Annotated in this window: 48 protein-coding genes and 1 pseudogene (2 of these 49 cut by a window edge); 26 read left to right on the top strand and 23 right to left on the bottom strand. The window is 62.1% G+C overall.

Features of this window, described 5'->3' with window-relative positions; all coding sequences use genetic code 11:
• Positions 1-416 carry the 5' portion of a type 1 glutamine amidotransferase domain-containing protein gene (locus KUA23_RS17245; RefSeq protein WP_078048839.1) on the bottom strand. Its footprint begins 145 nt before the window's first position, so the window shows 416 of its 561 coding nt (coding positions 1-416); the start codon lies at positions 414-416; its stop codon lies off the left edge, out of view.
• Positions 417-640: 224 nt separating this feature from the next.
• Between KUA23_RS17245 and KUA23_RS17240 the strand changes: the two genes are divergently transcribed.
• From KUA23_RS17240 to KUA23_RS17230, 3 genes are read left to right on the top strand one after another with little or no spacing between them, the layout of a single operon-like run.
• Positions 641-853 (top strand): hypothetical protein, encoded by a 213-nt coding sequence (locus KUA23_RS17240; RefSeq protein WP_078048838.1) that lies wholly within the window; start codon positions 641-643, stop codon positions 851-853.
• A gap of 2 nt (positions 854-855) precedes the next feature.
• Positions 856-1,287, top strand: a complete 432-nt coding sequence (locus KUA23_RS17235; protein ID WP_100490464.1) for a DNA methylase — start codon at positions 856-858, stop codon at positions 1,285-1,287.
• Between the two features lie 11 nt (positions 1,288-1,298).
• Positions 1,299-2,021, top strand: a complete 723-nt coding sequence (locus tag KUA23_RS17230) for a DUF72 domain-containing protein (RefSeq protein ID WP_252994292.1) — start codon at positions 1,299-1,301, stop codon at positions 2,019-2,021.
• On the opposite strand, the gene KUA23_RS17225 is transcribed toward KUA23_RS17230, so the two are convergent.
• Positions 1,986-2,771, bottom strand: coding sequence for a DeoR/GlpR family DNA-binding transcription regulator (locus KUA23_RS17225; RefSeq protein WP_078048835.1), 786 nt, complete (start codon positions 2,769-2,771; stop codon positions 1,986-1,988). The genes KUA23_RS17230 and KUA23_RS17225 overlap by 36 nt on opposite strands.
• Positions 2,772-2,892: 121 nt before the next feature.
• Here KUA23_RS17225 and KUA23_RS17220 point away from each other — a divergent pair, with 121 nt between their 5' ends.
• Complete coding sequence (locus tag KUA23_RS17220; RefSeq protein ID WP_078048834.1) at positions 2,893-4,053, top strand: alpha-hydroxy acid oxidase; 1,161 nt, start codon at positions 2,893-2,895, stop codon at positions 4,051-4,053.
• Between the two features lie 192 nt (positions 4,054-4,245).
• On the opposite strand, the gene KUA23_RS17215 is transcribed toward KUA23_RS17220, so the two are convergent.
• Positions 4,246-5,172 carry an alpha/beta hydrolase gene (locus tag KUA23_RS17215; RefSeq protein ID WP_252992490.1) on the bottom strand — a complete coding sequence of 309 codons (927 nt, stop codon included), beginning with the start codon at positions 5,170-5,172 and terminating at the stop codon, positions 4,246-4,248.
• 146 nt (positions 5,173-5,318) lie between these two features.
• Entirely contained in the window at positions 5,319-6,470 is a 1,152-nt protein-coding gene (locus tag KUA23_RS17210; protein WP_252992489.1) for a GGDEF domain-containing protein, read from the bottom strand.
• A gap of 115 nt (positions 6,471-6,585) precedes the next feature.
• Between KUA23_RS17210 and KUA23_RS17205 the strand changes: the two genes are divergently transcribed.
• The 7 genes from KUA23_RS17205 to uvrA all read left to right on the top strand — a co-directional run bounded on the left by KUA23_RS17205 (position 6,586) and on the right by uvrA (position 17,464).
• A complete protein-coding gene (locus KUA23_RS17205) occupies positions 6,586-7,173 on the top strand; it encodes an NUDIX domain-containing protein (RefSeq protein ID WP_078048831.1) in 588 nt (195 codons plus the stop codon).
• 86 nt (positions 7,174-7,259) lie between these two features.
• A complete protein-coding gene (lexA, locus tag KUA23_RS17200; RefSeq protein WP_065874700.1) occupies positions 7,260-7,877 on the top strand; it encodes a transcriptional repressor LexA in 618 nt (205 codons plus the stop codon).
• The gene (gene imuA, locus KUA23_RS17195; RefSeq protein WP_078048830.1) at positions 7,877-8,491 is read left to right on the top strand and encodes a translesion DNA synthesis-associated protein ImuA; all 615 of its coding nucleotides are present in this window, start codon (positions 7,877-7,879) and stop codon (positions 8,489-8,491) included. The genes lexA and imuA overlap by 1 nt, the downstream gene beginning before the upstream one ends.
• Positions 8,492-8,498: 7 nt before the next feature.
• A complete protein-coding gene (locus KUA23_RS17190) occupies positions 8,499-9,911 on the top strand; it encodes a Y-family DNA polymerase (protein ID WP_252992488.1) in 1,413 nt (470 codons plus the stop codon).
• Positions 9,912-10,038: 127 nt separating this feature from the next.
• Positions 10,039-13,110, top strand: coding sequence for an error-prone DNA polymerase (locus tag KUA23_RS17185; RefSeq protein WP_252992487.1), 3,072 nt, complete (start codon positions 10,039-10,041; stop codon positions 13,108-13,110).
• 125 nt (positions 13,111-13,235) lie between these two features.
• Positions 13,236-14,936 (top strand): ATP-binding protein, encoded by a 1,701-nt coding sequence (locus KUA23_RS17180; RefSeq protein WP_078048827.1) that lies wholly within the window; start codon positions 13,236-13,238, stop codon positions 14,934-14,936.
• 8 nt (positions 14,937-14,944) lie between these two features.
• On the top strand, positions 14,945-17,464 hold the full coding sequence (uvrA, locus tag KUA23_RS17175) for an excinuclease ABC subunit UvrA (RefSeq protein WP_078048826.1): 2,520 nt from the start codon (positions 14,945-14,947) through the stop codon (positions 17,462-17,464).
• Between the two features lie 115 nt (positions 17,465-17,579).
• Here uvrA and tkt read toward each other — a convergent pair whose 3' ends face one another.
• The gene (gene tkt, locus KUA23_RS17170) at positions 17,580-19,643 is read right to left on the bottom strand and encodes a transketolase (RefSeq protein WP_252992486.1); all 2,064 of its coding nucleotides are present in this window, start codon (positions 19,641-19,643) and stop codon (positions 17,580-17,582) included.
• Positions 19,644-19,818: 175 nt separating this feature from the next.
• On the opposite strand from tkt, the gene KUA23_RS17165 reads away from it, so the two are divergent.
• On the top strand, positions 19,819-20,043 hold the full coding sequence (locus KUA23_RS17165) for a DUF465 domain-containing protein (protein WP_099491695.1): 225 nt from the start codon (positions 19,819-19,821) through the stop codon (positions 20,041-20,043).
• Between the two features lie 157 nt (positions 20,044-20,200).
• On the opposite strand, the gene hglS is transcribed toward KUA23_RS17165, so the two are convergent.
• Entirely contained in the window at positions 20,201-21,577 is a 1,377-nt protein-coding gene (gene hglS / locus KUA23_RS17160; protein WP_078048823.1) for a 2-oxoadipate dioxygenase/decarboxylase HglS, read from the bottom strand.
• A 289-nt stretch (positions 21,578-21,866) separates the two neighbouring features.
• Here hglS and KUA23_RS17155 point away from each other — a divergent pair, with 289 nt between their 5' ends.
• From KUA23_RS17155 to KUA23_RS17145, 3 genes are all read left to right on the top strand, one after another.
• Positions 21,867-23,276: an OprD family outer membrane porin gene (locus KUA23_RS17155; RefSeq protein ID WP_078048822.1), complete on the top strand. Its 1,410-nt coding sequence runs from the start codon at positions 21,867-21,869 to the stop codon at positions 23,274-23,276.
• A gap of 69 nt (positions 23,277-23,345) precedes the next feature.
• Complete coding sequence (locus tag KUA23_RS17150) at positions 23,346-25,982, top strand: MGH1-like glycoside hydrolase domain-containing protein (protein ID WP_252992485.1); 2,637 nt, start codon at positions 23,346-23,348, stop codon at positions 25,980-25,982.
• Between the two features lie 213 nt (positions 25,983-26,195).
• Positions 26,196-26,789 carry a hypothetical protein gene (locus KUA23_RS17145; RefSeq protein ID WP_099491683.1) on the top strand — a complete coding sequence of 198 codons (594 nt, stop codon included), beginning with the start codon at positions 26,196-26,198 and terminating at the stop codon, positions 26,787-26,789.
• A 62-nt stretch (positions 26,790-26,851) separates the two neighbouring features.
• Here KUA23_RS17145 and KUA23_RS17140 read toward each other — a convergent pair whose 3' ends face one another.
• Positions 26,852-27,166, bottom strand: a complete 315-nt coding sequence (locus KUA23_RS17140) for an SCP2 sterol-binding domain-containing protein (RefSeq protein ID WP_078048819.1) — start codon at positions 27,164-27,166, stop codon at positions 26,852-26,854.
• A gap of 56 nt (positions 27,167-27,222) precedes the next feature.
• On the bottom strand, positions 27,223-27,933 hold the full coding sequence (locus tag KUA23_RS17135; RefSeq protein ID WP_099491681.1) for a histidine phosphatase family protein: 711 nt from the start codon (positions 27,931-27,933) through the stop codon (positions 27,223-27,225).
• Between the two features lie 195 nt (positions 27,934-28,128).
• On the opposite strand from KUA23_RS17135, the gene sohB reads away from it, so the two are divergent.
• Positions 28,129-29,154, top strand: a complete 1,026-nt coding sequence (gene sohB, locus KUA23_RS17130) for a protease SohB (RefSeq protein WP_049712929.1) — start codon at positions 28,129-28,131, stop codon at positions 29,152-29,154.
• A 38-nt stretch (positions 29,155-29,192) separates the two neighbouring features.
• On the opposite strand, the gene KUA23_RS17125 is transcribed toward sohB, so the two are convergent.
• Positions 29,193-30,722: an MFS transporter gene (locus tag KUA23_RS17125; RefSeq protein ID WP_252992484.1), complete on the bottom strand. Its 1,530-nt coding sequence runs from the start codon at positions 30,720-30,722 to the stop codon at positions 29,193-29,195.
• 150 nt (positions 30,723-30,872) lie between these two features.
• Here KUA23_RS17125 and KUA23_RS17120 point away from each other — a divergent pair, with 150 nt between their 5' ends.
• Complete coding sequence (locus KUA23_RS17120; protein WP_099491677.1) at positions 30,873-31,760, top strand: LysR family transcriptional regulator; 888 nt, start codon at positions 30,873-30,875, stop codon at positions 31,758-31,760.
• Here KUA23_RS17120 and KUA23_RS17115 read toward each other — a convergent pair.
• Both KUA23_RS17115 and KUA23_RS17110 read right to left on the bottom strand, forming a co-directional pair.
• On the bottom strand, positions 31,738-32,853 hold the full coding sequence (locus tag KUA23_RS17115; protein ID WP_099491675.1) for an MDR/zinc-dependent alcohol dehydrogenase-like family protein: 1,116 nt from the start codon (positions 32,851-32,853) through the stop codon (positions 31,738-31,740). The genes KUA23_RS17120 and KUA23_RS17115 overlap by 23 nt on opposite strands.
• Before the next feature lie 64 nt (positions 32,854-32,917).
• Positions 32,918-33,925 carry a substrate-binding domain-containing protein gene (locus KUA23_RS17110; protein WP_346356343.1) on the bottom strand — a complete coding sequence of 336 codons (1,008 nt, stop codon included), beginning with the start codon at positions 33,923-33,925 and terminating at the stop codon, positions 32,918-32,920.
• Between the two features lie 478 nt (positions 33,926-34,403).
• Between KUA23_RS17110 and KUA23_RS17105 the strand changes: the two genes are divergently transcribed.
• Positions 34,404-35,966 carry a TerC family protein gene (locus KUA23_RS17105; protein WP_078048814.1) on the top strand — a complete coding sequence of 521 codons (1,563 nt, stop codon included), beginning with the start codon at positions 34,404-34,406 and terminating at the stop codon, positions 35,964-35,966.
• Between the two features lie 103 nt (positions 35,967-36,069).
• Here KUA23_RS17105 and KUA23_RS17100 read toward each other — a convergent pair.
• Together KUA23_RS17100 and KUA23_RS17095 are read right to left on the bottom strand one after the other, a co-directional pair.
• A pseudogene (locus tag KUA23_RS17100) lies at positions 36,070-36,291 on the bottom strand (thioredoxin domain-containing protein); the annotation flags it as partial.
• Positions 36,292-36,355: 64 nt separating this feature from the next.
• Complete coding sequence (locus KUA23_RS17095; protein WP_078048813.1) at positions 36,356-36,604, bottom strand: hypothetical protein; 249 nt, start codon at positions 36,602-36,604, stop codon at positions 36,356-36,358.
• A gap of 333 nt (positions 36,605-36,937) precedes the next feature.
• Here KUA23_RS17095 and KUA23_RS17090 point away from each other — a divergent pair, with 333 nt between their 5' ends.
• From KUA23_RS17090 to KUA23_RS17055, 8 genes are all read left to right on the top strand, one after another.
• Positions 36,938-37,786 carry a transporter substrate-binding protein gene (locus KUA23_RS17090; protein WP_065929539.1) on the top strand — a complete coding sequence of 283 codons (849 nt, stop codon included), beginning with the start codon at positions 36,938-36,940 and terminating at the stop codon, positions 37,784-37,786.
• A 51-nt stretch (positions 37,787-37,837) separates the two neighbouring features.
• The gene (locus KUA23_RS17085; RefSeq protein ID WP_025857547.1) at positions 37,838-38,500 is read left to right on the top strand and encodes an amino acid ABC transporter permease; all 663 of its coding nucleotides are present in this window, start codon (positions 37,838-37,840) and stop codon (positions 38,498-38,500) included.
• Positions 38,501-38,511: 11 nt separating this feature from the next.
• On the top strand, positions 38,512-39,174 hold the full coding sequence (locus KUA23_RS17080) for an amino acid ABC transporter permease (RefSeq protein ID WP_025857548.1): 663 nt from the start codon (positions 38,512-38,514) through the stop codon (positions 39,172-39,174).
• Complete coding sequence (locus KUA23_RS17075) at positions 39,171-39,953, top strand: amino acid ABC transporter ATP-binding protein (protein WP_252992483.1); 783 nt, start codon at positions 39,171-39,173, stop codon at positions 39,951-39,953. The genes KUA23_RS17080 and KUA23_RS17075 overlap by 4 nt, the downstream gene beginning before the upstream one ends.
• A 16-nt stretch (positions 39,954-39,969) precedes the next feature.
• Positions 39,970-40,359: a RidA family protein gene (locus tag KUA23_RS17070; protein ID WP_010210958.1), complete on the top strand. Its 390-nt coding sequence runs from the start codon at positions 39,970-39,972 to the stop codon at positions 40,357-40,359.
• Positions 40,360-40,526: 167 nt separating this feature from the next.
• Positions 40,527-41,291 (top strand): IclR family transcriptional regulator, encoded by a 765-nt coding sequence (locus tag KUA23_RS17065; protein WP_078048809.1) that lies wholly within the window; start codon positions 40,527-40,529, stop codon positions 41,289-41,291.
• Positions 41,292-41,299: 8 nt separating this feature from the next.
• Positions 41,300-42,508, top strand: coding sequence for an amino acid deaminase (locus KUA23_RS17060; RefSeq protein ID WP_078048808.1), 1,209 nt, complete (start codon positions 41,300-41,302; stop codon positions 42,506-42,508).
• A 117-nt stretch (positions 42,509-42,625) separates the two neighbouring features.
• Positions 42,626-43,534, top strand: a complete 909-nt coding sequence (locus KUA23_RS17055) for a sugar kinase (protein WP_099491671.1) — start codon at positions 42,626-42,628, stop codon at positions 43,532-43,534.
• A 48-nt stretch (positions 43,535-43,582) separates the two neighbouring features.
• Here the strand turns inward: KUA23_RS17055 and KUA23_RS17050 are convergent, their stop codons facing one another.
• The 10 genes from KUA23_RS17050 to KUA23_RS17005 all read right to left on the bottom strand — a co-directional run.
• Entirely contained in the window at positions 43,583-43,858 is a 276-nt protein-coding gene (locus tag KUA23_RS17050; protein WP_003174397.1) for a peptidylprolyl isomerase, read from the bottom strand.
• Positions 43,859-43,901: 43 nt separating this feature from the next.
• Entirely contained in the window at positions 43,902-46,397 is a 2,496-nt protein-coding gene (locus KUA23_RS17045; RefSeq protein WP_078048806.1) for a PAS domain-containing hybrid sensor histidine kinase/response regulator, read from the bottom strand.
• A 135-nt stretch (positions 46,398-46,532) separates the two neighbouring features.
• Positions 46,533-48,491, bottom strand: coding sequence for an acetoacetate--CoA ligase (locus KUA23_RS17040; protein ID WP_252992482.1), 1,959 nt, complete (start codon positions 48,489-48,491; stop codon positions 46,533-46,535).
• Between the two features lie 162 nt (positions 48,492-48,653).
• Positions 48,654-49,427 (bottom strand): 3-hydroxybutyrate dehydrogenase, encoded by a 774-nt coding sequence (locus KUA23_RS17035; protein WP_046034061.1) that lies wholly within the window; start codon positions 49,425-49,427, stop codon positions 48,654-48,656.
• 7 nt (positions 49,428-49,434) lie between these two features.
• A complete protein-coding gene (locus KUA23_RS17030; RefSeq protein WP_034104512.1) occupies positions 49,435-50,826 on the bottom strand; it encodes a GntP family permease in 1,392 nt (463 codons plus the stop codon).
• 286 nt (positions 50,827-51,112) lie between these two features.
• Positions 51,113-52,522, bottom strand: a complete 1,410-nt coding sequence (locus KUA23_RS17025) for a sigma-54 interaction domain-containing protein (protein ID WP_214496833.1) — start codon at positions 52,520-52,522, stop codon at positions 51,113-51,115.
• Positions 52,523-52,663: 141 nt separating this feature from the next.
• The gene (locus KUA23_RS17020; RefSeq protein ID WP_078048801.1) at positions 52,664-54,235 is read right to left on the bottom strand and encodes an ABC transporter ATP-binding protein; all 1,572 of its coding nucleotides are present in this window, start codon (positions 54,233-54,235) and stop codon (positions 52,664-52,666) included.
• 10 nt (positions 54,236-54,245) lie between these two features.
• Complete coding sequence (locus KUA23_RS17015) at positions 54,246-55,268, bottom strand: ABC transporter permease (protein ID WP_034104518.1); 1,023 nt, start codon at positions 55,266-55,268, stop codon at positions 54,246-54,248.
• Positions 55,268-56,329 carry a microcin C ABC transporter permease YejB gene (locus KUA23_RS17010; protein ID WP_034104519.1) on the bottom strand — a complete coding sequence of 354 codons (1,062 nt, stop codon included), beginning with the start codon at positions 56,327-56,329 and terminating at the stop codon, positions 55,268-55,270. The genes KUA23_RS17015 and KUA23_RS17010 overlap by 1 nt, the downstream gene beginning before the upstream one ends.
• Positions 56,329-56,972 carry the 3' portion of an extracellular solute-binding protein gene (locus KUA23_RS17005; RefSeq protein ID WP_252992481.1) on the bottom strand. 1,216 nt of this gene lie beyond the right edge of the window, so the window shows 644 of its 1,860 coding nt (coding positions 1,217-1,860); the start codon falls outside the window, past its right edge; it ends in the stop codon at positions 56,329-56,331. The genes KUA23_RS17010 and KUA23_RS17005 overlap by 1 nt, the downstream gene beginning before the upstream one ends.

Raw genomic sequence — 56,972 nt, 5'->3', positions numbered from 1 at the left:
ATCCGCACGCTTTTGTAGGAGGTGAGGGTTTTGCCCTTGATCACGCCGGCATCGATCAGCGCCCATGGGCCGTGACAGATCGCTGCCACGGTTTTGCCCGCCTGCACGAATTCGTTGATCAGCTTCAGCGCGGCCGCATCCTGGCGCAACGTGTCGGCATTGACGGTGCCGCCGGGAATGACCAGCGCATCGAAATCGGCGCCGGAAAGCTCGGACAGCTTCGCGTCGGACTCCACCGTCAGGTCCTTCTCGGTGTCGCCGACGAAGGTCTGGGTGGTGCCGCCTTTGCTGGAACCGTGGGTCACGGTTGCGCCATAACCGCGCAGTGCTTCCAGGGGCTTGAGCAGTTCATCGCGCTCGATGCCGGTGTTGGAAGTGATGACCAGAATCTTCTTGCCGTTGAGGTGTGAACTCATGATCGAGTGTCTCCTGATGGGTGAGCGAAGGATGGGATATGGGAGAGTTGATCCGGCGGGGGCGGCAAAGGTTTAAATTAATTTGCGCTTATTTCCTGGGCGGTTGGCACGGGCAATTTCCTTGAACTATCCAAACCGGCAGGCCTCTGCTGCTTAAGTGCATGCCACTTTCTTTGAGAGTGCCCGCCACTCTTTGCGGGCCTTCATTTAACAGGAGACACACCATGACTGCCGACAAAACCCCAGCCCCCATCAGCTCTGAAGAAGCCCAGAAAGGTACGGAAAAACCAGCCAAGGGCCAGACCCTGGAACGCCCGAATCCGAAGACCGAAACCGTCGACAAAGTGCTGACGCCTACCTCGATCAAGGACACCGAACGCCAGACCGATGCCATCAACGAACAGGCCGCCAAGGCCGAGCGCAAGCTGGGCCACTGAGCATGGCCCGATCCATCACCGCGTCAGAGTTGGGCATCGAACTCAAGCCCGATGATGACAGTGGCCTGTTCAAGTGGTTTATCGCCAGCTTCCTCATGGGCAAGCGTATCCAGGCACCAATTGCCGCGCAGGCCTACAAGGTGATCGTGGAAGAGCAGGGTCGCGACACCGCGCGCAAGCTGCAGCACTGCACATCGCGTGAGTTGGTGGCCATGCTCGGACGCGCGCACTACGTGCGCTATGACGAAACCACCGCGCAACGTTTGCTCGACCTCAGCGCCAAGTTGAACGCCGAGTACGCCGGCAAGATCACCCACATGCGCAGTGCCAGCGAAAGCCGTGAAGCCTTCGAAAAACGCCTCGGCGAATTCGACGGTGTGGGCCCCAAGACCATCGAGATTTTCATGCGCGATGCCGCCAAGGTGCTGTTTTGACGGCCACCCTAATGGTGGGCTGTGCCGGTTGGAGTTTGCCGCGTGAATACTGGCCGGCGTTTGCCGGCGAGGGCACGCATTTGCAGCGTTATGCGTCGCGCTTCAATGCGGTGGAAATCAACAGCTCGTTCTATCGCCCGCACCAGGCGAAGACGTATGCGCGGTGGGCGCAATCGGTGCCGTCCGGCTTTCGTTTTTCGGTCAAGATGCCTAAGCGCATCACCCATGAATTACGCCTGCAAGGCTGCGAGGTCGCACTCGATGAGTTTCTCGGGCAATGCCAGCACTTGGGCGCGCAACTGGGCTGTCTGCTGGTGCAATTGCCGCCTTCGCTGAGCTTTGAACCGGGCGTGGTCAGCGCATTTTTCACAGCACTGCGCGAGCGTTTCGCGGGTGCTGTGGTGCTGGAGCCACGGCACGCGAGTTGGCTTGCTGCCGAGGAATTATTGCAGGGCCTGCAGATAGGGCGAGTAGCGGCCGACCCGCCAGTGATCGAATCGGGCGATGCCCCGGCCGGTTGGCAGGGCGTGCGTTACTGGCGTCTGCATGGATCGCCGCGTATCTATCACAGTGCCTACGGGCCTGAACGGGTCCAGGCGTATGCGCGTGTGTTGAGCGCCTCTGTGGAAGAGGGCATTCCCACCTGGTGCATCTTCGATAACACCGCCAGCGGCCTGGCTACCCCCGACGCGCTGTCGCTACTCGACCTCTACCCGCAGCACTTCCAACCCTAGCTGCTCATACGCCTCCACACTCGGCACATGCCACTCGGTGATCAACGTGTGAATGCGACTGCACGGCGCCACCACAAAGGGCTCCACCGCGCCGAGCTTGTCCGCCATGGTCACCGCCACCACGTGGGACGCGCTGTCGAGCAAGGCCTGCTTGACCGCCACCTCATCAAAATGCAGCGAGCTGATACCTACTTGCGGGTGCAACGCACACACCCCCGTAAACAGCAGGTCGGCCTTGATGCCCTGGATCAGCCGCACGGTCTCATGGCCGCTGGTGGACAGCGTCGCCGGGTTGAGTTGGCCGCCGGCGAGAATCACTTTGACATCGGGATGGTCGGCCAGGGCGATGGCGATCATGGGGGACGGCGTGACCACGGTCAGGCGGATCGAGCGCGGCAATGACTGGGCGATCTGCAGGGTGGTGGAGCCGGAATCGAACAACACGATCTGGCCATCTTCCACGCGGTCGGCGGCCAGTCGTGCGAGGTGGCGCTTGGCCTCGTTGGTCTCGCCGACGCGGGTAAAGAAGTCTTTGCCAGTGTCCTTGGGCCGGGGCAGGGCGCCGCCGTGCACGCGTTGCAACAGGCCGGCGGCGGCGAGTTCGCCGAGGTCACGGCGAATGGTGTCCTGGGACACGGCAAAGTGTTCTACCAACTCCGAGGCGGTGACTTTGCCGTCGCGCTCCAGCAGCAACAGGATCTTCTGTTTGCGCAAGGAAGGCAGGTCGATATCGTGATGAGTGCTGTGCATGATTTTGCATCTTTGTGCGGGTTTATGCAAGATTAGTCGCCGCGCGTTCTGAACGCAATGGCTGGTTGTGCAGCCGATGGGCGGTTACTCTCAGTGCTCAGTTCAGGGAGAGGTGACCTAGATGTCGTTGATCACAACCATCGAAGATTTACGCAAGCTTGCGCAAAAACGTGTCCCACGGATGTTCTACGACTATGCCGATTCCGGCTCCTGGACTGAGAGCACCTACCGGGCGAATGAAAGTGATTTTGCCAGCATCAAGTTCCGCCAGCGTGTCGCGCGCAATATCGATGAGCGTTCGATACGCACCCGCATGATCGGCCAGGACATGGCCATGCCGGTGGCGCTGGCGCCTACCGGATTGGCCGGCATGCAGCACGCCGATGGCGAGATTCTGACCGCCCGCGCCGCTGCCGCATTTGGCCTGCGCTACACCTTGTCGACCATGAGCATTTGCTCCCTGGAAGACATCGCCGAACACGTCGGCCAGCCGTTCTGGTTCCAGCTGTATGTGATGCGTGACCGGGCCTTCATCGAACAATTGATTGAGCGCGCCAAGGCGGCCGGCGTGGATGCATTGGTGCTGACCCTCGATTTGCAGATCCTCGGGCAACGCCACAAGGACTTGATCAACGGCCTGTCGGCGCCGCCCAAGCTGACCCTGCCCAATATCCTCAACATGGCCACCAAGCCGCGCTGGGTGATGGGGATGCTCGGCACCAAACGTCGTGGCTTTGGCAACATCGTCGGGCATGTAAAAGGCGTGGCGGACATGAGTTCGCTGTCGTCCTGGACGGCCCAGCAGTTTGACCCGCGCCTGAGCTGGGACGATGTGGAATGGATCAAGAAGTGCTGGGGCGGCAAATTGATCATCAAGGGCATCCTCGATGTGGAAGACGCGCGTCTGGCCGTGAATGCCGGTGCCGACGCATTGGTGGTGAGCAACCACGGTGGTCGTCAACTCGATGGCGCACCGTCGAGCATCAGCCAACTGCCGGCAATTGTGGCGGCGGTGGGTGAGCGCATCGAGGTATGGCTGGATGGCGGTATTCGGTCCGGCCAGGACGTGCTCAAGGCGATGGCATTGGGGGCCAAAGGCACCATGATCGGCCGGCCGCATTTGTATGGCTTGGGGGCGATGGGCGAGGCGGGTGTGACCAAGGCGCTTGACATCATCGCCCGTGAGTTGGACGTGACGATGGCGCTGTGTGGCTATAACGATATACGCGAGGTGAATCGCGAGATTTTGTTGCCGGGTACATTTCCTGAAAGCGTTTATTGAGCAAAAAAAACGTAAAAAAATAAAAAGAGTTGTCCACGAAAACCGTGGGTATCTCTGTGGATAACTTTGCGAAGCCCCGGCTGGGTTGGCGATTTAAGCAGAGGTCAATATTTGATCAACTTAAGTTTTGGCCCAGCATGGGCTGGGTTTGCGCTTGACAGCCAAGCGCGAACCCAGTGCCGAAAAGCGATTTTATGAGTCGCCGTTGCGGCCTGTGGAGTGCGTGACAATCTGCGCCGGCATCTGCGCTTGCATCAGTTTGTCCAGTGCCTGGCCGTAACTGCGACCGGCCAGGCTCATGCGGTTGTTATGGCTGGCACCAGGCACCAGTAACAGGCGCTTGGGTTCCTGGGCGGCTTCAAACAGCTGCTGGCTGAAACGCGGTGGCACATAACGGTCGTCGAGGCCATGCACCACCAGCAGCGGCATATGGATATCGGCAATCTTGTCGATGGAATCGAATTTCTGCGACAGCAACCAGCGCACCGGCAACGAGGTATTGGCCACGGCGGTGGCCACATCCGCCAACGAAGTAAAGGTGGACTCGATCACCAGCCCGCGCACCGGTAACGGTGTCTGCTTGCCCAGTTCGGCTGCCAGGTCGATAGCCACCGCGCCCCCCAGGGAGTGCCCGTAGATCAAGCGTTTTTGCGGGTCGGGTTGCAGCACCTGGAAACGTTCCCACGCGATACGCGCGTCTTCATACACCGTGGTTTCTGACGGTAGCTCGCCGTGGCTCTGCCCAAAGCCGCGGTAGTCGATCGCCAGCACCGAATAGCCCAGGGCGTGCAGTTGCTCGATGCGAAACAGTTGGCCGGTCAGGTTCCAGCGCACGCCGTGCAGATACAGGATGGCCGGCGCGTCCTTGTTGTCGGCCGGGTACCACCAGCCATGAATGTTTTGCCCTGACTTGAAACTGGCGGGCTTGAGTTCGAATTCCTGCACCGCCTTGGGCAAGCCGCTGTACCAGCTGGCGGTGCCCGGCTCGATGCGAAATACCAGTTCGCGCTCCTTGTGTTGCAGCACGGCGCAGCCCACCGGCAGGCCGATGATCAACACCACCATGCACAGCATGGGAAACCAGCGCAGGCTCAGGCGCGAGAGAAAACGAGAGGACATGTAGGTTCCAGGAAAAAGGTGAAGCAGGGGTTTTACCAGATGGTTTCCCCAGGCAGGAATTAATTCGACAGTCGTTATTGGGGATTGCTTGCAAAGTGTTGCAGCGCTCAACGCCAGAGGCCGCAGTGGTCAGGGCCGAGCAAGGCCTAGGCAGTCGCCAGCCTCTGTACGCGGTTGCGCCCCTGGGCCTTGGCCAGGTACAACGCCTGGTCGGCCTGGGACAGCAGATGGGAAAGGTCATGGCCGGCCTCGTCGGTGGTGACGATACCGATGCTCACACTGAGGAAACCCGGCGCCAGCAGGTCCAGGCGGGCAAACGCCTGGCGAATCCGCTCGGCCACTTCGAAGGCGCCGGTTTCATCGCTGTCGGCCAGCAGGCAGGCGAACTCTTCTCCGCCGATGCGGGCGAACACGTCACCGTTGCGTAAAGCGGCCTGGGTCACCTGGCTGAAGGCGATCAGCACCTGGTCGCCCATGGGATGGCCGAAGCTGTCGTTCAGGCGCTTGAAGTGATCCAGGTCGCACAGCAACAGGGCCGCGCTTTGCTGGCGGCGGGCGCTGTCGGCCAACAGTTTTTCACCCTTGAGCATAAAGGCGCGGCGGTTGCCGATACCGGTCAGCGCATCACTGAACGCTGCCGCCTTGAAGCGCAACTCGGCACGCTCCTTGACCATCGCCAAGGTGACGTAGGCAATGCCGATGGCATACAGCATCGACTCGAACAGCATGAACGAGAAAAACGGCACGCCTTCACCGCCCGGAGCCTGGGCGCTCTTGATCGGCATGCCAGGGTCGAGAAAGGCGCGGACACCGTAAAAAAGGGTGTGCAGGAGTGTCAGCACAAGGGCCGGAAGGTAGGCCACTTCCAGCGTGTCACGCTGGCGCCACAGTTCCATGGCCGATAAAACCCCATAGCTGGCCGCCAGCACCGAATACAGCGTGACCCGTGCCGGCAGCGAGCCATAGAACTGCGGCACCAGGCACATCAGCAGCCATATTCCACACCCGGCAAAGATCCCCGGCACGCTGGGCTTGCGTTGCACAAAGGCGCGCATGGCGGTCCAGTTCATCGCCGCACTGAGCAGCAGCACCACATTGCCGATGATCAGCGCGACAAAGTCCATGCCCACGCCGCGCACCACGATCAGCCCGGTGCCCAGCGACGCGAGCAACAACATGATGCCGAGGTAGCCCAGGGTCGGTTCACGGCCACGGCTCCACGCATGCACCGTGAGCAGGCCCATCAGGCAAAACACGAACACGGCCACTATCAAGAGCGTCGGGATGTGCAGCATCATTTCCTTGAACCTGGAGGGAGTCCTTGATGGGGCGCGATTGTAGCCGTATGTGACGCGCTTGACGCTGACCTTGCCACCGCGACATGCTCCAGCTCCTTTGAGCTAAGGCCTGACCATGGACAACAGCCCCGTTCGCATCACTGCAGAAGAGACCCTCTCGAAAAACTGGTACCTGCTGAAAAAATACAGCTTCGACCTGCGCCGCCGCGACGGCAGCTGGCAAGCCCAGACCCGCGAGGTCTACGACCGGGGCAACGGCGCAACCATCCTGCTCTACAACCGCGCGCAACGCACGGTGTTGCTGATTCGCCAGTTCCGCATGCCCACCTTCGTCAATGACTACCACGGCTACCTGATCGAAGCGGCAGCCGGGCTGCTGGATAACGCCAGCCCCGAAGAACGCATTCGCCTGGAAGCGGAAGAAGAAACCGGCTACCGCGTGGGGCATGTGGAGAAGATCTACGCCGCGTTCATGAGCCCTGGGTCGGTGACGGAGCGCATTCACTTTTTCATGGGTGAGTATCAGCCGGGTGACCGTGTAGGCACTGGCGGCGGCCTGGAGGAAGAGGGCGAGGATATCGAAGTGCTGGAGCTGGGCTTTGATCAGGCATTGGCGATGGTACAGAGCGGCGAGATTGCCGATGGCAAGACCATCATGCTGTTGCAGCATCTGGAGTTGCGGATGCTCAAAGAAGGTTGGTGAGGCAGGCTTTGCCGTAGGCGCTGGCTTGCCTGCGCTGGCGCCCACCGACTGGCGGCTATTGTCAGAAATTTCCCACAGGAGTACAAATGTACTCCATGACGACTCTAACCCCACGCCGTACCGCCATCCTGACCTTTATCCGCGACCGCATCGCGCAGCAAGGCCAGCCCCCCAGCCTCGCCGAGATCGCCGAGGCGTTCGGCTTTGCCTCGCGCAGCGTGGCGCGCAAGCATGTGCTGGCATTGACCGAAGCCGGTTTTATCGAGGTCAACCCCAACCAGGCCCGGGGCATTCGGCTGCTTAATCAGCCGCCGCGTCCGGAATGGCTGGATGTGCCGGTGCTCGGTCGAGTGGCCGCCGGTTTGCCCATTGGCGCCGACGCTGAAGTGCACAGCCGTCTGCAGTTGGACCCTTCGACCTTCGCGAAAACCCCGGACTATCTGTTGCGGGTGCAGGGCGATTCCATGATCGAGGATGGCATCCTCGACGGTGACCTGGTGGGCGTACGCCGCAGTGCCGAAGCCTTGAATGGGCAGATTGTGGTGGCGCGCCTGGATGGCGAAGTGACCATCAAGCGTTTCGAACGCAGTGGCGACAGCGTGCGCCTGCTGCCGCGCAACCCCGCGTACCAACCCATCGTGGTGGGCCCCGACCAGGACCTGGCCATCGAAGGGGTGTTCTGCGGTTTGGTGAGGCAAGGTTGATGGGCGCCGTCGTTGCACTGGACACGCTGTTCAATGGCGGGCGTGTCTGGAAGGGCCGGCCCGCTGCGCCGCCGGCCAGTGTGCACCCCACCGGGCTGGCGGCGCTGGATGCAGTGCTGCCCACGGGCGGCTGGCCGGAGGCGGCCTTGAGCGAAATCCTCATGGCCAAGGAAGGGGTAGGTGAGTTGCAACTGGTGCTGCCGACCCTGGCGCGCTTATCAAAGGCCGGCGAGCGCATTGTGCTGGTGGCGCCACCTTATACACCGTACCCCCATGCCTGGCAGAACGCCGGGGTGGACCTGCGCCTGCTCTCGGTGATCCAGGCCGAGGAACGCGATGCCCTGTGGGCGGTGGAGCAATGCCTGCGTTCCGGCAGTTGCGGCGCGGTGTTGTGCTGGCCGCGCAAGGCCGATGACCGAGCGCTGCGGCGCCTGCAAGTCGCGGCGGAAACCGGACAGACCCTGGCGTTTGCCTGGCGCGCCTTGAGCGAGGCGATCAATTCATCGCCCGCGGCGTTGCGCCTGGCGGTCGAGGCCAGGCCCGCGCAGGTGCGGGTGCTCAAGTGCCGGGGCGGGCTGGCGCATCCGACGCCGATTGCCCTGGCGGGGCATTGAGGTTGCCATGCGCTGGGTGTGTATTGTCTTCCCGCAATTGGCGCTGGACGGGGTGCAGCGTGTGCACCCCGAACCGGACCAACCCCTGGCCCTGCTGGCCGGCACGCCACAGCGGCGTGTGCTGCAAACCGTCAATGACGCCGCCCGCGCCCTGGGCCTGCGCCCCGGCCAATCCCTGACCGCCGCGCATGCCCTGGCCAAGACCTTTGCCAGCGCCGAATACGACCCCGCCGAGATCGAGCGCTACCAACAATTCCTCGCCGCCTGGGCCTACCAGTTCAGCTCCCAGGTCAGCCTGTATTACCCGCGTGCCTTGTTGTTCGAGATCGAGTCGAGCCTGGGCCTGTTCGGGCCGTGGCCGCAGTTTGAAGCGCGCTTGCGCAGGGAACTGACCGAGCTGGGTTTTCGTCATCGCATCGTCGCCGCGCCCAACCCGGCAGCAGCGCGGGTGCTGGCCAATATCTACGATGGGCTGGCGGTGCAGGATGACGGCCTGATGCAGGCCCTGGCGCCGCTGCCCATCGACCGTGCCGGCCTCGACCCGCAAGCTGCCACGGCTTTGTCGCGCATGGGCCTGCGCACCCTGGCCCAGGTGCAGGCGCTGCCTCGGCATACCTTGGCGCGACGCTTTGAGGCCAGCCTGCTCAAGCACCTGGATGCACTGGCCGGGCAACGGCCATTGGCCTTGGCGTTTTATCAGCCGCCGGACCGGTTCGATGTGCGCATCGAGCTGAATTTCGATGTGCAATCCCACCAAGCGCTGCTGTTTCCCCTGCGCCGGTTGACCGGTGATCTGTCCGCCTTTCTCTGCGGCCGCGACAGTGGCGTGCAACGCTTCGACCTGCACCTGGAACATGCCCAGGCGCCGGACAGCGTGATCAAGGTCGGGCTGCTCAGCGCCGAGCGTGAAGCGGCGATGCTGTTTGAATTGGCCCGGGGGCGCCTGGAGCAGGTCCAGGTCACCTCACCGGTGCGCGGCTTTCGCCTGGTGGCCCAGGACCTGCCGGTGTTTGTGCCGCAGCGCCAGGACCTGTTCGACGACCGCCCGCAACAGACCTTGCCCTGGGAGCAATTGCGCGAGCGCCTGCGTGCCCGCCTGGGGGATGAGGCGGTGCAGGGCCTGCGCTTTCACGCTGATCACCGCCCCGAATGCGCCTGGCAAGTGGCGGCGGATAAAAACCCGTGCCCGACCCTGAATAAAGTGCAACGCCCCGGCTGGCTGCTGAACGAGCCCACATTATTAGCCGATCACGGCGTGCAGATCCTCATGGGCCCGGAACGCATCGAATCCGGCTGGTGGGACGGCGCCGATGTACGCCGCGACTACTACCTGATCCAGACCCGCGCCGGCCAGCAAGGCTGGGCCTACCGCACCCTAGGGCAGACCGATGGGCTATGGCTGCAAGGCTGGTTCTCATGAACACCACCCCCCCTTGTGGGAGCCGGCTTGCCGGCGAAAATCGCACAGGCACTGCGTTCCCTCTGGCAGCCCACGTCACCGTTAACGACCATCGCCGGCAAGCCAGCGCCTACGGGCAGTGGCGATCATGAGTTACGCCGAGCTGCACTGCCTGTCCAACTTCAGCTTCCAGCGCGGGGCGTCCAGTGCGCTGGAGCTGTTCGAGCGGGCCAAGCGCCAAGGCTATAGCGCCCTGGCGATCACCGACGAGTGCACCTTGGCCGGTATCGTGCGTGCCTGGCAGGCGGCGAAAGCGGTGGAGTTGCCGCTGATTATCGGCAGCGAGGTGCGCATCGAGAACGGCCCGAAACTGGTGTTGCTGGTAGAGGACCTCAGTGGCTACCAGCACCTGTGCCGCTTGATCACCCTGGCTCGGCGGCGTGCCGAAAAAGGCCGCTATCGCCTGCTGCGCGAGGACTTCGCGCAACCACTGCCCGGCCTGCTGGCGCTGTGGATTGCCGAGGACAGCGACACCCAGGCCGATATCCAATGGCTGCGTCGCACCTTCACCGAGCGCCTGTGGCTGGCGGTGCACTTGCACTGCGGCCAGGACGATGCGCGCCACCTGGAACAACGCCTTAACCTGGCCACCAGCCTGCACATTCCGGCGGTGGCCTGCGGTGATGTGCATATGCATGCGCGCGGCCGCCGGGCCCTGCAAGACACCATGACCGCCATCCGTCACCACGTGCCCGTGGCCGAGGCCGGCACGCGCCTGCACCCCAATGGCGAGCGCCATCTGCGCAGCCTCGACGCCCTGGCCGCGTTGTACCCGCAACGCTTGCTCGACGAGACCCAGGCCATTGCCCGTCGTTGCACCTTCGACCTCAGCCAATTGCGCTATCACTACCCACGCGAACTGGTGCCCAGCGGCCACGACGCGAAATCCTGGCTGCGCGCAGTGACCGAAGAGGGCATCGCCCAGCGCTGGCCCCAGGGTGTCGACGCCAAGACCTTGCAGCAGATCAACAAAGAATTGGTGCTGATCAGCGAGCTGGGTTACGAAAGTTATTTCCTGACGGTGCACGACATCGTGCGCTTTGCCCGCAGCCGTTCGATCCTGTGCCAGGGCCGTGGCTCGGCGGCCAACTCGGCAGTGTGCTTTGCCTTGGGCATTACCGAGATCGACCCGAGCCTGACAAACATGCTGTTCGAACGCTTCCTGTCCAAGGAGCGCAACGAACCGCCGGACATCGACGTGGACTTCGAACACGAACGCCGCGAAGAAGTGCTGCAGTACGTGTTCCAGCGCTATGGCCGCACCCGTGCGGCGTTGACGGCCGTGGTCAGTAGCTACCACGCGTCCGGCGCGGTGCGCGATGTGGCCAAGGCCCTTGGGTTGCCGCCGGACCAGATCAACGCCCTGGCCGAGTGCTGCGGGCGCTGGAGTGAAGATGCGCCGCCCTTGGAGCGGCTGCGCGAAGGCGGTTTCGACCCGCAAAGCCCGATCCTGCGTCGCGTGCTCACGCTCACCCAGCAATTGATCGGCTTTCCCCGGCACCTGTCCCAGCACCCCGGCGGCTTCGTGATTTCCGAATACCCGTTGGACACCCTGGTGCCGGTGGAAAACGCCGCCATGGCGGACCGCACCATCATCCAGTGGGACAAGGATGACCTCGACGCCGTCGGCCTGCTCAAGGTGGATATCCTCGCCCTGGGTATGCTCAGCGCGATCCGCCGCTGCTTCGATCTGCTGCGCCGCCATCGCAACCGGGACCTGGCCTTGGCGACCATCCCCAAGGAAGACCCGGCCACCTACGCGATGATCAGCAAGGCCGACACCATCGGTGTGTTCCAGATCGAGTCACGGGCGCAGATGTCGATGCTGCCCAGGCTCAAGCCGCAGACGTTCTATGACCTGGTGATCGAGGTCGCCATCGTGCGGCCCGGGCCGATCCAGGGCGGCATGGTGCACCCGTATCTGCGCCGACGTAACAAGGAAGAGGAAACCACTTATCCGTCACCCCAACTGAAGGTGGTGCTGGAGCGCACCCTGGGCATCCCGCTGTTCCAGGAGCAAGTGATGCAGATCGCCATGGTCGCCGCCGACTATGGCCCCGGCGAGGCAGACCAGTTGCGCCGCTCCATGGCTGCCTGGAAACGCCACGGCGGCCTGGAACCGCACCAGCACCGCCTGCGTGTCGGCATGCTGAAAAATGGCTACAGCGAAGCCTTTGCCGCGCAGATCTTCGAGCAGATCAAGGGCTTCGGCAGCTATGGTTTCCCCGAATCCCACGCGGCCAGTTTCGCCTTGCTGACCTACGCCAGTTGCTGGCTCAAGTGCCATGAACCGGCAGCCTTCGCCTGCGCGCTGATCAACAGTTGGCCCATGGGTTTCTACAGCCCCGACCAGATCCTGCAGGATGCGCGGCGCCATCGTTTGCAGATCCGGCCGGTGGATGTGCTGGCCAGCGACTGGGATTGCAGCCTTGAGCCCATCGACGGTGCGCAGCCGGCGATTCGCCTGGGCCTGCGCATGATCTCGGGGTTTCGCGAAGAGGATGGACGGCGCATCGAGGCCGCGCGCCAGCACCGTGCGTTCAGCGACATTGCCGACCTCGACGATCGCGCCGGGCTGGAGGCGCGCGCCCAGGCCTTGCTCGCGGATGCCGGTGCCTTGCGCTCCCTGGCCGGCAACCGGCACACCGCCCGTTGGGAAGTGGCCGGCGTGCACAAGCAACTCGGACTGTTTGCCGGCCTGCCCAGCCCGGACGAAGCCGTGGTGGCGTTGCCGGCACCCACGGTGGGCGAAGACCTGCACGCCGACTACGCCACGCTCGGCACGACGCTGGGTCCGCATCCCCTGGCGCTGTTACGCGCCGAACTGCGCAAGCGACGCTGCCGCAGTTCCCGGGAGCTGATGCAGGTCGAGCATGGGCGCAATGTCAGCGTCGCCGGGTTGGTGACGGGCCGGCAGCGTCCAGGCACGGCGAGCGGGGTGACCTTCGTGACCCTGGAAGATGAGTTCGGCAACCTCAATGTGGTGGTCTGGCGCGACCTCGCCGAGCGTCAGCGCCAAGCGCTGGTAGGGTCGCGGCTGTTGAAGGTGGATGGGCGCTGGGAGGCGGTGGGCGAGGTGCGGCATCTGATTGCCGGGCGTTTGACCGACCTGACCGCGCTGCTGGAAGGCATCCATGTGCGCAGTCGGGATTTCCACTGACGGGGTCTTGCGGCCGCTGTGCCGGATAAGCTATATGCAAATGAAACGATTCATTGCGGCCAGGCTCCAACGCTTTACAGTGGAACAGCGCTCCCCACCAACGCTATCGTCGCCAAGAGCCCAACATGCAATTTTTATCCAATACCCACGGCTGCGAAGGCTGGGGCGGTGAAATGGCCCAGCGGATTCGCGCCTTCGACTGGTCGACTACCGAGTTGGGTCCGATCGACAAGTGGCCCTGCAGCCTGAGCAGCGCGGTGCAAATGCTGCTGGCTTCCCCCATGCCCATGGTGATGCTGTGGGGGTCAGTGGGGTACATGATCTACAACGACAGTTACTCCGTGTTTGCCGGCGGTCGCCACCCGTACCTGCTGGGCAAGCCTGTGGAACTGGGCTGGCCGGAAGTCGCCGATTTCAACCGCAATGTGCTGGATACTTGCCTGGCTGGGGGAACGTTGTCGTACCGCAATTTTCCATTGGAATTGTTGCGCAACGGCCAGCCGGAAGAAGTCTGGATGGACCTTTCCTACAGCCCAGTGGCCGACGATCACCATCAACCCGCCGGGGTCCTGGTGATCGTCACCGAGACTACCGAGCACGTGAAGTCCGAACGGGTGCGCCAGGAGCTGACGCACAACCTCGAACAACGGGTGGCCGAGGAAGTGCATGCACGTTCCACCGCCGAAGCCCAGCTGCGCCAGTCGCAGAAGCTCGAGGCCATCGGTGGCCTTACGGGTGGCGTGGCCCACGACTTCAATAACCTGCTGCAAGTGATCGCTGGCAACCTGCACCTGCTGTCGCGCCATGAACCGGATAACCCCCAGGTGCAGCGCCGGGTCGCCGCCGCCATCGCGGCAGTGGAGCGCGGCGCCAAGCTGTCGTCACAGCTGCTCGCGTTCGCGCGTCGCCAACCCTTGTCGCCAGCGGTGTACAACCCGCAACGTATCTACGCAGGCCTCGGCGAATTGCTGCAGCGAGCGCTGGGCGAAACCATTCGCCTCGATGTGCAATTGCCCCAGGACTCTTGGTGCATCAACGTCGACCGCAACCAATTGGAAAACGCGCTGCTCAACCTGGCGATCAATGCCCGGGATGCCATGTTCGGTGAAGGCGTGATTCGCATCACTGGCGATAACATCATCCTCAACCCTGACGATTGCGTGGGTAAAAGCATCAAGCCTGGTGAGTATGTGCGGCTGGCGGTCACCGATATCGGTGTGGGGATGTCGCCGGCGGTCCTGGCGCGGGTGTTCGAGCCGTTTTTCACCACCAAGCGCAATGGTCACGGCACTGGCCTTGGCCTGAGCATGGTGTTTGGCTTCGTGCGCCAAAGCGGTGGGCATGTCGAGCTGTGGAGCGAGGAAGGCAAGGGCACAGTGGTGCAGATGTACTTCCCGCGCAGCCTCGGCGAAGAGGTCGAGGAAACCCACGGTGAGTCAGCGCTGCATGCCGCGGGCCACGAGACCATCCTGGTGGTTGAAGACAACGAAGACGTGCGCTGCACCGTCGTCGAACTGCTGGAGCAGTCGGGCTATACCGTGCTCACGGCCGAAGACGGTGACCGCGCGATGCATATGCTGAAGGCGGGCGTGAAACCGGAGCTGATCTTCACCGACGTGGTAATGCCCGGCCGCATCAAGAGCACGGACCTGGCCGCCTGGGCCCGTGAGCAAACCCCGCCGGTGGCGGTGCTGTTCACCTCCGGCCACACCCGCGACATTCTCTCCAGCAACCACCTGCTGAGCCCCGACATTCATCTGCTGAGCAAGCCCTACAGTCCCGAAGCCCTGGCGCAACGGGTCCGCAGCGTGCTCTGCGCCCGATAAGGTTGCACATGACTTCACAGCGCACTCTCCCCCCGATCACTGCCCAGCAGCACGGCTTTGTCCGTGTGCGCGGCGCCCGCGAACACAACCTGCGCAACGTCGATGTGGACATCCCCCGGGACGCCCTGGTGGTGTTCACCGGGGTGTCGGGTTCCGGCAAATCGTCCCTGGCGTTTTCCACGGTGTATGCCGAGGCACAGCGGCGTTATTTCGAGTCGGTGGCGCCGTATGCGCGGCGGCTGATCGACCAGGTCGGGGTGCCCGACGTGGACAGCATCGAAGGCCTGCCGCCCGCAGTAGCCCTGCAACAGCAACGCGGCACGCCGAGTGCGCGCTCGTCGGTGGGCAGCGTGACCACCTTGTCGAGCCTGATCCGCATGCTGTATTCCCGCGCCGGCAGTTACCCGCCGGGGCAGGCGATGCTGTATGCCGAGGACTTCTCACCGAACCTGCCTCAAGGTGCCTGCCCGCAGTGCCATGGCCTGGGCCGTGTGTATGAGGTGACCGAGGCGCTGATGGTGCCGGATCCGTCCCTGACCATTCGCCAGCGTGCGGTGGCCTCCTGGCCGCTGGCATGGCAAGGCCAGAACCAGCGCGACATCCTGGTGACCCTGGGCTATGACGTGGACATTCCCTGGCGCGACCTGCCAAAAAAGCAGCGCGACTGGATCCTGTTTACCGAAGAAACCCCCACCGTCCCGGTGTACGCCGGCTTTACCCCGGCACAGACCCGCGATGCGTTGAAACGCAAGGTGGAGCCGAGTTACCAGGGCACGTTCGTCGGCGCGCGGCGCTACATCCTGCACACCTTCACCCACACCCAAAGCGCACTGATGAAAAAGCGCGTCTCGCAGTTCATGCAGGGCAGCGCCTGCCCGCTGTGCGACGGTAAGCGCCTGACCAAGGCGGCACTGTCGGTGAAGTTTGCCGGGGTGGACATTGGTGAGTTGTCGCAACTGTCGTTGGCGCAGTTGGCCGAACTGCTGCGGCCCGTGGCGGCGGGGCAGGACAAGATGAAACTGTCCGTGGAAAAACGCCTGGCCGCGCAGCGCATCGCCCAAGACCTGCTTGAGCGGGTCAGCACCTTGACCGAGTTGGGGCTGGGTTATCTGTCCCTGGAACGCAGTACGCCGACCTTGTCATCCGGGGAGCTACAGCGGCTGCGCCTGGCCACGCAGCTGGGCTCGCAGTTGTTCGGTGTGATCTACGTGCTGGATGAACCCTCGGCAGGCTTGCACCCTGCGGATGGCGAGGCATTGTTCACTGCGCTGGACCGCTTGAAAGCGGCGGGCAACTCGCTGTTTGTGGTGGAGCACGACCTGGAAACCATGCGCCGTGCCGACTGGCTGATCGATGTCGGCCCGGCAGCTGGCGAGCACGGTGGGCAAGTGCTGTACAGCGGTCCGCCTGCGGGGCTGGCGCAGGTGGAGGCGTCGCAGACACGTGAGTACCTGTTCGCTGAACAACGCGTGGCGAATCACCCGCGTCGCGAGCCCACGGGCTGGCTGAAACTGGAAGGGGTAACGCGCAATAACCTCGACGACCTGAGCGTCGATTTCCCACTCGGCTGCTTTACGGCGGTCACCGGGATTTCTGGCTCGGGCAAGTCCAGCCTGGTCAGCCAGGCGCTGTTGGAATTGGTGGGCGCTGGCCTTGGGCGCGTGCTGGAAAATGACGAAGAACCGAGCCTGGAAGACGACGCGCCGCAAACCAGCGGCGGGCGGATCAGCGCCGGGCTCGAACACATACGTCGCCTGGTGCAGGTGGACCAGAAACCTATTGGCCGCACGCCGCGCTCCAACCTGGCGACCTATACCGGGCTGTTCGACAACGTGCGCAAACTGTTCGCAGCCACGCCGGCAGCGAAGAAGCGTCACTACGATGCCGGGCAGTTCTCCTTCAACGTTGCCAAGGGCCGTTGCCCGAATTGCGAGGGTGAGGGCTTTGTCAGTGTCGAATTGCTGTTCATGCCCAGCGTGTACGCGCCATGCCCGACCTGTCATGGGGCGCGCTACAACCCCGAGACCCTGGCGATCAAATGGCAAGGCCTGAGTATCGCCCAAGTGCTGGGGCTGACAGTGGAGCAGGCGGTGGACGTGTTTGCCGAGCAGCCTGGCGTGCTGCGTTCACTGCAGGTGCTGCGGGACATCGGCCTGGGGTATCTGCGCCTGGGCCAGCCGGCGACCGAGTTATCGGGTGGCGAAGCGCAGCGGATCAAACTGGCGACCGAGCTGCAACGCAATGCACGGGGCGCCACCTTGTATGTACTGGATGAGCCCACCACCGGCTTGCATCCGCGCGACGTCGACCGCTTGCTCAGCCAGTTGAACCACTTGGTGGACGCGGGGCATACGGTGGTTGTGGTGGAGCATGAGATGCGCGTGGTGGCGCAGAGTGACTGGGTGATCGATATTGGGCCGGGGGCCGGGGATCTGGGGGGGAAGGTGGTGGTCAGCGGCACGCCGCAGAAGGTTGCGACGAGCAAGAAAAGCCGGACGGCGCCGTTCCTCGCCAAGGAATTGATCTAACCGCCAACACCGAACAAGTGTGGGAGCGGGCTTGCTCGCGAATACGGAGTATCAGGCGACAAAAATATCGACTGATCCACCGATTTCGCGAGCAAGCCCGCTCCCACATTGTGACTCACTGTTGATTCAGTTGGATCTGCGCTTTCGCCTGCTTTACTACGTTTTCCACGGTAAACCCGAACTTCTCCTGCAACTTGGCCAGCGGCGCCGACGCGCCGAAGCTGTTCATCACGACCTTGGCGCCGGTCTGGCCCACGTACCGGTCCCAGCCCAACGGGCCTGCCTGTTCCACCACTACCCGCGCCTTCACCGCTGGCGGCAGCACGCTGTCGCGGTAGGCCTGGTCCTGGTCTTCAAACAATTCCCAACTGGGCATGGACACCACCTGCGCGGCAACGCCCTCTTGGGTCAGTTGCTCATAAGCCGCAACGGCCAGGCCGACTTCGCTGCCGGTCGCCAGCAGAATCACCTTGGGCTCGTCGGCACCCGCCAACACATAAGCGCCCTTGGCCGCACCGGACGCCGGCGCGTATTGGCTGCGATCCAGTGTCGGCAACGGTTGGCGCGACAGCACCACGCAACTCGGCCGATGGGTTTGCGCCAGGGCCACCTTCCACAGCTCCAGGGTTTCATTCGCGTCACCCGGTCGCAGCGTCAGCAACCCTGGGGTCGCACGCAACTGCGTGAGGTGCTCGATCGGCTGGTGCGTCGGCCCATCTTCGCCCACGCCAATCGAGTCATGGGTGAACACAAACACCACCGGCAACTCCATGATTGCCGCCAGGCGGATCGGCGGTTTCATGTAGTCGCTGAACACCAGGAAGGTCGAGGTATAGGGCCGCAGGTACGACAGCGCCATGCCATTGGCAATCGCGCCCATGGCGTGTTCACGAATGCCGAAGTACAGGTTGCGCCCGCTGTAGTCGTCGGCGCTGAAACGCCCGGCGCCGTCGAAGGTGAGGTTGGTCTTGGTCGACGGTGACAGGTCGGCCGAGCCGCCCAGCAGCCAGGGGATCTGTTCGGCAAACGCATTCAGCACCTTGCCGCCGGAAGCACGACTGGCGATGCCCTTGGCGTCGGTATCGAAATCCGGTAGGTGTTTCTGCCAGTGCTCCGGCATTTCCCCGGCACGCATACGCCTCAATTCATCGGCCAATTCCGGTTCGTACTGTTCCAGCTGGGACAGGTGCTCGCTCCACTTTTCATACAGCGGCTCGCTGCGCTCAAGCAAAACATCATGCAATTGCGTGCGCACATCATCGGGCACCAGGAAGCTGGAATCCTCGGGCCAACCATAGGCTGCCTTGGTCAGGCGAATTTCCTCTTCGCCCAGGGGCTCGCCATGGGCGGCGGCCGTGTTGTGTTTGTGCGGGGAGCCGTAGCCGATCACGCTGTCGACCACAATCAGGGTGGGCGCGCCGCGGTTGCAATGGAACGCCTCCAAGGCGTTGCTCAGGGCTTGCAAGTCGTTGGCATCGGTCACGTGCAGGGTGTGCCACCCATACGCCTGGAAGCGCTTGATCACATCTTCGCTGAACGCCAGCTCAGTGTGGCCTTCGATGCTGATGGTGTTGTTGTCATATATCCAGCACAACTTGTCCAGTTTCAAATGCCCGGCCATGGACGCCGCTTCGCCGCTGATCCCCTCCATCATGTCACCGTCGCCGCACAGGGTGTAGACGTTGTAGTCGAACAGGGTTTTTTCTTCGCGGTTGAAGCGCTTGGCCAGCCAACGCTCGGCCATCGCCATGCCGACGCTGTTGGCACAGCCCTGGCCGAGCGGGCCGGTGGTGGTCTCCACCCCAGTGGTCATACGGTATTCGGGGTGGCCCGGGGTTTTGGAGCCCGCCTGGCGAAACTGCTTGATATCGTCCAGGCTGACAGCGGCCTGACCGGTGCGCTTGCCGTCGGCATCCAGTTCCACCACACCGGCCAGGTGCAGCAGCGAATACAGCAACATCGAGGCATGGCCGACGGACAGCACAAACCGATCACGGCTGGGCCAGTCGGGATGTTGCGGGTGATAACGCAGGAAACGACTCCACAGCGTATAACCCACCGGCGCCAGGCCCATGGGCGTGCCTGGATGGCCGGAATTGGCCTTCTGCACGGCGTCCATGGCCAGGGTGCGGATCGTGTTGATGCATTGGGTGTCGACAGCGGTGGCAGCATGAGTCATGAAACCGGTCTCCCTCGGGTGGCTACCTAGAGTGGAGGGCAGGGCGCGGCAAAGGTTTGATCCAAACGCCTGCGCCGCGACGAACGGGGCCTTATTGACCCCGGACATGACAAGACCCCTCGCAATGGTCTAGCTTCTAGGGCGTAAGCCATTGATCAACTTGCGGAGGTACGCCATGCCAGTGAAACACGACCTGTATCAGGACTTGGGGTTGAGCAAGGAAGTCGTTCACGAACGCAGGGCCAATGACAAACGCCTGGACTCGCTGCTCACGCAGTACGACGACGCGGACAAGGAAGTGCTGAAGGCGGAATCGGCAAGCGCCGGCGATGAAGAGGTGGAGAAGCTGAAGAAGAAACGCTTGTTGATCAAAGACGAGATTGTGGCGAAGTTGGAGTAGGCCACCGTCCGCGTTCCTACGGGGCGCGGACACATTTATTCAGAATTGTCCGGGGGACAGGATTCTTCCCACTGCCTATCATGCCGACCGCCCACCCGGCTCTGGGGACTTTTTGCGGCGCAAGGATTGCGCTGGTGAGCCGGGTGGGCACTTCATTTCATGCCAGCAGTGTTCTCGTGCATTCATCGACAGAGCGCTGCTGCGTCTCGCCATACAGCTTCAATTCATCAATCGTCTGGCGCCCCAGTGCCTTTTCAAACTCAGCCTGGTTCGAGTTCGCCGCGTAGTGACTCTGCGCCGCATCCCCCAGGTTCGACTGGAAAATCCCCGCTGCACTCACCGGCAGGAAGTCCTCATACACCAACGGCTCCACATCGATATGGCCCGCGGCGATCAGTGCTTGCAGTGTGCGCGGTTGCTCGGCTGTGCCACGTGCTGCCACACCTTGCGCGGTGGGGAAGTAGCGGAAGTACGCCAGGCCCTGGTCACGCATCTGCGCGTGGTTATCCGGGAAGGCCTGGAAGTGCTGTTCCATCAATTCGACATAACGTGCGGCGTTGCCCTCATTGGGAAAGGCGCCGAGTTCGTCGCGTGCGGCGTTCAGGAGTTGGTCGTACAGTGCGCGGCCCTTGGGGGTGAGGGCGACGCCGCGCTGTTCGATTTCGCCAAACCGTGCGCTGTGGCTGCCTTGGGCGTCGGTGAAGGCGATGGGTTCGTCGAGGGCTTTGAAGCTGGTCTGGCGCAGCAGGATTGGGCAGTGGCGGCGGGGCGGGCCTTCGATCACGGCCTTGGGGGTGATGCCCTTGCCGGGCATGGCGGCCTGGACCTGGTCGATGTCCAGGGTGCGCGGGGTCAGGTGGTTGATGTGCGGGCCTTTGAAGGCGACCACGTCGGCGATCAGGCGGTGCTGGTCGCTCAGTTGCTGGTACTGCGCGCCGGTGACGGTGGCGGTGTGATGCCAGCGGAAGGTTTCCAGGGCCTGGCGGATAAACTCGTCGGCGTCCTGGGCATTGAGGCCGCCGTGCTGTTCCGCTTGTTCGATCAGCGCCAAGGCGCCTGGGGTGAAGATCGAACGCTTGGCCAGCGCCGCTTCGGCGAAGGCGCGCAGCTCGGGGTTTTCGATCAGTTCCAGGCGCAGCAATGAGGTGAATACTCGAAACGGACTGGTTTGCAGCGCCTGCTCGTGCACCGCGCGAAAGGCGGTGGAGTGCACCGGCACGCCGGCCGGGGTCAGGTCGTAGTAGCCCACCGGCTGCATGCCCATCACCGCGAACAAGCGGCAGATGGTCGCCAGCTCAGCGGCGGTGCCCAGGCGGATCGCGCCGTGGCGTTCCATGTCCAGGCGCTGGATTTCGCCGGTGCGTTGCAGCTGTTGCGCCAGCTGCGGTTGGGTGTCGAGCACGTGGGCATTGGTCTCGGCCACCAGCTCCATCAGCGCGCCATACAGCGGAACTTCATCCCGGTACATGTCGGACATGGCCTTGGAAAAGCCCTTGCGGATCTCGTCTGGGCTGACATGTGCGGTGCTAGGCATAGAAAAATTCCTGATGGTTGTGGCGATGAAGGTAGCCTTTGCCTGGATTCTGTTGAGCGCCAGGCCAAGTGGCAAACGAAGATTCTTCAGGACTTCATTCTGCAAATGAATGAGATGACGTGAAGATGACAAAAAACGGCCTGTGCGAAATTTCATTTTCACGCGTTTTTCCTAACTAATTCTTCACGGAACCCGCCCCGGTCGGCATGAAAGAATCGTCACGTTTGCAAGGATGAAAACGCCGTTATGCACATCACGCACATAAAAAAATGTTTAGGGGCCGTCGTTAATGAAAATTTCTACACTGGCGTTGTCGATCACCGCCGCCGTTCTTGCACAACACGCATTCGCTGACGATTTCGGGCTCGGCTCTCTGGGCACGGGCAATGGTCACAGCGGTTTCCTTGAAGACAGTCATGCGTCCGTCAGTTCGCGGACCATGTACTACAGCGCAGACAACCGCTCGGGGACCAACAACGATCTGCGCGAAGCCGCCACCGCGCTGCGTTTTGACTACAAATCCGGGTTCACCCAGGGCACGGTTGGCCTTGGTTTCGACGTCATGGCCTTCGGTGCGCTGCGCCTGGACGGTGGTGATGGTCACACCGCGGGCCCAGGCTTGGCGGGCAACGGCAACAGCTTCTTCCCGACCAAGAACAACGGCACCGAGCCTGCCGATTCCTTCGGTCGCGCGGCGGGCAATGTGAAGTTCCGCATCTCCCAGACCGAGTTGCACGTGGGTGGCGGCTTGGCGCCGGTCTTGCCGATCCTGGTGTCCAACGACAGCCGCGTGGCACCGCAGACCTTCGACGGCGGCATCCTGACCTCGAATGACATTCCCAATGTCACCTTCACTGGTGGTGAGCTGAACCGCGCCGAAGGCCGTGCCTCCAGCAACTCCACAGGCTTGAGCGTGGCAGGCGGAACCCGCGACAGCGACAGCTTCAAATTCGGCGGGGTGGACTACAAGCCGTTTGGTTCTTCCGACAATGTGGTCGCGAAAAACCTGACGTTGCAGTACTACTACGCCCAACTGCAAGACTTCTACAAACAGAACTACGTCGGCCTGGTCCACGTACTGCCGTTGGGCAATGACCAGTCGTTCAAGACCGACCTGCGCTACTTCGACAGCTCCAGCGACGGCAAGAATGGCGAGAGCGGCTACCAGTTCAACAACAACGGTGGCTACGCCAAGCACGCCAATGAAGTGGACAACAAAACCTACAGTGCGGCCTTCACCTATCAGTTGGGTGGCAGCAGCCTGATGCTCGGCCACATCGGCGTGGGTGACGACGGCGGCTTCGTGTGGGTCAACCAGGGCAGCCTGGCCGACCCTCACGCACAAGGTGCCGGCGGCAGCGACTTCTACCTGTTCACCGACGCCGTGGTCGGCCAGTTCTCCCGCGCGGGCGAGCAGGTCAACTTTGGCCAGTACTCGTATGACTTCAAGGCCTACGTTCCTGGCTTGAAGGCATCGGTTGCTTACCTGGACGGTTCGGACATCAAGTCGAAGGTCGCCGGCGGCCCTGACCAGAAAGAAAACGAAGCCGACTTCCGCCTGGACTACGTGGTGCAGGCCGGTCCTCTGAAAGGCTTCGGTACCACCTTGCGTACCGGCACCTATCACGGCAAGAACACCGGCACCGCCGACCAGGATCAAACCCGCCTGATCTTCAACTACACCTACGCCATCTTCTAAGTCTTCATGTGCACCCGGGCGTCATTGGGCTCTACACTGCCTCTCACCTGGTAGGCGATGGAGGACCCAATGACGGCCACCCCCGACACCCGAATACTTGATACAACCGAAGGCCAACGTTTGGCGCTGCCGGATGCCGAGCGATGGCGCGAGTGGGGCCCCTATTTAAGCGAACGCCAATGGGGCACGGTGCGTGAAGACTACAGCGCCGATGGCGATGCCTGGGCTTACTTCCCCCATGAACATGCGCGCAGCCGCGCCTATCGCTGGGGCGAAGATGGCCTGGCCGGTTTCAGCGACAAGGCGCAGCGCTGGTGCCTGGGCCTGGCCCTGTGGAACGAGCGCGATGCGATCATCAAGGAACGCCTGTTCGGCCTCAATAACGCCGAAGGCAACCACGGTGAAGACGTCAAGGAACTGTACTTTTTCGTCGACGGTGTACCGAGCCATGCCTACATGCGCATGCTCTACAAATACCCGCATGCCGCCTTTCCCTACGCCGACCTGATCAGCGAGAACGCCCGCCGGGGCCTGGACGATGCCGAGTACGAGATCCTCGACACCGGCGTCTTCGAAGATAACCGCTACTGCGATGTCAGCGTCGAATACGCCAAGCATCAACCCGATGACCTCTTCATGCGCGTCAGCGTGCATAACCGTTCCGACCAGCCAACCCGCTTGCAGGTAATGCCCCAGCTATGGGCGCGCAATGACTGGAGCTGGAGCTTTGACGCGGCCAAGCCGCAACTGAAGCTGGACGGGGAACAGGTACTGGCGCACCACCCTGAACTCACAGATCGTTACCTCAGCGCCTGGGGCCAGGAGGGGGTGGAATGGCTGTTCTGCGAAAACGAGAGCAACTTTCCCCGCCTGGATGGGCAGCCGGCGCCGGGGCCGTTCAAGGACGGGATCAACGATTACGTGGTCGAGGGTATTCAGTCGGCCATTCGGCGTGACAGTGGTACCAAAGTCGCGGCGCGTTTCATCGTCGAACTGGCAGGCCTGGAAAGCAAAACCCTCTACCTGCGCTTTGCGCCCGTCGACGCGCCGCAGGTCAATGCCCGCAAGCTGTTCGAGGCGCGCCGCCAGGAGGCCGATGACTTCTACGCGGCCTTGCAACACGACATCCACGATGACGATGCGCGCAATGTGCAACGCCAAGCGCTGGCCGGGTTGTTGTGGTCCAAGCAGTTGTACTATTTCGACGTCAACCAATGGCTCGACGGCGACCCGGCCCAACCCGTGCCACCGCCCGAGCGCCTGCATATCCGCAATACCCATTGGCGGCACCTGTCGAATTTCGACATCCTTTCCATGCCCGACACTTGGGAATACCCGTGGTATGCCTCCTGGGACCAGGGCTTCCAGGCCGTGGCCATGGCGCTGATCGACCCAGGGTATGCCAAGCAACAACTGCTGTTGCTGGTGAAGGATCGCTTCATGCACCCCAACGGCCAGTTACCGGCGTATGAGTGGCGCTTCGACGACGCCAACCCACCGGTGCATGCGTGGGCCAGTTGGCGCGTTTATCAGCAGGACAAGGCACTGACCGGCGTAGGCGATATGGATTTCCTTGAGCGGATTTTCCACAAGCTCCTGCTGAATTTTTCCTGGTGGGTCAACCGCAAGGACGCCGAGGGCCGCAACCTGTTCCAGGGCGGGTTCCTGGGGCTGGACAATATCGCCTTGTTTGACCGTTCGGCCACGCTGCCGACGGGTTATCAGCTGGACCAGGCCGACGGCACCGCCTGGGTCGCCGCCTATGCGCTGGACTTGATGCGCATCGGCCTGGAGCTGGCCAAGCGCAACGTGGTGTACGTGGATATCGCGGTGAAGTTTTTCGAGCATTTCCTGTACATCGCTGGCGCCATCAACCGCGTCGACGACAGCGCCGAAGGTCTGTGGGATGAGCAGGACCTGTTCTTCTACGACGTGCTGCACCGCCCCGACGGCCAGAATGAACCGGTGCGCCTGCGTTCGATGGTTGGCCTGATGCCGCTGTTTGCCGTGCTGGTGCTGGAACAGCGTGAGCATGAAGGCCTGGAAGGTTTGCGCGAGCGCTTGATGGGCTTTATGGAGCACCGGCCAGACCTGGCCAAACTGGTGTCACGCTGGAACGAACCGGGGCAGGGCAACCGCCTGTTGCTGGCCTTGTTGCGGGGCGAGCGCACCAAGGACTTGTTGCGACGCATGCTGGACGACAGCGAGTTCTTGTCGACGTATGGCGTGCGCTCCTTGTCCAAGGCCTTCGCCGAACAGCCGCTGGCGTTGAAGATGAATGGCAACACCCTGTGTGCGCGCTACCAACCGGGCGAATCCGACTCGCGCCTGTACGGCGGCAACTCCAACTGGCGCGGGCCGCTGTGGATGCCGGTGAACTACATGCTGATCGAATCGCTGCGCGAGTTTCACCGCTACTACGCGGATAACTTCTCGGTGGAGTACCCGACGGGCAGCGGTTATCTGGCGTCCCTTGAAGAAGTGGCCGACAGCCTCAGCCAACGTCTCACGCGATTGTTTTTGCGCGATGAAGATGGACTGCGACCGTCGATGTCGGGCTATGCGCAATTGGAAGCAGACCCGGCCAGTCGCGACCTGGTGTTGTTCCATGAGTATTTCCATGGCGAAACCGGGCGTGGGTTGGGGGCGTCGCATCAGACGGGGTGGAGTGCGTTGGTGGCGTTGCTGCTGCAGCCGAAAATCTAAGCTGCGCCACTGATCTGCTTTTCTGTGGGAGCTGGCTTGCCTGGGATGGCGTCGGCACTGCCTGCATCAATGTTGTCGGGTCCACCGCTATCGCAGGCAAGCCAGCTCCCACATTGAAACTCCATGGCTTGCGAAATGGCAGGCAAAAAAATCCCGCCACCGAAAGGTCTGCATCAGGTAAATTCGCCACCCCTTCAGATAAGGATGTAGACGATGGCGAATGTTTTCGCGCGGGTTGGCAGTGCAGGCCTATTGGGGGCACTGCTGATCACCTGCGGCGTGTTGATCACTTCACTGTATTCCCGAGAAAGCGCTGCGGCGCCGCTGATGATGCATTGCCGCGAATGCGAGAAAGGTGACGACACCTTCGATGCAACAAAATGGTTCAGCAGCGGCATGTACCGCCTTGAAACGGATATTGTACCCAACCCGATGCGGTCGATGACTCGCACTCATCCGGTGGTCTTCAAAGCCAAGGACAATGACCAACTGGTCGAGGCCGCGCTGCGTGGAATCGGCGATGTGCTCCCATCCTTCGATCCCCGCGCGTTTGAAGCACAGTGGCCCGTGTTAACCAAGCGCGTACGTTACAGCTACAGCTTTTTTATGCTGCCCGATGAACCCCGGGACCTCTATGACATGTACTTGCAAGTGGGCAAATACAAGCTGGTGATCGTGGTTGGGCTTGACGTCAATACCGGTGAAATCACCGCCGAGTATGAAGGGCGTGTGATTCGTGAAAACGATGGTAATGACCCTGCGTACATGGACACGTTCGAAGAAATGGATGACGCCAACACCCGCTGACCGGGAGGTTGGCTGAACGAAAAATCCCGCCGAAAGGCGGGATTTTTTTGAGCGCAGCCTTATCAGGCCGGGAACAGCTCGCTCAGTTTCATGGCCAGCATCATGTCGCCTTCGGTGCGCAGCTTGCCGCTCATGAAGGCCTGCATGCCGTCGGTGTCGCCGCTGACGATGCCTTCCATGGTTTCGCCGTCGGTGACCAGGGTCACTTGGGCGTCAGGGTTTTCGCCTTCCAGCAGTTCGCAGGTGTTGTCCTTGACCACCAGCGAGAAGTTCTGGGTGTCGTCGATACGGAAACCGAACACTAGGTCCAGGCCGTCAGCGGCGGCTGGGTTGAATTTGGCTTTCATTGCTTCTACAGCTTTGGCTACGTCAGTCATGGTTTCGATCCTTTAGGGTAGAGTCCAGTGACCTTGGGGTCACGGTTGGCCGCCGCTCATCGGAACGTGATGAGTTGCGGCGCCTTCAACAGTTGCAAGTGGGTATGACTGTTGAAGGAAGCCAGTGCCACCTCGCGACCACGGAATTTCAGTTGGTTGAGCGAAGTGTTAACAATTTGCCAGTTCAGCTCGAAGGCCTGGGCGGCGGGCATTCGGGTGATCAGGTGAAGCAGGGCGGTGATAGTCCCGCCGGAGGTGAACACCGCGATCTTCTGCGCGTTGTCCGCCGCTTCAAGAATGCGTTGCAAGCCACCCTGCACGCGCTCCACAAAGCCCAGCCAGCTCTCCAGCCCCGGCGGGTCATAGGTGCCGGCCAGCCAGCGCTCGATGATCAAGGCGAAGATGCGCTGGAATTCGCTGCGGTTCTGCGCGGCATTGCGCAGGATCTCCAGGGCTTCGGGTTCGGTGGTGAGCAAGTCGGGGAGCAGGGCGCGAATGATCGCGTCGGCATCGAATTCGTTGAAGGCGCTGTCGATTTCCAGCGCCGGTACCGGCAGGCCGAGGGTGCTGTACTGATCGAAGGCGGCGGTGGCGGTGTGCTGCTGGCGGCGCAGGTCGCCGGCCACGCAGCGGTCGAACACCAGGCCCATGTCCGCCAGGTGGCGGCCGAGCACTTGCGCCTGCTCCACGCCGACGGGCGACAGGACGTCGTAGTCGTCTGCACCGAAGGAGGCCTGGCCATGTCGAATCAGATAGATGCTGCCCACGTCCGTTTTCCCGGTACGTTGAAAGTCTGGCGAGGTTATGAGGATGCCTGCGAGCTGTCAATGAAAAAACATACGCTTGTTTTAAAAGCTCGTTGGAGCCGATCGTTGCTGGCCGTTTGATCACTGGCCCGAACGCGATGCCGTCGGTATGCTTGGGCCATCCGCGCCTGGCGCACCGCACTTGTAAGGAGAACTATGGATTTTCTGGCCGAATACGCGAGCTTTCTGGCGAAGACCGTCACCCTGGTAGTCGCTATTCTGGTGGTACTGATCAGCTTCGCGGCACTGCGCAGCAAAGGTCGTCGCAAATCTGCCGGCCAGCTGCAGGTCAGCAAGCTCAATGACTTCTACAAAGGCCTGCGTGAGCGCCTGGAATCGAGCCTGCTCGACAAGGACCAACTCAAGGCCCTGCGCAAGTCCGAAGGCAAGGCTGAAAAGAAGAAGGGCAAGCAGAAAGCCGAGGCCAAGCCACGGGTGTTCGTGCTGGATTTCGACGGTGACATCAAGGCCTCGGCCACTGAAAGCCTGCGCCACGAAATCACCGCGCTGCTGAGCCTGGCGACCCCGAAGGATGAAGTGGTGCTGCGCCTGGAAAGTGGCGGCGGCATGGTCCACAGCTATGGCCTGGCGTCCTCGCAACTGGCGCGTATCCGCCAGGCAGGCGTGCCGCTGACCGTGTGTATCGACAAGGTCGCTGCCAGCGGCGGCTACATGATGGCGTGCATTGGCGAGAAGATCATCAGCGCGCCGTTTGCCATCCTTGGTTCGATTGGCGTGGTGGCACAACTGCCCAACGTCAACCGCCTGCTGAAAAAGCATGATATCGACTTCGAAGTCCTGACCGCCGGCGAGTACAAGCGCACCCTCACAGTGTTTGGCGAGAACACCGAGAAGGGTCGCGAGAAGTTCCAGGAAGACCTGGACATCACTCACCAGTTGTTCAAGAACTTCGTTTCCCGTTATCGCCCGCAGTTGGCAATCGATGATGTAGCGACCGGAGAAGTGTGGCTGGGTGTTGCAGCCCTCGACAAGCAACTGGTCGATGAGCTGCAGACCAGTGACGAATACCTGGCCACCAAGGCCAAGACCGCCGAGGTGTTCCACCTGCACTATGCCGAGCGCAAGAGCCTGCAGGAACGCGTGGGCCTGGCGGCCAGTGGCTCGGTGGACCGGGTGCTGCTGACCTGGTGGAGCCGGTTGACCCAGCAACGGTTCTGGTAACCCCGATCCCAAGTTGATCACCTGTAGAAGCTCGGCTCCTACAGGTTTTGCGGTGTCAGGGCGGGCGCTGACGGGATGGGGTTGCGCATCAGCGTACCGACCACCAGCGCGCCGAGTAATCCCAGCAAACCCGCCACCCACAACACTCCGCTGAACCCACCCACAAACGCCTGCCGGGCCAGCGGCTGCACCAGCGCCTGTGCCGACGCCGGCAACAGGCCCATGGCTGCCGGCATATCGCCCGCCACGACCCGCGAAGCAATGCCCGCCACCTGTGCCTGCCACTGTGCATCGATTGTCGCGCTCAGCAGTTGCTCGCTGTGACTGCTCAACAACGCCCCGTACACGCCAATCGCCAACATGATCGCGCTGAAGCGCATGGTCGTGCTCATGCCTGACGCCATCCCCGCGCGGTCGCGTGGCACGCAGGCCATGATGTTTTTCTGCGTATCGCCGTTGAGCAGGCCGGCACCGGCGCCAGTGACGGCAATCGCCAGGGCGAAGGGCAGGTAGCCGCCGGTGTTCACCGCCCAGGCACTCAACAGGTTACCGCAGCCGACCAGCGTCAGCCCGGTGGCCATCATCGTTGCGGGGGCAAAGCGGGTGGCCAGGCGTGCGCCGATGCGTGGACACACCAGCATGGTCAGGGCGAACGGCAACATGCCCAGGCCCGAGGCTATCGCGGAGAACCCCAAGCCGTTCTGCAGGTAAAACGGCAGCAGCGTCATCATCACCTGGGCACACCCGGCGTAGGCAAACATCCCCAGCAGCGCGCCGATAAAGCGTGGGTGCCGGAACAATTGCAGGTCGACCATCGGCCGTTGCTGCACGCGTTCAACCCCGACGAACACACCCAGCAACACTGCGCCGCCCAACAGGCGGGCATAGGTCAGCGGGTTATCCCAACCGATCCGGTTGGCCTCGATGAGACCCCAGATCAAGCACAGCAGGCTGGCGCTGAAGGCCAGGCTGCCCCAGGGATCAAGCCGTGCGGACTGGGTATCGCGGGACTCCGCAATCGTGCGCAGCACCAGGCCCATCAGCACCAGGCCTACCGGCAGGTTGAGGTAGAAGATCCAGCGCCAACCCAGGTACTGCGTGATCAGGCCACCCAGCGTCGGCGCGGCGGTCATTGCCACCCCCATGCATGCGCCCCAGAAGGCCCAGGCCTTGGCGCGCTCCACGTCATCGTGGAAGGTGTGACCGATGGATGCCAATGCCGAGGTCAGCAACAGCGCGGCACCCACGCCTTTGATGGCGCGGGCGATATCGAGGATCAGCGCAGTCGGCGCAGCACCGCAACCCAATGACGCCAGGATAAAAATGCCCAGCCCCCAGATCAGGGTTTTCTTGCGCCCGAACCGGTCGGCAATGCTGCCGGCCGGCAGCAACAGCGCGGCGAATGCCAGCATGTAGGCGCTGACCACCCATTCGATATCGGCAAAGTTCGCCCCGAGGTCGCGGGCGATGCTCGGCAGGGTGACGGCGACGATATTGGTGTCGAGCACAATCAGCGAGCAGACCCCGGACGCGGTCAGCAAGGTAAGGCGTGGGCTGACGCGAGTCATAACGGTATTACCTCAGGGGCAATAGGGAAAATGCAGTTGACGGACATCGCAAGCGCTCTCTACTGTTCTAGTCGCTCCAGCATAAGCGTGCTGCCTCGTGTTCTTGTTAGCCTGGCGCCGCAACTTCATTACCTTTGAGCTAATCCTTAAATGGAAATTCGCCATTTTCGCTACTTTCTCGCCGTCGCCCGCCAACGCAGCTTCACCCGCGCCGCCGAGCAATTGGGTATTGCACCCCCGACCTTGAGTCGGCAGATCCAGGACATGGAGGCCAGCCTGGGTACCCGCCTGTTTATCCGTCAGCAGCGTGAAGTCAGCCTCACCGAGGCCGGGGCCGCGCTGCTGATCGAGGCGGAGGCAACGGTGCGCCAGTTTGAATGTGCCCAGCGCAATGCCCAGCGCGCCGGGCGCGGGGAGATCGGCCATATCGAGTTGGGCTACGTGGCGTCGGCGGTGTATTCCGGCGTGCTGCAGCGGCAGATGCAGGGTTTTTGCCAGGCGTTTCCCGATGTCAGCGTGAACGTGCGCGAGTGCGCCATGGCGACATTGCCGGGTGCGGTGGCGGATGGGCGCTGCGACATCGGCTATATCCGTTCACCCATGACCTTGCCGGAGGGAGTGGAGGCGGTGCGCCTGGACAGTGAAGGGTTTGTGCTGGCCTTGCCGCAGGATTCGTGGCTGTTGGGGTTGAAAGCCATCAACTGCGAGCACCTGCAAAACGAGACCTTCATCCTGCCGGAGCAAATCAGCGGCACGCTGCACGTGGCCGCCCAAGGCGGTTTTGCGCCGCGCCTGGGCCCGCAGCCGGGTGGATTGGTGGCGGTGGTGGCGCTGGTGTCATTGGGGCAGGGCGTGGCGGTGGTGCCGGCGTCGGTGGTTGGGCATGTGAGCTTGCCGGGGGTGGTGTACCGTGCGATCCAGGACAGCGACGCGTCGTCCTGGCTGTCGTTGATCTACCGGCGCTTCGAGAAAGCGCCGGCAGTCGCGCGGTACATCCAGCAGGTCAGGCAGCAGGTCAGGGCTCAAGCACAACCTTGAGGGATTTGTCGCCACGCTCCATCACCGCGAACGCTTCCTTGAAATCCGCCAGGGCGAACTTGTGGGTGACCACGTCGCGCATATCGATCTTGCGGTTGCCGATAAAGTCGATGGCGCGCGGATACATATAGGGTCCCAGGTGCGAGCCGAGCACATCCAGCTCCTTGCGGTCGCCAATGATCGACCAATCCACCGTGGCTTCGTCATTGAACACGCTGAACTCGACGAACCGCCCCAGCTTGCGCAGCATCGCCAGGCCTTGGTTGACGGCTTTGTGATGGCCGGTGGCTTCGATGTAGATGTCGCAGCCGTAGCCCTCGGTGATTTCGCGGATCTTCGCCAGCACGTCGACTTCGGCCGGGTTCCATACTTCGTCGGCGCCCATGCGCAGGGCGAGGGCGCTGCGCTCGGGCTTCATGTCCAGCACGATGAGTTTCTTCGGGTTGCGCATGCGTACTGCGCCGATGATGCCCAGGCCCAGGGTGCCGGCACCGGCGACCACCACCACGTCGTCAAAGTCCACATTGGCGCGCTCGGCGGCGTGCAGCGAACAAGCCAGCGGTTCGATCAGGATGGCTTCGTCCGGAGCGATGGAGTCCGGCACTTTATGGATGATGCCTTCCTTGGTGAAGATCATGTATTGGGCCATGGCGCCCTGCACATTGTTCTGGAAGCCATACAGGTCGTGTTTCTGGCACATCCAGTACTGGCCGTGGTTGCAAAAGCGGCAGCCCCAGCACGGCACGATCTGCTCGGAAATGACCCGGTCGCCGACCTTCACGCCGCGTTTTTCCGCGCCAGGTCCCAGGGCGACCACGCGGCACACGAACTCATGGCCGGGGATCATCGGTGGTTTCACATAGCGTGGCTGCTCGGCATCGCCCCAGAACGAGGGGGCGCCGCGATACGTCTTGATGTCGCCCATGCAGATCCCGCACAGCTCGACCTTGGTGAGGATTTCTTCGGGGCCGGGAGTGGGTACATCGACGGTTTCCAGTCGGTAGTCTTCCGGGCCATGGCAGACCACGGCCTGCATGGTTTTCGGGATGACGGGCAGCAGCTGGTCTTGCGGGCGTTCGGTGACAGTGGACATGGCAGGCCTCACAACAAAGATGAACGGATCGCTCCCGCATGAGGAGCGATCAACCGACGACGGGTTACTTGGCGCCGCTGACTTGCTTGTACAGCGCATCGGCGTTGGCGTTGGTCACGGGCACCCACGGCAGGATGTAGTTCTTCGCGCTGCCGTCCCCCCATTTCACGTCCTTGGCATACCGCTCCCAAATCACCGAGCGAGGTTTGTAGTCGCTGCCGGCCAGGGTGCGCAGGGCCACGTCCAGCGCACCTTGGGACTGGGCCTGCGCATCCTGCAGGAAGGTGGTCACTTCGTCTTTCTTGGCGGCCTGGATTGCATCCGGCATACCGTCGATGGACGTGACCGGCACGTCCTTGGAGGTCAGGCCGTGGGATTTCAGCGCCTGTACCGCGCCGAGGGCCATGTCGTCGTTCTGCGCGATGACACCATTGATGCCTTTGGGGTGGGCGTTCAGCCAGTCTTCGGTGAGCGCCAAGGCTTGGGCGCGGTCCCAGTTGGCGGTCTTTTTCTCGATGATCTTGATGTCCGGGTGCTTGCCCAGCACTTCCAGCTCGCCTTTTTCTCGGTCGATCTGCGCCGACTGGCCAATCGGGCCCTGGATGATCACCACATTGCCCTTGCCGTTGAGCTTGTCGACCATGGCCTGGGCTTGCAGGCGCCCACCTTCCACGTCGTCGTTGCCCACGTAGGGTACGGAGGCATCGGCGACCTTGGTGTTGGAGGCGATCACCACCACGTCATTGCTCATGGCCTGTTTCACCGTGCCCACGCCGGCCTTGGTGTCGATGGGCACAAACAGGATGGCGTCGTAGTGCTGCGTCACCATGTTTTCGATCTGGTTGTTCTGGGTCAGTGCGTCGTAGTTGCCGTCGAACACGGTCAGCTGCACGGTGCCGTCCTTCACGGCGGGGTGCTCCTTGAGCTCGCGCACCCAGTTCTGCATGAATTGGCCCTTGAGGCCATAGACCGCGGCACCGACTTTGTAGGTCTTGCCGTCGGCGGCCAGGGCGATGCTGCTGGCGAGGAGGGAGAGGGCCGCAGCGGCGGCGAAGGTCGTAGCAAGTTTCATGATGAGCACCCCATTTATTGTTGTAGTCAGTCGTTCATTCATTGCCTTGTGCTGATCATATGTTTATCAAATGAAAATCTGATCGGTCAAATGCTTTCGCGAAAAACTCAGAAATAGGCGTTTTTTGGGTGTTTCAGCGATATTTTCGGCATGGGTGGCACGGCTCTTGATGGGTTTTTCATGATATAAAGTTCATTGGGTGATCATATGATCGTATTTGCCGAGCGTGTTTTACAGATCTTGTAATAGTTTTGCGTTGTGGGAGATTTCCGTTTCGACTGTACGATTCAAGTCCTTTTGTCATTTCAGGATTTGCATGAACACCCTCTCGGAGCCTCCCAGTCGTCTTTCCCCAAGACATCCGCTGCCGCTGTTCCCGTTGAAGCACCCCGTATTCCGACTGCCAGCCTTGTCCCGGTCCACTGACCGCGCCTCGCCGTGTCCGGCATTCTGAACATCGACCCAAGAGACTCTATAAATGGAATGGTTAGCGGATCCAACGGCCTGGCTCGGCCTGTTGACCTTGATTGTGTTGGAACTGGTACTGGGTATCGACAACCTGGTGTTTATCGCGATCCTGGCGGACAAGCTGCCGCCGGAACAGCGTGACCGTGCGCGCTTGATTGGCCTGTCCCTGGCGTTGCTGATGCGCCTGGGCCTGTTGGCGAGTATTTCCTGGCTGGTGACCCTCACCCAGCCGCTGTTCGAGGTGTTCGACAAGAGTTTCTCCGGTCGTGACCTGATCATGCTGTTTGGTGGTGTGTTCCTGCTGTTCAAGGCCACCATGGAATTGCATGAGCGCCTCGAAGGGCATGTGGCCCAGCGCACGGGCAATGTGGCCTACGCGATGTTCTGGCCGATCGTGGCGCAGATCGTGGTGCTTGACGCGGTGTTTTCCCTCGACGCGGTGATCACCGCCGTGGGCATGGTCGATGAGCTGGCGGTGATGATGATCGCGGTGATCGTGTCCATCGGCCTGATGATCGTGGCGAGCAAGCCGCTGACCCGCTTCGTCAATGCCCACCCGACCGTTATCATGCTGTGCCTGGGTTTCTTGATGATGATCGGTTTCGCCCTGACCGCCGAAGGCCTGGGCTTCCATATTCCAAAGGGTTACCTGTACGCGGCCATTGGTTTCTCGATCCTGATCGAAGTGTTCAACCAGATCGCCCGTTCACGTCGCAAGAAGTCGGCGCAAGGCGTGTTGCCAGTGCGTGAGCGTACCGCCCACGCGGTGATGCGTTTGCTTGGCGGCCGCAGCCTGGCAGTGGAAGAAGTGGGCGAAGACGTCGCCGATCTGCTGGGTGAACCGGATGCGGCACAGGGCCCGCTGTTCGATCGACGTGAACGCGTGATGATCAGCGGTGTGCTGCAACTGGCCGAACGGCCGATCCGCACGCTGATGACGCCGCGGGCCAAGGTGGACTGCATCGATCTGGCGGACGATCCCGACAGTATTCGCCTGAAACTGATGCACTCGTCCTATTCGCGGCTGCCGTTGATCCGCGACGGTGCAGTCGATGAGCCCCTGGGCTTCGTGCACAAGAAGGAATTGCTCAAGGAATACCTGGCCGGCAACGAGCCGAACCTGGAGCACCTGGCACGCCGCGCAATTAACCTGCTGGAGAGTTTTTCGATCCTCAATGCCTTGGAGCAGATGCGCCAGGAGTCGACCCACATTGCGTTCGTGATCAACGAATTCGGTGACTTCATGGGGGTGTTGAGCATGACCGACATTCTTGAATCCATCGCCGGCGAGTTGCCGGACGCGAGCGAAATCGAGGGGCCGGATATCGTCGAAGAGGGCGATGGCTTCCGCGCCAATGGCGCCTTGAACCTCACGCAGATTCGCCAGCGCACCGGTTTCAAGGCTGTTGCGACCGAGGATTACCAGACGCTCGCCGGCCTGGTGATGAGCCTGCTCGACCGCCTCCCAGTGGTGGGCGATAGCCTGGAGCATGAGGGCTGGCGCCTGACGGTGGCGGCGGTGGAGGAGCGCCGGGTGACGCAGGTTTGCCTGGCGCCTTTGCCCCAAGCGTGACGGTGGGTAGGTGGGCGTACTGCTCGAAGGCGCTTTCCAGCGCTTGCTCGCCAAGACCGGGAAGGGCTTCGAGCAGTCTCTGGTGATGGTAGATCAGCAGCATCGGGATACGGTCGACACTTGGATGCGGTGGGGTGTCGAGACACTCAAGAATCAAGATCTTGACGTGGTCCTTGTAGCGCTCGCTGATTCGCATGAATCGCGGCATCGCGTCACTGCACGCCGCGCAGTCATGTGACATGAACACCACAAAGGCGGGCTGGTTCGTCTTCAGTTCGCGCTCAAACGCAGCCTTGTCTGCAATCACCGCATTCACGTAGTTCATCGACATTTCCCTCCAGGCTTAGCTCACGCTAAGGCGGGAAATTGTCCGGGTCTACTGTCAATGTTCACAGGTCGCCCTTGCGCTCCACGCGTTCTCGCGCCTTGCGCGCCTGGCTCGCGCATTTCTTGTATTCAAGGTTGTCCCTTGAGGCCTTCGCCTGGCGGTAGCCGTGGTGGTTCTGGCTGGTGTAGTTGGTGCTCAGGGCTGCGTTGAGCTTGCGCAGTTCTTCCTTGCATTCGCGGCGGTCGTTACTGGCCCAAGCACTGCCGGCCACCAGAAAGGAAAGCAAGACCAGGGTGAGGCGGAACTTCATCAGGGCGGAGTCCTTGTCGGAATGAATGTGCCAAGGCTAGCCCAGCGTGGGGATTTTTCCACGCGCCAGGCGCACTGCAACGGTGCGCGGTAACGCTGTTGTGGCGCACGCAACTGGGGCCTGTCACCGCTGTGTGGGGCGTTGGGTAGCAAAGTGCTTTCAAGTGCTGGCGTAACGCCGTACTCGGCATCATGTTCTATCTTACTGATTTACAACCCATTTAGTCATGACGTGTTTTTTTGTTACTGCGTGTGGCACACTTTCTGCTGTCTATTCCGTTGTTACATACTAAGTTCCGGTATAGCGGAATACACAACTCCTGGAGTGCTTGTCATGCATCACCGACCTTCCGTGTTTAAAGCGTGTGTTTTTCTCTTCGCCGCATCGGCTTCCCTCGCAAGCGTAGTGCACGCGGCGGACAGCAAGCTCGATGATGTGCTCAAGCGTGGGCACCTGATCGTGGGTACAGGCAGTACCAATGCGCCGTGGCACTTCCAGGGAGCGGATGGCAAGTTGCAGGGGTTTGATATCGACATCGGCCGTATCGTGGCCAAAGGGTTGTTCAACGACCCGAGCAAGGTTGAGTTTGTGGTGCAGTCGTCTGATGCGCGAATTCCCAACCTGCTGACCGACAAGGTCGACATGAGTTGCCAGTTCATCACCGTCACCGCCAGCCGTGCGCAGCAAGTGGCCTTCACCCTGCCGTACTACCGCGAAGGCGTGGGCCTGCTGCTGCCGAACAATAGCAAGTACAAAGAAATCGAAGACCTGCAGGCTGCCGGCGACGGCGTTACCGTGGCCGTGCTGCAGAACGTCTACGCCGAAGAGCTGGTGCACCAGGCCTTGCCCAAGGCCAAGGTCGACCAGTACGACAGCGTCGACCTGATGTACCAGGCCGTGAACTCCGGTCGCGCCGATGCCGCCGCCACCGACCAGTCCTCGGTCAAGTACCTGATGGTGCAGAACCCAGGCCGCTACCGCAGCCCGACTTACGCCTGGAGCCCGCAAACCTACGCGTGCGCCGTCAAGCGTGGCGACCAGGACTGGCTGAACTTCGTCAACACCGCGCTGCATGAAGCCATGACCGGTGTGGAGTTCCCGACCTACAAGGCCTCGTTCAAACAATGGTTCGGTGTGGACCTGCCGGAACCTGCGATCGGCTTCCCGGTTGAGTTCAAGTAAATCGAAAACCTGGGGCGTCGCTGACGGCGCCCCAATCAGGTACTGCTGACCATGAACTATCAGTTGAACTTTGCCGCCGTGTGGCGCGACTTCCCCAGCTTGCTGGCGGGGCTCGGCCTGGGCCTTGAGCTGGCGCTGCTGTCGATTGCGATTGGCTGCGTAATCGGTTTGATGATGGCATTTGCCATGCTGTCGAAACACAAGGCATTGCGCGTGCTGGCTTCGGTGTATGTGACGGTGATCCGCAATACACCGATCCTCGTGTTGATCCTGTTGATCTACTTCGCCTTGCCCAGCCTGGGTATCCGCCTGGACAAGATCCCGTCGTTCATCATCACCTTGTCGTTGTACGCCGGTGCCTACCTGACCGAAGTATTCCGCGCCGGGCTGTTGAACATTCCCAAGGGCTTGCGTGAAGCCGGGTTGGCGATCGGTTTGGGCGAGTGGCGTATCCGTGCGTATATCACCGTGCCGGTGATGTTGCGCAACGTGTTGCCCGCGCTCTCGAACAACTTCATTTCGCTGTTCAAGGACACCTCGCTCGCCGCGGCCATCGCGGTGCCGGAGCTGACCTACTACGCCCGCAAGATCAACGTCGAAAGCTACCGGGTGATTGAAACCTGGCTGGTCACGACCGCGCTCTACGTGGCCGCCTGTTACCTCATTGCCATGCTGCTCCGTTACCTGGAACAGCGTCTGGCGATCCGTCGTTAAGGAAGGTTTCCATGTACGAATCCCCCAGTTGGTTGCATGAGTTGTGGATCGCCCGGGATACCCTCTGGGCGGGCTTTCAAGCCAGCGTTTATGTGTCAGCGCTGGCGATTATCTTTGGCACCCTGATCGGCATCGTCGCCGGGTTGATCCTCACCTACGGCAAGTTCTGGATGCGTGCGCCGTTCCGCTTGTACGTCGACCTGATCCGTGGCACGCCGGTGTTTGTGCTGGTGCTGGCGTGTTTCTACATGCTGCCGGCGCTCGGTTGGCAGATCACCGCGTTCCAGGCCGGCGCGGTCGGGCTGACGCTGTTCTGCGGCTCTCACGTGTCGGAGATCGTGCGCGGTGCGCTGCAGGCCATTCCCCGTGGGCAACTGGAAGCGGGCAAGGCGATCGGCCTGACGTTCTACCAGTCCCTGGGCTACGTGCTGCTGCCCCAGGCGCTGCGCCAGATCCTGCCGACCTGGGTCAATTCCTCCACGGAAATCGTCAAGGCCTCGACCTTGCTCTCGGTGATCGGCGTGGCCGAGTTGCTGTTGAGCACCCAGCAAGTGATCGCGCGCACCTTCATGACCCTGGAGTTCTACCTGTTCGCCGGGTTTCTGTTCTTTGTCATCAACTACGCCATCGAGTTATTCGGGCGCTACATTGAAAAGCGGGTGGCCTTGCCATGAACCAACCTCAAACCAACCCACCGCTGCTGAATATTCGCGGCCTTCGCAAACAATACGGCCAGGTGGAAGTGCTCAAGGGCGTCGACCTGTCCATGCAGCGCGGCAACGTGGTGACCTTGATCGGCTCCAGCGGCTCGGGCAAGACCACGCTGTTGCGCTGCGTCAACCTGCTGGAAGAATTCCAGGGCGGGCAGATCACCCTGGATGGCGAGTCCATCGGCTACAGCGAAATCGCTGGCAAGCGCGTGCGTCACCCCGAGCGTGTGATTGCCCAGCATCGCGCCATGACCGGCATGGCGTTCCAGCAGTTCAACCTGTTCCCGCATTTGACCGCGTTGCAGAACGTCACCCTCGGCCTGCTCAAGGTCAAGAAGATGGGCAAGGACGAGGCCGTCGCCCTGGCGGAAAAGTGGCTGGACCGCGTCGGGTTGCTGGAGCGTCGCAATCACTTTCCCGGCCAGTTGTCCGGCGGCCAGCAACAGCGCGTGGCGATTGCCCGTGCGATTGCCATGAACCCCAGCCTGATGCTGTTCGACGAAGTCACCTCGGCCCTCGACCCGGAGCTGGTGGGCGAAGTGCTCAGCGTGATCAAGGGCCTGGCGGAGGAGGGCATGACCATGTTGCTGGTCACCCACGAAATGCGTTTTGCCTATGAAGTCTCGGACAAGATCGTTTTCATGAACCAGGGCCACATTGAAGAGCAGGGCACGTCGAAGGACATCTTCGAACGCCCGCAATCGCCGCGCCTGGCGGAATTTCTCAAGAACATTCGTTTTTAATCAGGAGCATATTTTTATGAGCATCACTCGTTACGGTGCCGGCAGCACTGCCGGTGGCGGCCAGCCTCGTCCTTTCGCCCGCGCCGTGGAAGCGGACGGTTGGCTGTACGTCTCAGGCCAAGTGCCTGCGGTGGACGGCGAAATCATCACCGGCGGGATCATCGAGCAAACCCGGCAGACCATGCGCAACGTAGTGGCGATCCTCGAAGAGGCCGGCTACGAGCTCAAAGACGTGGTGCGCGTCGGTGTATGGTTGGAAGACCCGCGTGACTTCTGGAGCTTCAACAAGGTGTTCGGCGAATACTTCACCCCGGAACACGCCCCGGCGCGCGCCTGTGTGCAGGCCAACATGATGGTTGATTGCAAGGTGGAGATCGATTGCGTGGCGTACAAGAAAAAAGGCTAAATGCCCGGATCTGAAGCCCAAAGCTGATCAAATGTGGGAGCGGGCTTGCTCGCGAATGCGGTGTGTCATTAAACGCACCTGTAACTGATCCACTGCATTCGCGAGCAAGCCCGCTCCCACAGGGGATTTGTGTTGATAGCAACATTCTGACCGGACCGAAAACTGCCATGACCGAAGACACCATCAAACGCCGCGCCAAAGGCCTGGACCGTGCATTCGATATCCTCGATTTCCTCAAGGAAATCGGCCAGCCCCTGCGCCCGAATGATATTGCCAGCGGCATCGGCAGCCCCAAGTCCACCGTCTACGAACTGGTTGCGTCGCTGCTTGAGCGGCGCATCCTGGAGACGGTGGGCAAGGACGGTCACGTCTACCTCGGCCGCCAGCTGTACTTCCTGGGCCAGGCGCACCTGCGCCATTTCGACCTGACCCGCGAGGCCGACCACGCCTTGCAGGAGATCGTCAGCCAGACTCACGAAACCGCGCAGATGTGCCTGCTCAACGGGCGCAAATACACGGTGGCGCTGATGCGCGAGGGCGAGCGGCATTTCCGCATTTCCTCGGACATCGGCGAAAACGCGCCAATCCCGTGGACGGCTTCCGGGCGTCTGTTGCTGGGGCATTTGAGCGACCAGCAGATCGTCGACCTGATCGACCACGATGACTTCATCCTGCCAGACGGCCAGCGCCTGGCGCTGGACACCTTCCTGGCGCAAATCCGCCAGGCCACCCTTGATGGTTTCTTCTCCTTCGACAGTGTGGCCGACACCTTTACCCATTGCTTTGCCGCCCCGGTGCGGGACGCGCAAGGCATCAGCATTGCGACCCTGTGCATCGTGGCGCCGCGCGCCGATGCGATCAAAAACTACAACGACTATCGCCGGGTATTGATCGAAAGCGCCAACAACCTGGCCCGGCGCATTAACGAATAGGAGTTTCCATGTCTGCCCTCAACGCCGTTGAAAAAGGCGCCGCCGCTGTCGGTGCCCACCTGGTCCGCGACGTCAGCCTGCCGGCCCTGGTGCTGCACCGCGACGCTCTGGAACACAACATCCGGTGGATGCAGGACTTTGTCAGCAAGAGCGGCGCCGAACTGGCGCCCCACGGCAAGACCAGCATGATGCCGGCGCTGTTCCAGCGCCAGATCGCCCAGGGCGCCTGGGGCATCACCCTGGCCAACGCGGTGCAGACCCGCGCCGCCTACGCCGGTGGTGTGCGCCGTGTGTTGATGGCCAACCAGTTGGTGGGCGCGCCGAACATGGCGCTGATCGCTGACCTGCTGGCCGACAAGGATTTCGACTTCCACTGCATGGTCGATCACCCGGATAACGTCGCCGACCTGGGCCTGTTCTTCGCCGCTCGTGGCCTGCGCCTGAACGTGATGATCGAATACGGTGTGGTCGGTGGCCGTTGCGGGTGCCGCAGCGAGCAGGAAGTGCGCGAGCTGGCCAAGGCGATCAAGGCCCAGCCGGCCCTGGCCCTCACCGGTATCGAAGGCTATGAAGGGGTGATCCACGGTGAACACGCCATCAGCGGCATTCGCGACTTCGCCGCCAGCCTAGTGCGCCTGGCGGTGGACCTGCAGAACAACGGCTCTTTCGACCTGCCCAAGCCCATCGTTACCGCCTCGGGCTCGGCCTGGTACGACCTGATCGCCGAGTCGTTCGAAGCACAAAATGCTGCCGGTCGCTTCCTCAGCGTGCTGCGCCCCGGCAGCTACGTGGCCCATGACCATGGTATCTACAAAGAAGCGCAATGCTGCGTGCTCGACCGCCGCAGCGACCTCAGCGAAGGCCTGCGCCCAGCCCTGGAAGTCTGGGCCCACGTGCAATCGTTGCCCGAGCCGGGTTTTGCGGTGATCGCCCTGGGCAAGCGCGATGTGGCCTACGACGCTGGCCTGCCGGTGCCACTCAAACGTTACAAGGCCGGTATGGTGCCGGCAGAAGGCGATGACGTGGGCGCGTGCAAGGTCACCGCCGTGATGGACCAACACGCGTTCATGACCGTGGCGCCGGGGGTTGAGCTGCGCATTGGCGACATCATTTCGTTCGGCACTTCCCACCCATGCCTGACCTTCGATAAATGGCAGGTTGGTTGCCTGGTGGATGAGCAGTTGCAGGTGGTTGAGAGCCTGCATACCTGCTTCTAGACCCAGTCGCTCCCTTCGCGAGCAAGCCCGCTCCCACATTTTGAATATATTCACAGATCCAAATGTGGGAGCGGGCTTGCTCGCGAAGGGGCCATCAGCCCCACCCGAGAACCCGCCATGACCACCCAACCCCGCATCGCCCTCATTGGCGAATGCATGATCGAACTGCAACACCGCGCCGACGGCAGCCTGCACCAGAGCTTCGGCGGCGATACCCTGAACGCGGCGGTGTACCTGCGCCGCGAACTGGGCGACACCGGCAGCGTCGACTACGTCACCGCCCTGGGCGACGACAGTTTCAGCGACGCCATGTGCCAGCAATGGACAGAAGAAGGCCTGGGCCTGGGCATGGTCCAGCGCCTGGCCGGACGTTTGCCGGGCTTGTATTGCATCCAGACCGACGCCAAGGGCGAGCGCAAATTCCTGTACTGGCGCAACGAAGCCGCCGTGCGCGACTGCTTCACCACGCCTGCTGCCGAACCGATCCTGGCCGCCTTGCCGGACTACAACGTGGTGTACTTCAGCGGTATTACCCTGGCAGTGCTGGGCGAGATTGGCCGTGGGCGCTTACTGCAAACCCTGATCGAAACCCGTCGACGAGGCGGCAAGGTGGTGTTCGACAACAACTATCGGCCGCGCCTGTGGGCCAGTGTCGAGGCAGCGCGTGCCGCGTATCGCACGGTGTTGGCCGAGGTGGATATCGCCTTGCTCACCGAGGATGACGAGCGTGCGTTGTTTGGGTATGCCGACAGCGAGCAGGTGTTCGCGGCGTATCCGGCCATTGACGAAGTGGTGCTCAAGCGGGGCGCCGATGACTGCCTGATCCGCTGCAACGACGAGCGCTTTGACGTGCCGGCGCTGAAGGTCGAGAACGTGGTAGACACCACGGCGGCGGGGGATTCGTTCAGTGCGGCGTATCTGGCCAGTCGGCTCAAGGGCGGCTCGCCGCAGCAGGCGGCATTGGCCGGGCATCGGTTGGCAAGCCGGGTCATCCAGGTGCCCGGCGCACTCATCCCCCGAGCCTGACACCGCCCCTTTAGGCGCCGGCAAGCCGGCGCCTACAGGGGGTGTTGATCAATCGCGGTAGAACACTTGCACCAAGTGATAACCGAACTTGCTCTTGATCGGCCCGTGCACCACTTTCACCGGCTTCTTGAAGATCACCGCATCAATCGCCCCCACCATCTGCCCTGGCCGCACTTCACCCAGATCGCCGCCGCGCTTGCCGGACGGGCAGGTGGAGTACTTCTTGGCCAGCACATCAAAGGCTTCGCCCTTGGCAATGCGCTGCTTGAGTTGTTCGGCTTCTTCGCTGGTTTTCACCAGGATATGACGGGCTTGGGCTTTCATTGATCTCTACCAGGTGTGCGACGGCGCGCGATTATGCCTGAACTCATGGGTCGACGCTGATCATGCTGCGGATTTTGGTCGCCAGCAGGTCGATGGAAAACGGCTTGGCAACCATGTCCATGCCATCCTCCAGGAAGCCCTGGCGCTCGGCGGCCTTTTCGGCGTAGCCGGTCATGAACAACACGCGCAGGCCCGGGCGATGCTGGCGGGCGATCTCCGCCAATTGCCGGCCATTCATGCCCGGCAGGCCGACATCGGTGACCAGCAAGTCCACGCGCAGGTCCGACTCCAGCAGCGGCAAGGCCGCGCGGGCATCCGCTGCCTGGTGCGCGGTGTAGCCCAGTTCGTCGAGGACATTGACCACCAGCATGCGCACCGCCGGGTCGTCCTCGACCACCACCACAGCCTCACCCGCCAGCGCCAGGGGCGCCTCGGCCGAGTGCGGCGCCAGGGTGCTTTCCAGCGACGTGCCATGCAGGCGCGGCAGGTACAGGCGCACGCAGGTGCCCTGGCCCGGCTCGCTCTGGATGGTCACATGGCCGCCCGATTGCTGGGCAAACCCGTAGATCATCGACAGACCCAGGCCGGTGCCCTGGCCGATGGGCTTGGTGGTGAAGAACGGGTCGAAGGCCTTGGCGAGGATTTTCGGCGCCATGCCGGTGCCGTTGTCGCACACGCCGAGCATCACGTAGTCGCCGGCCTTGACCGGTTCCAGGGTGGTGATGTCGGTGCCGTCCAGGTAGCTGTTGGCGGTTTCGATCAGCAATTCGCCGCCATCGGGCATGGCGTCGCGGGCGTTGATCACCAGGTTGAGCAGGGCATTTTCGAGCTGGCTGGCGTCGGTGTTCACCGGCCAGATATCGTTGCCCAGTTGCACCTTGAGCGTGATGTGCGCGCCCTTGGTGCGGCGGAACAGGTCTTCCAGCGACGCCACCAATTGGTTGGGGTCGGTCGGGCGCCGGTCCAGCGACTGGCGCCGCGAGAACGCTAGCAGCCGGTGGGTGAGGGCAGCGGCGCGGTGGGCGGAGGACACGGCGGCGTCGGCAAAGCGGCCGATGTCATCGCTGCGCCCGGCGGCAATATAGCGCTGCATCAGGTCGAGGCTGCCGATGATGCCGGTGAGCATATTGTTGAAGTCATGGGCGATGCCGCCGGTGAGCTGGCCCACCGCTTCCATCTTCTGCGCATGGCGCAGCGCGTCTTCGGCGCGCTCGCGCTCGAACATTTCGTTCTGCAGGCGCTGGTTGGCCTCGGCGAGTGCCTGGGTGCGCTGGGACACGCGTTCCTCAAGGTTTTCGTTGAGGTGGCGCAGGGCCTCTTCGGTGAGTTTGCGTTCGGTCTCATCGATCACAAAAATGTAGAAGCCATTCACCGAGCCGTCATTGCTGAAGCGCGGCAGGTACTTCATCAAGGCATGCCGTGGCCGGCCGTCCCGGTGCGGGGTGACGGTCATGAAGCTGCAGGCCTTGCCCTTGAGCGCGGCCGCGATCTTGTCGGCGCGCCCGGCATACACCTCGTCGCCGAGCACTTCGCGGATGGTCTTGCCGTACAGCTCCTGGGGCGTCATGCCGTACCACTCCAGGTAGGCGCTGTTGTTCAGGCGGAACCGCTGTTCATGGTCGACATAGCCGATCAGCACCGGCATGGCGTTGATGATCAGTTGCAGCTCGGTCTGGCTTTGGCGCAGCGCCTGTTCGGTGTGCTTGCGTTCGGTCAGGTCCAGGGCGGCGCCGAGGAAGCGCGCCGGGCGGCCTTGGTGATCCTTGTAGCAACGCCCGCGCGCAAATACCCAGCGCACTTGGCCGTCGGCTTGCAACAGGCGGTATTCCTCGGCGTACTCGGTGCCAAAGGTGATGCAGTGCTTGATGCTGCGCGCCACCATGCTGCGGTCTTCGGGGTGCACGCCGTGCAGGTAGTCGCTGATAGGCAACAGGCCTGCCTCACTGGGGTCGACACCGTGCAGGTAGGCGAAATGCGCGTCGGCGATAAAGCGGTCTTCACCGATGTCCCAGTCCCAGGTGCCCACTGCATCGGTGGCGGCCAGCGCGAGCTGCAGGCGCTGTTCGGTGTTGTGCCGGGCCTTGCGGCGTTCGTTGGTTTCAATGGCGGTGACCAGGATCCCGGCCACGCTGCCGCTTTCATCGCGGATCGGGCTGTAGGTCAGGTCCAGCCAGATTTCGGTGTCGCGATTATGGCGTTGCAGCACGAAGCGCTGCTCGCTGAAGGTGCGCACCTGGCCACTGAGCACTGCGTCGTAGATGGGCGCGGTAAAGCTTTCCAGCTCCGGCCAGGTCTGGTGCGCCGGCTGGCCCATGGCCTCGGGGTGCTTGTTGCCGGCCAGCAGGGCGAAGCCGTCGTTGTAGAGTTGCGTGAGCTGGTTGCCCCACAGCAGGAGCATTGGCATCGGCGAGTGCACGACGATATCCACGGCGGTGCGTAGGCTTTGCGGCCAGTCATTGGCCTCACCGAGGGGGCTTTGCGCCCAGTCCAGCCGCGCTATCAATGCAGCGGCGTCGCTACCGGTGGATGTTCCCTTCATGTAAAAGCCCTGAGCGTAACGCTTTGAAAGATGACAACACCCATTATCCCGCGAGTCGGGAATGGGTGACTACCCCCGAAAAATAGCATGCATTGGGGGTTTGTCCTCAAATCAGTACGCCAGGGCTGAAACCTTTCATCCATCCGTCAGTTCAGGGCGGTCGCGAAATTGTTCCAAGGCTTGCGGGTTGGCCAGGGCGTCGGTGTTCTTCACCGGCTCGCCGTGCACCACGTTGCGTACCGCCAATTCCACGATCTTGCCGCTGATGGTGCGGGGGATATCGCTGACAGCGAGGATCTTTGCCGGTACGTGGCGGGGCGTGGTGTTGGCGCGGATCACCTGGCGGATCTGCTGTTCGAGGGCGGCGTCCAGTTCGACGCCGTCGTTGAGGCGCACAAACAGCACCACCCGCACGTCGTCCTGCCAGCGTTGGCCGATCGCCAGGCTCTCTTGCACCTGTGGGATTTTTTCCACCTGGCGATAAATCTCTGCCGTGCCGATGCGCACGCCACCGGGGTTAAGCACCGCGTCGGAGCGCCCGTGAATCAGCAGGCTGCCGTTGGGGCGTTGCTCGGCGTAGTCACCCTGGGCCCACACGCCGGGAAACTGGCTGAAGTAGGAGGCGCGCAGCTTCTGGCGGTCCGGGTCGTTCCACAGGCCAATGGGCATGGCCGGGAAGTGCCGGGTGCACACCAGTTCGCCTTTTTCGCCGACCAGGGGTTGGCCTTGGTCGTCCCACACTTCAATGGCCATCGCCAGGCTCTTGCACTGCATTTCGCCGCGCCGTACCGGCAACACCGGGTTGCCGATCACAAAGCAGGAAACGATATCGGTGCCGCCCGACATCGACGACAGGCACAGCTCGGCCTTGATCTCCCGGTACACGTAGTCGTAGCTCTGGGGTGACAGCGGCGAGCCCGTCGAAATCAGCCCTTTAAGGCTACCCAGGTCATGGCTCAGGCGCGGTTGCAGCCCGGCTTTTTCCAGGGTGGCGAGAAACTTGGGGCTGGTGCCGAACACGCTGATCTGCTCCGCGTCGATCAGGTCGATCAAGCGTTCGGGGCCGGGGTGAAACGGCGAGCCGTCATACAGCACCGCCGTGGCGCCGATGGCGAGCACCGACACCAGCCAGTTCCACATCATCCAACCGCAGGTGGTGTAGTAGAACAGGCAGTCCTCGCGGGACAGGTCGGCATGCAGGCCGTGTTCCTTGAGGTGGGTGAGCAGCACGCCGCCGGTGCCGTGGATGATGCACTTGGGCACGCCGGTGGTGCCGCTGGAATAGAGGATATAGAGCGGATGATCGAATGGCACCGCGACGAATTGAGGCTCGCCGCCGGGCTGATAGAAGTCTTGCCACAGCGCGACGCGGGCGTGGGTCTGATAGTCCTCGATCCTTGCCTGGGGACGGGCGTAAGGCACGATGATCAACTGCTCCAGGGACGGCAGGCGTTCGAGGATTTCATTGAGCTTGGCGGTCTGGTCGATGTCTTTGCCGGCATAGCGGTACCCGGCGCAGGTGATCAGCACCTTGGGCTCGATCTGGCCGAAACGGTCGATCACGCCCTGGGTGCCGAAGTCCGGCGATGAACACGACCAGATCGCGCCGAGGCTGGTGGTGGCGAGCATGCCCACCAGGGTCTGCCAGGTGTTGGGCATGCACGCCGCGACGCGGTCGCCCTGGGTCACGCCGGCCGCCCGCAAGCTGTGTTGCAGGCCGGCGACATGGGCGGCGAGTTCGGCGTAGGTCAGCTGTTCGCGCTGGCCGTCTTCGCTGATGGCTACCACGGCTGGGTGATCATCGCGGCGGCGCAGCAGGTGCTCGGCAAAGTTCAGGGTCGCGCCGGGAAACCACTGGGCGCTGGGCATCTCGGCGTCTTCGATCAGCACCGCGGTGGGCGGGCTGCGAAACTGCACATCGAAGAACGCCACGATGGCCCGCCAGAAATCCGGGCGCTGGTCGATGCTCCACTGGTGCAGAGCCGGGTAGTCGCTGAGCTGCACGTTGTAGCGTTGGTTGATGTAGCGGCGGAACTGGTCCATCCGCGTGTTCGCGATGCGTTCCGGGGAGGGTTGCCACAGAATGTCGGACATCAGCAAGGTCTCTTGTTCTTATCTAGGTCTTCCACACAATACCGTTCAAATGAGGGAGGGGGCTTGCCCCCGATGCGGGAGTATCAGTTGATACATGGGGTGACTGACCCAGCCCTATCGGGGGCAAGCCCCCTCCCACATTTTGAACGCCAGTCTCTGGTGTTACTGGGCCAGCCAGCCGCCGTCGATATTCCATGCGGCGCCGCGCACCTGGCTGCCGGCTTCGCTGCACAAGAACAACACCAGTTCGCCCAATTGCGGTGGGGTGACAAATTCCAGCGACGGTTGCTTCTCAGCCAGCAGGTCATGCTGCGCCTGCTGCGGGTCTACGCCGTTGGCCGCGCGATCATCGATCTGCTTCTGCACCAGCGGCGTCAGTACCCAGCCGGGGCAGATAGCGTTACAGGTGACGTTGCTGGTGGCGGTCTCCAGGCCCACCACTTTGGTCAAGCCGATCACGCCGTGCTTGGCCGCCACGTACGCTGCCTTGCCCACCGAACCGACCTGGCCATGCACCGAGGCGATATTGACGATACGCCCCCAGCCCTTGGCTTTCATGCCCGGCAAGCTCAAGCGTGTGCTGTGGAACACCGACGACAGGTTGATCGCAATGATCGAGTCCCAGCGCTCCGCCGGGAAGTCTTCCACCGCCGCCACGTGCTGGATGCCGGCGTTGTTGACGAGGATGTCCACGCCGCCGAATTCGCGCTCGGCGTAGGCGATCATGTCGGCGATCTGCGCCGGGTCGCTGACGTCGGCCGGGTGGTGGCCGACCTTGCCGCCAAAGGCCTGCACCTGGGCGATCACTGCGCTGGCGTCGCCGAAGCCGTTGAGGATCAGGTTGGCGCCAGCCTTGGCCAGGCTCAGTGCAATCCCTAAGCCGATGCCGCTGGTGGAGCCGGTGACCAGGGCGGTCTTGCCGTTCAATGTCGTCATGAAAACCTCACACAATGCCGGTGGCGTAGAAAGTACCGATCACCACGAACACCGCGAGGGTCTTGATGATCGTGATGCCGAAAATATCCTTGTAGGCTTCGCGGTGGGTCAGGCCGGTGACCGCCAGCAGCGTGATCACCGCGCCGTTGTGGGGCAGGGTGTCCATGCCGCCGCTGGCCATGGCCGCGACGCGGTGCAGCACTTCAAGGGGGATATTGGCCGCATGGGCTGCCGAAATAAAGCTTTCGGACATTGCCGCCAGGGCGATGCTCATGCCGCCCGACGCAGAACCGGTGATACCGGCCAGCAGGGTCACGGTGATCGCTTCGTTGACCAGCGGGTTGGGGATGCCCTTGAGCCAGTCCGCCAACACCAGAAAGCCCGGCAACGAGGCGATCACCGCACCAAAGCCGTATTCCGATGCGGTGTTCATCGCCGCCAGCAACGCACCGCTGACCGCGCTCTTGCTGCCTTCGGCGAGCTTGCTTTTGATCGCCGAAAAGCCGAATACCAGCACCACGATAATCCCCACCAGCAACGCGGCCTGCACCGCCCAGATCGCGGTGAGCTTGGCGATTTCAGTGGTCACCGGGGTGCTCATGCCTGGCAGGCTGAGGCTGTGGGTCTTGCCGTACCACTGCGGGATCCAGTGGGTGAACAACAGGTTCATCACGCCCACCAGGATCAGCGGCGACAGCGCGATCCAGGGGTTGGGCAGGGTGAGGTTCTCGGCGGTCTCCGGCTCGTTGCGCAACTCGGTGCCATAGCCTTCACCGGCACGCTGGGCCTTGTTGCGCTGGCGTGCCAGGTAAAGCATGCCGGTGCAAAACACAAAGATCGTACCGATCAGGCCCAGCCACGGTGCCGCCCAGGCGGTAGTGTTGAAAAAGGTGCTGGGGATGATGTTCTGGATCTGCGGCGTGCCGGGCAAGGCGTCCATGGTGAACGAGAACGCCCCCAGGGCGATGGTGGCCGGGATCAAGCGCTTGGGGATATTGCTCTGGCGGAACATCTCCGCCGCGAACGGGTACACCGCAAACACCACCACGAACAGTGACACGCCGCCATAGGTGAGCAGGGCGCAGACCAGCACGATCACCAGCATCGCCTGGCGGGTGCCGAGCAAGCGAATAGCCGCCGCCACGATCGAGCGCGAAAAACCCGACAGCTCGATCAGCTTGCCGAACACCGCGCCAAGCAGGAACACCGGGAAATACAGTTTGATAAAGCCGACCATTTTCTCCATGAACACCCCGGTAAAGGCGGGGGCGACGGCGGACGGGTCGGTGAGCAAGACAGCGCCGAGGGCGGCGATGGGGGCAAACAGGATAACGCTATAGCCACGGTAGGCAGCCAGCATCAGCAGCGCCAGGGCTGCCAGGGCAATGATCACACTCATGGTGTGTCTCCATCGGATTGTTATTTTTGTGGGGTGAGGCTTTGGAGGAGGGCTATAGCGAGATATGTGCCAAATTCATAACTTATTGATATTTATAAAATTTCTATAAATTTGTAGCGGCATTCTTGACTGTTGTCTCTATTTTGAGACGGACAGGGATCAAATGTGGGAGCTGGCTTGCCTGCGATAGCGGCGTGTCAGTCAACAATTGTCCAGCTGAACCACCGCTATCGCAGGCAAGCCAGCTCCCACAGTAGATTATCTTCATATTGAGATTATTGTCTCTTTAGTGAGACTGAGCGAGACCCAACGCCACCATTTTCTTGTACAACGTCGACCGCCCGAGCCCCAATCGCTTGGCCGCCTCCACCACATTCCCCTCACAGGCCCGCAACGCCGCGCCGATCACCTGCCGATCAAACCGCTCCCGCGCTGCGCTGAAGCTTTCTCCCTCGACTGCCGCCACCGCGCTGCCACGTTCCACCGGCGTAAAGGTGCCGATGGCTGCGCGGATGGCCGGGGCATTCAACACCAAGTCATCACTGAGCAGTGCCGCCCGCTCCAGCACATTGCGCAGCTCGCGGATATTCCCCGGCCACGCATGCTGCGCCAGCAGCGCCAAGGCTTCACGGTCCAGTTCGTGCTGGCTGCGCAGTTCTTCCAGGATCGCCTCGCTCAATGCCGGAATATCGTCCAGTCGCTCCCGCAGCGGTGGCACCTGGATCGGCAGCACGTTGAGCCGGTAATACAGGTCGGCACGGAATTCGCCGCGCTTGATCGCTGCTTCCAGGTCCATGGACGTGGCGGCGATCACCCGCACATCGCTGTGCAGCATCTCGTTGGAGCCGACCGGCTCGAATTCCTTTTCCTGCAACACCCGCAGCAATTTGCTTTGCAGCGGCAGGGGCATGTCGCCGATTTCATCAAGGAACAAGGTGCCGCCCTGGGCAATCTGGAACTTGCCCGGACGGCCCTTGCGGTCGGCGCCGGTAAACGCACCCGGTGCGGTGCCGAAGAACTCGGCTTCGAGCAGGTCAGCCGGAATGGCGGCACTGTTGATGCTGACAAAGGCCTTGTGCGCCCGGGTGGAAGCACCGTGAATCGCCTGGGCGAGCAACTCCTTGCCGGTGCCGGTCTCGCCCAGCAACAGCACTGGGGATTCGGCACTCGCGCTGCGCCGCGCCCGGCGTTTCACTTCGAGGCTGGCGGCGCTGGTGCCGATGAAATGCGCAAAGTTGTACTTGCTCTGGCGTGAGCGCAGCAGCGAGCGCGTGGAAGCCAATTCCTGCTGCATGCTCAGGTAGCGCTCGATCAGCGGTGACAGGTTGCGCAACTCATCAAACAGCGCAAACCCGATCGCCCCGATCACCGCGCCCGCCTCGTTGTGGATCGGCAGGCGCATCACCACCAGCGGGCCCTTGGGCGTGTCCTGGATATCCAGCAGGATCGGCTGGTCATTGCGCACCACCTGGCGCAACAGGCTGTTGGAAATCACCTGTTCACACGGCTGGCCGATGGCCTCGTCGGCGCTCTTGAGGCCGAAACGCTTGGCGTAGCGCTCGTTCATCCACACGATATTGGCGTCGCGGTCGACAATCACCGTGCCTTCGCTGGACTGCTCGATGATCTCGAACAGCGACTGGATGGCCAGGCCACGCACCTGCTGATAGTCCTTGAGGTTATCGGTGATGTTCATGTTTAGGCTACCAGCACAAATTGAATATGGAATCGCGATCCTTGTGGGAGCGGGCTTGCTCGCGAAGGCGGCGTGTCAGCAAGCATATCCGGCACTGATACACCGCTTTCGCGAGCAAGCCCGCTCCCACAGAGGGCGTGTTTACAAGGGAATATGCGCCGCTGCCAGCAGCTCTTTGGTGTATGGATGTTGCGGTGCATCGAACACCTCATGGCTGGCGCCGCGCTCCACCACCTGGCCGTCCTTGATCACGATCATGTCATGGGCCATGGCGCGTACCACGGCCAGGTCATGGCTGATAAACAGGTAAGTCAGGCCGTACTTGTCTTGCAGCTCGCGCAGCAACGCCACCACTTGTTTCTGTACGGTGCGGTCAAGGGCCGAGGTCGGCTCATCGAGCAGCATCAGCGCCGGCTTGAGCACCAGCGCGCGGGCGATGGCGATGCGTTGTCGCTGGCCACCGGAAAACTCATGAGGGTAACGGTGCCGGCTGGCGGGGTCGAGGCCCACGTCCTTGAGCACCTGGATCACCTGCGCATCGCGCTCGGCCAGGCTGCACGGCGCGTGCACTTCCAGGCCTTCGCTGATGATCTGCTCCACGGTCATGCGCGGGCTGAGGCTGCCGTAAGGGTCCTGGAACACCACCTGCATTTGCTTGCGCCATGGGCGCATCTGCTGGTTATTCAGCGGGTCGAGGGCTTCGCCCTGGAAGCGGATGCTGCCGGTGGAGTCCAGCAGCCGCAGGATCGCCTGGCCCAGGGTGGATTTGCCCGAGCCGGACTCGCCGACAATCCCCAGGGTCTTGCCGCGTTGCACGCTGAGGCTGATGCCGTCTACAGCACGCAGGTAGGTCTTGCGCCGGAACAACCCGCCGCCGAGGGGGAACTGCACGGTCAGGTCGTCCACTTGCAAAACGGTTTCGCGTTCGTCACTGCACAGCGCATCACCGTCCGGTTCGGCGTCCAGCAGCAGGCGGCTATACGGGTGTTGCGGCGCATTGAACAGGCTCTGGCAATCGGCCTGCTCGACAATCTCGCCGGCGCGCATCACGCACACGCGCTGGGCGATGCTGCGCACCAGGTTGAGGTCGTGGCTGATCAGCAGCAGCGACATGCCCAAGCGTTGTTGCAGGGACTTGAGCAGCAACAGGATCTTGCGCTGCACGGTCACGTCCAGCGCGGTGGTGGGTTCGTCGGCGATCAGCAGTTCCGGCTCGCACGCCAGGGCCATGGCAATCATCACCCGCTGGCGTTGCCCGCCGGACAGTTGATGAGGATAGGCCTTGAGCCGCTCCTGGGGTTTCTGGATGCCCACCAGGTCAAGCAATTCCAGGATGCGCGCCTGGGCTGCCTTGCCACCCAGGCCCTTGTGCAGCAGCAGGGTTTCGCCAATCTGCTTTTCGATGCTGTGCAGCGGGTTGAGCGAGGTCATCGGCTCTTGGAAGATCATGGCAATGCGGTTGCCGCGCAGCTTCTGCAAGATGGTAGCCGAGGCGCCGACCAGTTCCTGGCCACGGTACTTGATGGAACCGGTGGTTTCAGTGCCGGCCTCCGGGAGCAATTGCAGGATCGAATGGGCCGTCACCGACTTGCCCGAGCCCGACTCACCCACCAGCGCCAGGCACTCGCCGGGGCGCACGTCCAGGCACAGGTTGCGCACCACAGTCTGGCCGCTGAAGGCGACGCTGAGGTCGCGGATTTCGATCAGGTTCATAGGGGGGCACTCATGAGCGTGGGTCGAAGGCATCACGCAATGCCTCGCCGATAAACACCAACAGCGACAGGATCAGCGCCAGTGTGAAGAACGCCGTCAGGCCCAGCCAGGGCGCTTGCAGGTTCTGCTTGCCCTGGGCGATCAGCTCACCCAGGGACGCGCTGCCGGCGGGCATGCCGAAGCCGAGGAAATCCAGGGCGCTCAGGGTAGAAATCGCCCCGGTCAGGATAAACGGCAGGTAGCTCAAGGTGGCCGTCATGGCGTTGGGCAGAATATGCCGGCGAATGATCTTGCCGTCGCCCAGGCCCAGGGCCCGTGCAGCCTTGACGTATTCCAGGTTGCGCCCGCGCAGGAACTCGGCGCGCACCACGTCCACCAGGGCCAGCCAGGAAAACAGCGCCATGATCCCCAGCAGCCACCAGAAATTCGGTTCGACAAAACCCGACAGGATGATCAGCAGGTACAGCACCGGCAGCCCGGACCACACCTCCAGCACGCGCTGGCCAATCAAATCCACCCAGCCGCCGTAATAGCCCTGCAATGCGCCGGCCGCAATCCCGATGGCGGCGCTGATCGCGGTGAGCGCCAGGGCAAACAGGATCGACACTCGCGCACCAAAGATCACCCGCGCCAACACATCCCGCGACTGGTCATCGGTGCCCAGCCAGTTCACCGCCGAGGGCGGGCTGGGGGCAGGGCGGGTCAGTTCGTAGTTGGGCGTGTCGTCGCTAAACGGGATCGGCGGAAACAGCATCCAGCCGCCGTCCTGCTTGATCAGCTTTTGCACGTAGTCACTGCGGTAGTCGGCCTGGAAGGGTAACTGGCCGCCAAACTGTTGCTCGGTGTACCGCTTGAACACCGGGAAATACAGCTCGTTCTTGAAACTCAGCACCAGGGGCTTGTCATTGGCGATCAACTCACCGCCGAGGGTCAGGATAAACAGGCCGATAAACAGCCACAGCGACCACCAGCCACGCCGGTTTTTCTTGAACCGTTCGAAACGCCGGCGTGCCACGGGAGACAGGTTAAGCATCAGGCGTTCCTCGCGGCGAAGTCGATACGCGGGTCCACCAGGGTGTAGCAGAGGTCACCGATGAGTTTTATCAAGAGGCCGAACAGCGTGAAAATGAACAACGAACCGAACACCACCGGGTAATCGCGGGACACCGCAGCTTCGTAGCTCATGCGCCCCAGGCCATCGAGGGAGAAGATCACTTCGATCAGCAGGGAACCGGCAAAGAACACCGCGATAAACGCCTGGGGAATGCCGGAGATCACCAGCAACATCGCGTTGCGGAACACATGCCCGTAGAGCACGCGCCGCTCGCTCAAGCCCTTGGCGCGCGCGGTCACCACGTACTGGCGCGTGATTTCATTGAGGAATGAGTTTTTGGTGAGGATGGTCAGCGTGGCGAACCCGCCGATCACCAACGAGGTCACGGGCAGGACCAGGTGCCAGAAATAGTCGGCGATCTTGCCCACAGTGCTCAGCTCATCGAAGTTCTCCGACACCAGGCCGCGCACCGGGAACCAGTTCAGCGAAGTGCCACCGGCAAACACCACGATCAGGAACATCGCGAACAGGAACGCCGGCATGGCATAGCCGATGACAATCGCGGTGCTGCTCCACACGTCAAAGCTGCTGCCGTGGCGCACGGCCTTGCGAATCCCCAGGGGGATCGACACCAGGTAGGTGATCAGCGTGGCCCACAGGCCGAGGGAAATGGTCACCGGCATTTTTTCCAGGATCAGGTCGATCACGGTCTTGCCGCGAAAGAAACTGTTGCCGAAGTCCAGTTGGGCATAGCTCTTGAGCATCAGCCACAGGCGTTCCGGCGCGGGTTTGTCGAAGCCGTACTGTTTCTCGATGTCGGCGATCAGCTTCGGGTCCAGGCCACGGCTGGCGCGAGAGCCGCCGCTGATGCCTTCGCCGGACGAGCCGCCGACACCGCCGCCGCCGATCCCTTGCAGGTGGGCGATGGCCTGTTCCACCGGGCCGCCAGGGGCGGCCTGCACGATCACGAAATTCACCAGCAGGATGATCACCAGCGTCGGGATGATCAGCAGCAGGCGCCGCACGATATAGGCGAACATCAGCGCGCACCTCCGCGTTTTTTCAGTTCAGCGTTCATTTGCTCGTTGGTCAGTGGCGTGGGGCTGATTTCCCACCAGGTTTCCAGGGCTTCGTCGTTTTTCGCCTCGATGGCCGGGCGGCCGAAGCGGTTCCACCACGCGGCGGACGTGCCGGGCGGGTAGTAGTTGGGGATCCACAGGTAGTTCCATTGCAGCACGCGGTCCAGCGCGTGGGCGTAGGTGAGCATCTGCGCTTGGGTATCGGCCTTGACCAGGCCCTTGATCAGGCTGTCGACGGCCGGGTCCTTGAGCACCATGTAGTTGTTGGCACCGGGGTCAAAAGCGGCGGCCGAGCCGAAATAGTTGTACAGCTCCATGCCCGGCGATGTGGTGACCGGAAAGCCGGTGACGATCATGTCGTAGTCCCGTGCCATCACCCGGTTCACATACTGGGAGGAGTCAATGCGGCGGATATTCAGGGTGATGCCGATCTGCGCCAGGTTGCGTTTGTACGGCAGCAACAGGCGTTCCAGGCCGCTTTGGGCGTTGAGGAAGGTAAATTCCAGCGGCTCGCCCTCGGCGTTCACCAGTTTGTCGCCGTCCGGTTTCCAGCCGGCTTCCTCCAGCAAGGCCAGGGCCTGCAATTGCTTGTCGCGGATCATGC

This window comes from Pseudomonas pergaminensis, from assembly GCF_024112395.2.
Classification (GTDB): domain Bacteria; phylum Pseudomonadota; class Gammaproteobacteria; order Pseudomonadales; family Pseudomonadaceae; genus Aquipseudomonas; species Aquipseudomonas pergaminensis.
The sequence above is the reverse complement of the archived record's forward strand: the minus strand, read 5'-3'. Positions and strand labels throughout refer to the sequence as shown.

What these genes read in the sequence shown, in the direction of transcription:
- KUA23_RS17155 (WP_078048822.1), top strand. Translation starts at nt 21,867, where the DNA reads ATGAAAATTTCTACACTGGCGTTGTCGATCACCGCCGCCGTTCTTGCA.
- KUA23_RS17140 (WP_078048819.1), bottom strand. Translation starts at nt 27,166, where the DNA reads ATGACTGACGTAGCCAAAGCTGTAGAAGCAATGAAAGCCAAATTCAAC.
- KUA23_RS17030 (WP_034104512.1), bottom strand. Translation starts at nt 50,826, where the DNA reads ATGAGTGTGATCATTGCCCTGGCAGCCCTGGCGCTGCTGATGCTGGCT.
- lexA (WP_065874700.1), top strand. Translation starts at nt 7,260, where the DNA reads ATGTACTCCATGACGACTCTAACCCCACGCCGTACCGCCATCCTGACC.
- KUA23_RS17070 (WP_010210958.1), top strand. Translation starts at nt 39,970, where the DNA reads ATGAGCATCACTCGTTACGGTGCCGGCAGCACTGCCGGTGGCGGCCAG.
- KUA23_RS17220 (WP_078048834.1), top strand. Translation starts at nt 2,893, where the DNA reads ATGTCGTTGATCACAACCATCGAAGATTTACGCAAGCTTGCGCAAAAA.
- KUA23_RS17060 (WP_078048808.1), top strand. Translation starts at nt 41,300, where the DNA reads ATGTCTGCCCTCAACGCCGTTGAAAAAGGCGCCGCCGCTGTCGGTGCC.
- imuA (WP_078048830.1), top strand. Translation starts at nt 7,877, where the DNA reads ATGGGCGCCGTCGTTGCACTGGACACGCTGTTCAATGGCGGGCGTGTC.
- KUA23_RS17120 (WP_099491677.1), top strand. Translation starts at nt 30,873, where the DNA reads ATGGAAATTCGCCATTTTCGCTACTTTCTCGCCGTCGCCCGCCAACGC.
- KUA23_RS17215 (WP_252992490.1), bottom strand. Translation starts at nt 5,172, where the DNA reads ATGTCCTCTCGTTTTCTCTCGCGCCTGAGCCTGCGCTGGTTTCCCATG.
- KUA23_RS17075 (WP_252992483.1), top strand. Translation starts at nt 39,171, where the DNA reads ATGAACCAACCTCAAACCAACCCACCGCTGCTGAATATTCGCGGCCTT.
- KUA23_RS17235 (WP_100490464.1), top strand. Translation starts at nt 856, where the DNA reads ATGGCCCGATCCATCACCGCGTCAGAGTTGGGCATCGAACTCAAGCCC.
- KUA23_RS17150 (WP_252992485.1), top strand. Translation starts at nt 23,346, where the DNA reads ATGACGGCCACCCCCGACACCCGAATACTTGATACAACCGAAGGCCAA.
- tkt (WP_252992486.1), bottom strand. Translation starts at nt 19,643, where the DNA reads ATGACTCATGCTGCCACCGCTGTCGACACCCAATGCATCAACACGATC.
- KUA23_RS17230 (WP_252994292.1), top strand. Translation starts at nt 1,299, where the DNA reads ATGGTGGGCTGTGCCGGTTGGAGTTTGCCGCGTGAATACTGGCCGGCG.
- KUA23_RS17035 (WP_046034061.1), bottom strand. Translation starts at nt 49,427, where the DNA reads ATGACGACATTGAACGGCAAGACCGCCCTGGTCACCGGCTCCACCAGC.
- KUA23_RS17205 (WP_078048831.1), top strand. Translation starts at nt 6,586, where the DNA reads ATGGACAACAGCCCCGTTCGCATCACTGCAGAAGAGACCCTCTCGAAA.
- KUA23_RS17125 (WP_252992484.1), bottom strand. Translation starts at nt 30,722, where the DNA reads ATGACTCGCGTCAGCCCACGCCTTACCTTGCTGACCGCGTCCGGGGTC.
- KUA23_RS17045 (WP_078048806.1), bottom strand. Translation starts at nt 46,397, where the DNA reads ATGAAGGGAACATCCACCGGTAGCGACGCCGCTGCATTGATAGCGCGG.
- KUA23_RS17010 (WP_034104519.1), bottom strand. Translation starts at nt 56,329, where the DNA reads ATGTTCGCCTATATCGTGCGGCGCCTGCTGCTGATCATCCCGACGCTG.
- KUA23_RS17025 (WP_214496833.1), bottom strand. Translation starts at nt 52,522, where the DNA reads ATGAACATCACCGATAACCTCAAGGACTATCAGCAGGTGCGTGGCCTG.
- KUA23_RS17210 (WP_252992489.1), bottom strand. Translation starts at nt 6,470, where the DNA reads ATGATGCTGCACATCCCGACGCTCTTGATAGTGGCCGTGTTCGTGTTT.
- KUA23_RS17015 (WP_034104518.1), bottom strand. Translation starts at nt 55,268, where the DNA reads ATGCTTAACCTGTCTCCCGTGGCACGCCGGCGTTTCGAACGGTTCAAG.
- KUA23_RS17040 (WP_252992482.1), bottom strand. Translation starts at nt 48,491, where the DNA reads ATGTCCGACATTCTGTGGCAACCCTCCCCGGAACGCATCGCGAACACG.
- KUA23_RS17225 (WP_078048835.1), bottom strand. Translation starts at nt 2,771, where the DNA reads ATGCACAGCACTCATCACGATATCGACCTGCCTTCCTTGCGCAAACAG.
- KUA23_RS17055 (WP_099491671.1), top strand. Translation starts at nt 42,626, where the DNA reads ATGACCACCCAACCCCGCATCGCCCTCATTGGCGAATGCATGATCGAA.
- sohB (WP_049712929.1), top strand. Translation starts at nt 28,129, where the DNA reads ATGGATTTTCTGGCCGAATACGCGAGCTTTCTGGCGAAGACCGTCACC.
- KUA23_RS17190 (WP_252992488.1), top strand. Translation starts at nt 8,499, where the DNA reads ATGCGCTGGGTGTGTATTGTCTTCCCGCAATTGGCGCTGGACGGGGTG.
- uvrA (WP_078048826.1), top strand. Translation starts at nt 14,945, where the DNA reads ATGACTTCACAGCGCACTCTCCCCCCGATCACTGCCCAGCAGCACGGC.
- KUA23_RS17105 (WP_078048814.1), top strand. Translation starts at nt 34,404, where the DNA reads ATGGAATGGTTAGCGGATCCAACGGCCTGGCTCGGCCTGTTGACCTTG.
- KUA23_RS17080 (WP_025857548.1), top strand. Translation starts at nt 38,512, where the DNA reads ATGTACGAATCCCCCAGTTGGTTGCATGAGTTGTGGATCGCCCGGGAT.
- KUA23_RS17020 (WP_078048801.1), bottom strand. Translation starts at nt 54,235, where the DNA reads ATGAACCTGATCGAAATCCGCGACCTCAGCGTCGCCTTCAGCGGCCAG.
- KUA23_RS17065 (WP_078048809.1), top strand. Translation starts at nt 40,527, where the DNA reads ATGACCGAAGACACCATCAAACGCCGCGCCAAAGGCCTGGACCGTGCA.
- KUA23_RS17050 (WP_003174397.1), bottom strand. Translation starts at nt 43,858, where the DNA reads ATGAAAGCCCAAGCCCGTCATATCCTGGTGAAAACCAGCGAAGAAGCC.
- KUA23_RS17085 (WP_025857547.1), top strand. Translation starts at nt 37,838, where the DNA reads ATGAACTATCAGTTGAACTTTGCCGCCGTGTGGCGCGACTTCCCCAGC.
- KUA23_RS17180 (WP_078048827.1), top strand. Translation starts at nt 13,236, where the DNA reads ATGCAATTTTTATCCAATACCCACGGCTGCGAAGGCTGGGGCGGTGAA.
- KUA23_RS17095 (WP_078048813.1), bottom strand. Translation starts at nt 36,604, where the DNA reads ATGAAGTTCCGCCTCACCCTGGTCTTGCTTTCCTTTCTGGTGGCCGGC.
- KUA23_RS17240 (WP_078048838.1), top strand. Translation starts at nt 641, where the DNA reads ATGACTGCCGACAAAACCCCAGCCCCCATCAGCTCTGAAGAAGCCCAG.
- KUA23_RS17090 (WP_065929539.1), top strand. Translation starts at nt 36,938, where the DNA reads ATGCATCACCGACCTTCCGTGTTTAAAGCGTGTGTTTTTCTCTTCGCC.
- KUA23_RS17165 (WP_099491695.1), top strand. Translation starts at nt 19,819, where the DNA reads ATGCCAGTGAAACACGACCTGTATCAGGACTTGGGGTTGAGCAAGGAA.
- KUA23_RS17115 (WP_099491675.1), bottom strand. Translation starts at nt 32,853, where the DNA reads ATGTCCACTGTCACCGAACGCCCGCAAGACCAGCTGCTGCCCGTCATC.
- KUA23_RS17110 (WP_346356343.1), bottom strand. Translation starts at nt 33,925, where the DNA reads ATGAAACTTGCTACGACCTTCGCCGCCGCTGCGGCCCTCTCCCTCCTC.
- KUA23_RS17185 (WP_252992487.1), top strand. Translation starts at nt 10,039, where the DNA reads ATGAGTTACGCCGAGCTGCACTGCCTGTCCAACTTCAGCTTCCAGCGC.
- hglS (WP_078048823.1), bottom strand. Translation starts at nt 21,577, where the DNA reads ATGCCTAGCACCGCACATGTCAGCCCAGACGAGATCCGCAAGGGCTTT.
- KUA23_RS17145 (WP_099491683.1), top strand. Translation starts at nt 26,196, where the DNA reads ATGGCGAATGTTTTCGCGCGGGTTGGCAGTGCAGGCCTATTGGGGGCA.